Genomic DNA, 53,680 nt, shown 5'->3' with positions numbered 1-53,680 from the left:
CCGTGACCTGAACACGGTGACGCCGCTGCAGTTCGTGGGGACATTTCGGGGTATGCGCCGGCGGGCCGGGTGGCCGGAAAACGCCGTGGGTGCATTTCGGTCACTCCCGCCCCATCGGCTCGGCGACCCGTGGGCCGTGGGCTTGGTCGTCCGTGGGCCGTGGGCCCGGTCGTCCGTGACCCATTGGCCCCGTCACCGGGACCGGTCGGTCAGATCAACCGGACCGGTCGGTCAGCTCACCGGGACCGGTCGGCCCCATCACCCGGACCGGTCGGTCAGGTCACCCGTGTCCCATCACCCGCTCCACCTCGATCTCGATCACCACCCGTGTCGGGTTCACCCGTGGCGTCCGCCCGTACCGCTCCGCGTAGCGCCGCTCCGCCTCCGCGACCCGGTCCGGTTCCGTGCGGACGTGCGCCCGGCCCTCCAGCGTGGCCCAGCGGCGGCCGTCGACCTGGCAGGCCGCGACCCGGGCGCCCTCGGGGCCCGCGGCCAGGACGTTGCGCACCTTCCTGCTCGCCTTGTCGGTGATGACCCGAGCGAGCCGGCGCTCCGGGTCGTATGTCACGCCGACGGGAACGACGTGCGGGCTGCCGTCCGGGCGTGGTGTCGTCAGGGTGCACAGGTGTCGTTCGCGCCAGAAGGCGAGATACGCCGCGTCGAGTCGGGCGTCGGGATCCTGGGGGTAGGCGGTCATACGCCCGGAATCTAGCCTCTCCCGGCCCCGGACCGAACCGGCGGAGACACCTTGAGTGGAATAGACTCAACTTTGTGTACGCTGACTGAGTCAGTAGTGGGAGACGGCTGACGCAAGGAGGAGACAGCGAACGTGGACGCCGAGCTGACCAACAGGAGCCGGGACGCGATCCAGGCGGCCGGCAACCGGGCCGTGTCCGAGGGACACCCCGACCTCACCCCTGCCCATCTGCTGCTCGCGCTGCTCCAGGGGCAGGACAACGAGAACATCGTCGATCTGCTCGCAGCCGTCGACGCCGACCAGGCCGCCGTACGGGCCGGCGCGGAGAAGGTGCTCGGGTCGCTGCCCAGCGTGACCGGGTCCACCGTCGCGCCGCCGCAGCCCAACCGCGAGATGCTCGCCGTGATCGCCGACGCGCAGGCGCGGGCGAGGGAACTGGGCGACGAGTACCTGTCGACCGAGCATCTGCTCATCGGGATCGCCGCCAAGGGCGGGCAGGCCGGTGACGTCCTCACCCAGCAGGGGGCGACCGCGAAGAAGCTGGTCGACGCCTTCCAGAAGGCCCGCGGCGGGCGCCGGGTGACCACCGCCGACCCCGAGGGGCAGTACAAGGCCCTGGAGAAGTTCGGGACGGACTTCACCGCCGCCGCGCGCGACGGCAAGCTCGACCCGGTCATCGGGCGGGACCAGGAGATCCGCCGCGTCGTGCAGGTGCTGAGCCGCCGCACGAAGAACAACCCCGTTCTCATCGGGGAGCCCGGCGTCGGCAAGACCGCCGTCGTCGAGGGGCTCGCCCAGCGGATCGTGAAGGGGGACGTGCCCGAGTCCCTCAAGGACAAGCGGCTCGTCGCGCTCGACCTGGGCGCGATGGTCGCGGGTGCCAAGTACCGCGGTGAGTTCGAGGAGCGGCTGAAGACCGTCCTCGCCGAGATCAAGGACTCCGACGGGCAGATCATCACCTTCATCGACGAGCTGCACACCGTCGTGGGCGCCGGCGCCGGCGGGGACTCCGCCATGGACGCCGGGAACATGCTCAAGCCCATGCTCGCCCGCGGTGAGCTGCGCATGGTCGGTGCGACGACCCTCGACGAGTACCGCGAGCGGATCGAGAAGGACCCGGCGCTGGAGCGCCGTTTCCAGCAGGTGCTGGTGGCGGAGCCGACGGTGGAGGACACCATCGCGATCCTGCGCGGTCTGAAGGGCCGGTACGAGGCCCACCACAAGGTGCAGATCGCGGACAGCGCGCTGGTCGCCGCGGCCACCCTCTCCGACCGGTACATCACCTCCCGCTTCCTGCCCGACAAGGCCATCGACCTGGTCGACGAGGCCGCCTCCCGCCTCCGCATGGAGATCGACTCGTCGCCCGTCGAGATCGACGAACTCCAGCGTGCCGTCGACCGGTTGAAGATGGAGGAGCTGGCGCTCGGCAAGGAGACCGACCCCGCCTCCCGTGAGCGCCTGGAGAAGCTGCGCCGCGACCTCGCCGACAAGGAGGAGGAGCTGCGTGGCCTCAACGCCCGCTGGGAGAAGGAGAAGCAGTCCCTCAACCGGGTCGGCGAGCTGAAGGAGAAGCTCGACGACCTGCGCGGCCAGGCCGAACGCGCCCAGCGCGACGGCGACTTCGACACCGCCAGCAAGCTGCTGTACGGAGAGATCCCGGCCGTCGAGCGCGACCTGCAGGCCGCGTCCGCCGCCGAGGAGGAGGCCGCGAAGGACACCATGGTCAAGGAGGAGGTCGGCTCGGACGACATCGCCGACGTCGTCGCCTCCTGGACCGGGATCCCGGCCGGCCGGCTGCTGGAGGGCGAGACGCAGAAGCTGCTGCGCATGGAGGACGAGCTGGGCAGGCGGCTCATCGGCCAGACCGAGGCCGTACGGGCCGTGTCGGACGCCGTACGACGGTCCCGCGCCGGGATCGCCGACCCCGACCGGCCGACCGGGTCCTTCCTCTTCCTCGGGCCGACCGGCGTCGGCAAGACCGAGCTCGCCAAGGCGCTCGCCGACTTCCTCTTCGACGACGAGCGGGCCATGGTCCGCATCGACATGTCCGAGTACGGCGAGAAGCACAGCGTCGCCCGCCTGGTCGGCGCCCCGCCCGGCTACGTCGGCTACGAGGAGGGCGGCCAGCTCACGGAGGCGGTGCGGCGGCGCCCGTACAGCGTCGTGCTGCTGGACGAGGTGGAGAAGGCCCACCCCGAGGTCTTCGACATCCTCCTGCAGGTGCTGGACGACGGCCGTCTGACGGACGGGCAGGGCCGTACGGTCGACTTCCGCAACACGATCCTGGTGCTGACGTCCAACCTGGGCAGCCAGTTTCTGGTCGATCCCCTCTCGACGGAGGCGGAGAAGAAGGAGCAGGTGCTGGAGGTCGTGCGGACCTCCTTCAAGCCGGAGTTCCTCAACCGGCTCGACGACCTGGTCGTCTTCTCGGCTCTGTCCAAGGACGAGTTGAGCCGGATCGCGCGGCTGCAGATCGACCGGCTGGCCAGGCGGCTGGCCGAGCGGCGGCTCAGTCTGGAGATCACCGACGCCGCGCTGGGGTGGCTCGCCGACGAGGGCATGGACCCGGCGTACGGCGCCCGCCCGCTGCGCCGCCTGGTCCAGACGGCCATCGGCGACCGCCTCGCCAGGGAGATCCTGGCCGGCGAGGTCAAGGACGGCGACACGGTCCGGGTGGACGCCTTCGGGGACGGGCTGATCGTGGGCCCGGCGACCGGAAAAACACTGTGACTCCGAGCGTTTCCGCTCGAGGTCGCGCACCCGTCGTCGATCCGTCACGGAGAGTCGGCCCGCCGCCGTGGAAGGTTGCCGCCCGGGGGCCAAGAGAGAGAGGGTGGGACGTACACGCGCGGTCGCAGTGACGGCCGGCGAGGCAGACGACCGCAGGAGTCTTCAAGTATGTCCATCGACCCGTCCTCGATTCCGAACTTCGGGGGCCAGCCCGAGCCGCAGCCCCAGGGACCGGCGGGCCCCGTCATTCCGGATCAGGACCTCGTGAAGCAGCTCCTCGACCAGATGGAGCTGAAGTACGTCGTCGACGACGAGGGCGACCTCGCGGCGCCGTGGGAGGAGTTCCGTACGTACTTCATGTTCCGTGGCGAGGGGGACCAGGCGGTCTACTCGGTGCGGACGTTCTTCGACCGGCCCCACAAGATCGACGACAAGCCGCAGCTGCTGGAGTCCGTCGACGACTGGAACCGCCGCACCCTGTGGCCCAAGGTCTACACCCACACCCACGACGACGGCACCGTCCGCCTCATCGGCGAGGCGCAGATGCTGATCGGCGCCGGGGTCAACATCGAGCTCTTCGTCTCCTCGACGGTGAGCTGGGTCCGTGCCGCCATCGAGTTCGACAAGTGGCTCGTGGAGCAGCTGGGCCTCGAGAAGGAGGTCAACGACGCGGACGAGCCCGAGGAGGGCGACGCGTAACGCCTCGTTGCGGCGGCGTGCCGGCGTAGACGACCGGGCCCGCCCCCTACGCGAACGAGAGCCCGGCCAGGGCCGCGACCATCGAGGTCGCGCGCCGGGGCCGGGCTCTCGCCGTCCGTGGCCGGCACCGTCGCGCCGGCTAGCCGGCCAGCGCCTTCAGCCGCCGCACGGCCTCCTCCAGCACACCCGTCCGCTTGCAGAACGCGAACCGTACGAACGGAGCGCCCGCCTCGCGGTGGTCGTAGAACACGGCGTTCGGGATGGCCACCACGCCCGCCCGCTCCGGCAGCGAGCGGCAGAAGGCGAAGCCGTCGCTCTCGCCGAGGGGGCGGATGTCGGTGGTGACGAAGTAGGTGCCGGCGGGACGGAACACGGAGAAGCCCGCCTCCGCCAGACCCGCCGCCAGCAGGTCCCGCTTGGCCAGCATGTCCGCGCGGAAGGCGTCGAAGTAGGTGTCCGGGAGGGCGAGGGCCTCCGCGACCGCGTACTGGAACGGGCCCGACGACACGTACGTCAGGAACTGCTTGGCCGACCGCACCGCCGTCACCAGCCCGGGCGCCGCCGTCACCCACCCGACCTTCCAGCCGGTGAACGAGAACGTCTTGCCGGCGCTCCCGATCGTCACCGTCCGCTCCCGCATCCCCGGCAGCGCCGCCAGCGGCACGTGCTCGGCCTCGTCGAAGACCAGGTGCTCGTACACCTCGTCGGTGACGACCAGCAGGTCCCGCTCCACGGCCAGCTCGGCGATCGCGGTCAGCTCCGCACGGGTGAGGACGGTCCCGGTCGGGTTGTGCGGGGTGTTGATCAGCAGCAGCCGGGTGCGGTCGGTGACGGCGTCCCGCAGCTCGTCCAGGTCGAGACGGAAACGGGCCCGCCCGGGGTCCGGCCGCAGGGTGACCGGCACCCGCGCGGCGCCCGCCATCGCGATGCAGGCCGCGTAGGAGTCGTAGTACGGCTCCAGGGCCACGACCTCGTCACCGGGCTCCAGCAGCGCCAGCAGGGCGGCCGCGATGGCCTCCGTGGCGCCCGCGGTGACCAGGACCTCCGTGTCCGGGTCGAACGACAGGCCGTAGCGGCGGCGCTGGTGCTCCGCGATCGCGGTGCGCAGCTCCGGGACGCCGGGGCCCGGCGGGTACTGGTTGCCGCGGCCGTCCCGCAGCGCCCGCACGGCCGCCTCCCGCACCTCCTCGGGACCGTCCGTGTCCGGGAAACCCTGCCCGAGATTGATGGACCCGGTCCGCACGGCCAGAGCGGACATCTCGGCGAAGATCGTTGTCCCGAAAGGGGCGAGACGACGGTTGAGGAAGGGACGTGCGGTGGAGGTCATGGCGGTCATCCTGCGTCGAAGCTCTGGACTTCCTCAAGTGTGCTTTGGCCCGTGAGAGGGGCGGGCATCCCCCGTTCACGCACCGGTCACACGGTGCGCGAGGCGCCCACGGGGGGCCGCTTCGGGGGATACGAAAGGAGGGTGACGCCATGGTCGTCGGCATCATCCTGGCGGGGATCGCGGTCCTGTTGGTGGGGGCGCTTGTCGCGGGCGCACGCAGGACCAGCAGGGCGCGTACGTACGGGGGCGGCGGGCCGCGGCGGTCCACGAGCCGGCACAGCGGCAGCGGCAGCTGGTGGGCGGGTGGCGCCGCGGACGGCGGTTCGTCCTCGTCCTGCGGTTCTTCCTCCGGCGGACACTCCTGTGGCGGCGGTTCGTCCTGCGGGGGCGGAGGCGGCGGATGCGGCGGAGGCAGCTGACACGGGGCAGCTGAGCTCCCCGAGGGGGAGCCGCATCCGGACCGCGGGGCCCGCCCCTGACCAGGGCGCCCCGCGGTCGCACCATGTCCGGCGCACGGTTGCGCGCGGGAGCGCCCGGGACGCACGGTGCGCTCCGTGACTGAACAGTTGAGCTGTGCAGCCCTCTGAGGGATGGAAACCCCACGAAGTTGGGTAAAAACACTGTTGCGGCGCCACCGTTCATGATTCCCTCTAAACCGCCAACGCAGCCCCTCGGCCCCCTCGGACGTCCCGCGCGGACGCCCTGACCAGACCGGGTCGACCGGGGCCCGACCCCCGGTGTCGACCGGGGTGCGCCGGACCTTCCCTCTTTTGTTCCAGCGGAGCCGAGTCATGCTCACGACCCTGAACACCTCCTACTCCGACACGCGCGCGGCCGACCTCGCCTGGGCCCTGGGGCGCGAGCCGCTGCCCGCCCTGGCCACACTCGACCTCGAACTGTTCGGCGCCAAGCTTCAGTTGAGACTCCTCGGCGCGTCCCATCAGGTGCTGTTGGAGGAGGAGAAGGGCTCCTGTTCCGAGACGGTCGCCTGCATTCCCGGCAGCAGCACCCCGCTGCCGCTGGGCGTGTCCAAGCGGGTGGGCGACTGGGAGTACGAGTTCGCCGCCCGCGTGGAGGTCCTGACACCGGGCCAGTTCGCGGGCCGCGCCCAAGAGTTGCTCGCCCTGGTCTCCGACCACCCCAACGGTCTGGCCGGCGTCTTCCCCGGCAGCCCGCACGCCTTCACGGCCCTGCTGGCCCAGCGCCACGAGGGACATGTGCACTGGCGGACGTGGCACGCGTATCCGCAGGACGGGCAGTTGGTGGCGACGAGGACGCGGGTGGGGGCTCGGGGGCCGGCGAGTTGACGGGCCACGGAGCGGGATCAGCCGAGGTTCAAACGTACGGCGCCTCGGCCACCCGCAGTTCCACACGTGTGGGTGACGAAGCTCGCCGTATTCGTCACGTAACGTCCCACTCGTGATCGAACCGCACGCCCCAGCCCCGCCCGGTGCCCCACCAGCCTGGCGCGGCCCCGCGCGGCTCCCCGTCCCGCCGGACACCGGGCGGCTCCTCGTCCTCGGGTGCGTCTTCGTCTGCGCCGCCTGCGGTCTGGTCTACGAACTCGAACTGGTCGCGCTCGCCTCGTACTTGATGGGCGACTCGGTCACCCAGGCCTCCGTCGTGCTGTCGGTCATGGTCTTCGCGATGGGCATCGGCTCGCTCGTCGCGAAACGGCTGCGCCGTCTGGGGGCGGCCGGCTTCGCGGCGGTCGAGGTGACGCTCGCGCTGGTCGGGGGCTGCAGCGCGCTGGCGCTGTACGCGGTGTTCGCGTGGACGGGCGACTGGGGCGGCCTGTGGGCGAACGGCCCACGGGTCCTGCTGGTCGCCTTCTCCCTGGCGATCGGCCTGCTGATCGGCGCCGAGGTCCCGCTGCTGATGGAGCTGATCCAGCGCATCCGCCGCCAGGACGCCGGCGGCGCGGTGGCGGACCTGTTCGCCGCGGACTACGTGGGCGCGCTGGTGGGAGGTCTGGCCTTCCCCTTCCTCCTGCTCCCCTTCCTCGGCCAGCTCACCAGCTCCCTCCTCACCGGCGCGGTGAACGTGGTCGCGGGCAGCGCCCTGGTCCTCGGCCTGTTCCGCCGCGACCTGACCTGCCGGGCCCGCTGTCTCCTGCTGACGGCCACGGTCACCGTGCTCGGCGTGCTGGCCTCCGCCGCCGTCCTGGTGGACGACTTCGAACGAGCCGCACGCCACGCGGTGTACGGCGACGACGTCCGCGTGGCCCTGCGGACCGGGGTCCAGGAGGTCGTCCTCACCGGCGGCACCCGGGGCCGCCCCCTGGGCCTCTACCTGGACGGCCGGCTCCGCGTCTGCGGCCACGACGAGCGCCGCTACCACCAGGCCCTGGTCCACCCCGCGATGAACGGCCCCCACACCCGCGTACTGATCCTCGGCGGCGGCGACGGACTGGCCGCCCGCGAGGTCCTCACCCACCCCGACGCCCACCGCGTCGACGTCGTCGAACTCGACCCGGCCCTGATCCGCCTGGCCCGCACCGACCCCACCCTCTCCCGCCTCAACAGCCACGCCTACGACGACCCCCGCGTCCACGTCACCATCGCCGACGCCTTCCGCCGCCTGCGCGAGACCCCGGCGGGCCGGTACGACGTGGTGATCGCCGACCTGCCCGACCCGGGCATCACGGCCAGCACGAAGCTGTACTCCCAGGAGTTCTACGGCCTGGCCCGCCGCGCCCTGCGCCCCGGCGGCCGCCTCGTCGTCCACGCGGGCCCCGTCGCCGCCCGCCCCCGCGTCTTCTGGACGGTGGAGACGACGATCCGCGCGGCGGGCCTGCACACCTCCCCCTACCGCGTCACCGGCGACGACACCGGCATCACCACGGCCCCCGACCGCACCGAGGACACCTCCGGCGCCCCCCGCGACTGGGGCTTCGTCCTGGCCGGAACAACCACCTCCCCACCCCTGCCCCTGAACCACGAGGAACGACCACTGGGAGCACCGCTGGAGGGGGTACGGGCTTCGACGTTGGTGCATCCGCGGTACTAGTAGGTGTATTGACCCGCAGGGTTGTAGGGGATCTGTTCGGGCGCCGGTGGGCGGTCCGGTCCGGTGCGGGTCGGGGCATCCAGCCCGTCCGGGGGCATTCCCTCTGGGGGAGTTCGGGGACGAGGCCTGTTCAGGGCCGATGCGGGGGTCTGAGGCCCCGATGTGCGGGTCCGGGGGCGGAGCCCCCAGGGCGAGGGTCGCTTCTGGGCCGACCGAGTCGGGCGGTGGGGTGGGCGCAGGTCCGGGGGTTTGGGGGCGGAGACCCCAGGGGCGAGGCCCGCACCTGCATCGGGCGAGTTGCGGCAGAGGGGACGTATAGCCCCGCGCACCTCGGTAGGCTCCGCAGGTATGGAGCATGAGGTGTTCGTTCCGGTTCCGGTCGAGCGGGCGCAGGCAGCCCTCGCCGATCCCGCGCAGGTCGCCCGGGCGGTCCCCGGACTCCAGCAGGACGCCGGCGCCGCCACCGAGCCCGTCGCGGGCCGGCTGAAGGTACGCGTCGGCGGCCACACCATCACCTACCGGGGCACCCTGCGCGTCACCGCCCGCGAGGACGGCACGTACGCCGTGGAGGGCGACGCGACCGAGGCGCGCGGAACCGGCACCGTCAAACTCTCCCTCACCCTGGGGCTGCGGGAGTCCGACGACGGCACCGCCCTCCACGTCGAGGGCACGGCCTCCGCGGACGGCCGGATCGCGGAACTCCCGTCGGACGCGGTGGACGCGGCGGTCGTACGCCTGCTGAACCGTTTCGCGGAGAACCTGGGGACGGTGGCGGCCGAGGAGGAACCCGTACGGGAGGAACCCGTCGGGGAGAAACCCGTACGGGACGAGCCCGTACGGGACGAGCCCGTACGGGAAACCCCGGAGCCCGGCGACGAACCCCCCACCACCGTCTTCCAGGCCGAGATCCCCCCGTCCGGCCTCGACGAACTGGACGGCGTGGACGACATCGACGACGTGGATGATGTGGGCGACCTGGACGATGTGGACGGGGTGGAAGAAGGAGCCGACGTGGACGACTTCTCCTCCGCCGGCGAACCCCCCGCCGAGGCCGCGCACGCGCGCCGCACGATGATCGGCCGCAGCGCGGAGGAGGTGGACCACGCGCCGCCGCGCGGCCGGTACGCGCCGGTCCCGGCCCCGCAGGCCGTCGCCCGGGCGAGCACCCTGCGCTGGGCGGCCCCGGCGGCCGCGTTCGCCGTGGCGTCGGCGATCGTGCTCGGCAGGGCGCTGCGGCGCCGGCGGTGACCCAGGGGTCGCCGCCGACCCGGGCGCCCTCTTGATCGCCTCGGTAGGGTCGTCCCGTGAGTAACGAAGACATCACGCTGACCGCGGGCGACGCGGAGGTGACCGTGCAGCCCGGCAACGGCGGACGGGTCGGAGGGCTGCGCGTCGGCGGTGTGGAACTGCTGCGCCAGGGGGAACGGTTCGGCTGCTTCCCGATGGTCCCCTGGTGCGGGCGGATCCGGGACGGCCGCTTCCGGGACGGGGCGACCGTCCACCAGATGCCCCTCAACTCCCCGCCCCACGCCATCCACGGCACCGTCCGCGACGGCGCCTGGCGGGTGGCCCGCAGCTCGGCGGACGAGGCGGTCCTGACGTACGACCTGGTCGAGCCGTGGCCCTACCCCGGCCGGGTGACGCAGATCGTCGCGCTCGGCGAGGACACCCTGACGCTGACGATGTCGGTGGAGACGTACGGCTCGTCCTTCCCGGCGCAGATCGGCTGGCACCCGTGGTTCAACCGGAACCTGGGCGGCGAGGACGTGCGGCTGTCGTTCGACGCGGCCTGGCAGGAGGAGCGCGGCGACGACCACCTGCCGACCGGCGACCGCGTCGATCCGAAGCCCGGCCCCTGGGACGACTGCTTCGGCATGCCGGACGGCGTCGCCGTCACCCTCACCTGGCCGGGGCAGCTCCGGCTCGAGGTGACCAGCCCGGAGCAGTGGGTCGTCGTCTACGACGAGCAGGAGGCGGCCGTGTGCGTGGAGCCGCAGACCGGCCCGCCCAACGGGCTCAACACCCTCCCGCGCCTGGTCACGCCCCTGGAGCCGCTGGAGGCCACGACGACCTGGCGCTGGGCCCGCCTCTAGGCGGCGCCTCCGGGGAGCGCCTCTAAGCTGTTCGGCATGACGGACGTCAACGAAGTAATGCCGCCAGGCACACGTGGCGAGCTGCTGCAGCAGATCAAGGACAAGGCCGTGGTGCACGGCAAGGTGACCCTGTCGTCGGGTCTGGAGGCCGACTACTACGTCGACCTGCGCCGCATCACCCTCGACGGCGAGGCCGCCCCGCTGGTCGGTCAGGTGCTGCTGGACCTGACCGCCGAGCTGGACTTCGACGCGGTGGGCGGCCTGACCATGGGCGCCGACCCGGTCGCGGCCGCGATGCTGCACGCCGCCGCCGCGCGCGGCCGCAGGCTGGACGCCTTCGTCGTACGGAAGGCGGCGAAGGCGCACGGGCTGCAGCGGCGGGTCGAGGGCCCGGAGATCAAGGGCCGCCGGGTCCTGGTCGTCGAGGACACCTCCACCACCGGCGGCTCGCCGCTGACCGCCGTGGAGGCGGTGCGCGAGGCGGGCGCCGAGGTCGTGGCCGTCGCGACCATCGTGGACCGGGCGACCGGCGCCGCCGAGAAGATCCGGGACGGCGCGGGGGTGCCGTACCTGTTCGCCTTCTCGAAGGATGAACTGGGTCTGGACTGACCAGCCTCTTCGACCTGGACTTGACCGGTGCGCGGACTGCCCGTGGTGTGGGCGTGGACCATCCGCGCATCTCTGGAAAGATGGGGACGACGATGACGTCGCACCCAAGGTCTAGGTCAGGGCCGTAATCACGCAGTACGCCAACCCGCACACTCAAGGAGCGGACGAATGCCCATCGCAACCCCCGAGGTCTACAACGAGATGCTCGACCGGGCGAAGGCAGGCAAGTTCGCCTACCCGGCCATCAACGTCACCTCGACCCAGACCCTGCACGCGGCTCTGCGCGGCTTCGCGGAGGCGGAGAGCGACGGCATCATCCAGATCTCCACGGGTGGCGCCGAGTTCCTGGGCGGCCAGTACAGCAAGGACATGGTGACGGGCGCGGTCGCCCTCGCCGAGTTCGCGCACATCGTCGCCGAGAAGTACCCGGTCACGGTCGCCCTGCACACCGACCACTGCCCGAAGGACAAGCTCGACGGGTACGTGCGCCCGCTGCTGGAGATCTCCCGCAAGCGCGTGGAGGCCGGTCTCGGCCCGCTGTTCCAGTCGCACATGTGGGACGGCTCCGCCGAGACCCTCGCCGACAACCTGGAGATCGCCCAGGAGCTGCTGGAGAAGGCCCGCGCCGCGAAGATCATCCTCGAGGTCGAGATCACCCCGACCGGCGGCGAGGAGGACGGCGTCTCCCACGAGATCAACGACTCCCTGTACACCACCGTCGATGACGCCGTCCGTACGGCCGAGGCGCTCGGCCTGGGCGAGAAGGGCCGCTACCTGCTGGCCGCGTCCTTCGGCAACGTCCACGGCGTGTACAAGCCGGGCAACGTCGTCCTCCGTCCCGAGCTGCTGAAGGAGCTCAACGAGGGCGTCGCCGCGAAGTACGGCAAGCCGGCCGGCTCCCAGCCGTTCGACTTCGTCTTCCACGGCGGCTCCGGCTCCACGGAGGAGGAGATCGCGACCGCGCTGGAGAACGGCGTCGTCAAGATGAACATCGACACGGACACGCAGTACGCCTTCACGCGTCCCGTCGCCGACCACATGTTCAAGAACTACGACGGTGTCCTCAAGGTCGACGGCGAGGTCGGCTCCAAGAAGACCTACGACCCGCGGACCTGGGGCAAGCTGGCCGAGGCGAGCATGGCCGCGCGCGTCGTCGAGGCCACGCAGAACCTGCGCTCGGCGGGCACGAAGATCAAGTAACCCTCAGGGGTTCCGCGAGCCCGGCGTCTGCCCATGACGCCGGGCTCGCTGTATACCTGGGTGCATGCCCGACGTCCGGCTGGCCTCACCGCAGGGCAAGTGGATCCTGCTCACCACGGTCCTCGGCTCCAGCATGGCCATGCTGGACTCGACCGTCGTCAATGTCGCCCTGCCCCGCATCGGCCGTGACCTGGACGCGAACATGGCCGCCCTCCAGTGGACGGTCAACGCGTACATGGTCACGCTGGCCGGCCTGATCCTGCTGGGCGGCTCCCTCGGGGACCGCTACGGCCGGCGGAAGATCTTCGTGATGGGCGTGGTGTGGTTCGCCGTCGCCTCACTGCTGTGCGGCGTGGCCCCGAACGCGGGCGTCCTGGTCGCCGCCCGCGCCCTGCAGGGCATCGGCGGCGCCCTCCTCACGCCCGGTTCCCTGGCCCTCATCCAGGCCTCCTTCCACTCCGACGACCGCGGCCGGGCCGTGGGCCTGTGGTCCGGCTTCGGCGGCATCGGGGCGGCGGTGGGCCCGTTCCTGGGCGGCTGGCTGGTGGACGGCCCGGGCTGGCGGTGGGTGTTCCTGCTGAACGTCCCGCTCGCATTGCTGTGCGTGCCGGTGGCGCTGCGGCATGTCCCCGAGTCGGGCGACAGTAGGGCCCACGGGGGCTTCGACGTGCTGGGCGCGGTGCTGGGGGCGCTGTCGCTGGGCTTGGTGACGTACGCGCTGATCGAGGCGGGGGAAGGGTCCGTGGTCATCGCGGTGACGGCGGTGGCCGGGGTCGCCGCCGGGGTGGCCTTCGTCCTCGTCGAGCGGCGCCACCCGGATCCGATGATGCCGCTGGACGTCTTCTCCTCCCGCCAGTTCACGGCCGTCAATCTGGTCACCCTGTGCGTGTACGCGGCCCTCGGCGGCTTCTTCTTCCTCTCGGCGGTCCAGCTCCAGGTCGTCGCCGGTTACTCGGCCCTCGGCGCCGGTACGGCGCTCCTGCCGACGACCGTGCTGATGCTGCTGCTGTCGGCGAGGTCGGGGGAGCTGGCGGACCGGATCGGCCCGCGCATCCCGCTCACGGTCGGTCCGCTGCTGTGCGCCGCGGGGATGCTGCTGATGCTGAGGGTCGGCCAGGACGCCTCCTACCTCGCCGACGTCCTGCCCGCCGTCCTGGTCCTCGGCCTCGGCCTGGTCACCCTGGTCGCCCCCCTGACCGCGACCGTCCTCGCCTCCGTGGACGTCGCCCGCGCCGGCCTGGCCAGCGGCATCAACAACGCGGCGGCGCGAGCGGCCGGCCTCATCGCGGTGGCCGCACTGCCGCTGGTGACGGGCATGGGGGCGGAGGCGTACCGGTCGGCGAACGCCTTCGACGACGCGTTCGGGCGGGCGATGGTGGTGTGTGCGGGGCTGCTGGTGATGGGCGCGGCGGTCGCCCTCGCGACGGTGCGGACGCCGGGGCCGGACTGCAAGCGCCCGGAGTGCAGGACGCACGGGAGCGTCACGGCGCCGCCGCTGGAGGGGGAGCGGGCGAGGCGGAGGTTGTCGCCCCGGGGAGGTGAAACGGCCCCGGCCGAGTGAGCCGCGGCGGGAGCGGCCCGCCCTCGTCCCCGTCCCGCAGCCGGGAACGCGGTGTCCTGCGGCACGGGCACGGGCACGGGCACGGGCGCGGGCGCGGGTGGGGGCGTACGGCACCCCCTGAGCGCCGGACCGCGCGCACCGCCCCCCGGCCGCAGCACGGCGTACCCCGCGACCGACCCGGCCCCCACCCCCGTACACCCCCGGGATCCCCCAGACTGGACCCATGTCCATTCACGAAAACCTGCTCGGGGGACCGCCCCCGACTCACCTCCCCGACGACCCCGAGCCCCGTCGGCTCCTCGCGAGCGGCACGGCACCCGCCGACGTCGCCGCGAAGTACCCCACCTCCTCCCTCGCGTGGGCCCAGCTCGCGGACGAGGCGTTCGAGCGGGGCAGCGTCGTCGAGTCGTACGCGTACGCCCGCACGGGCTACCACCGCGGCCTGGACGCCCTGCGCCGCAACGGCTGGAAGGGCCACGGCCCGGTGCCCTGGGAGCACGAGCCGAACCGCGGCTTCCTGCGCGCCCTGCACGGCCTCGCCCGCGCCGCACAGGCGATCGGCGAGCAGGAGGAGTACGAGCGCTGCACGCAGTTCCTGAAGGACTCCTCACCGACGGCGGCCCAGACGCTGAGCTAGCTCGTCGGGAGCCTCCTTCCGAGTTCCGGGCCCGCCTGTGTGATCAGGCGGGCCTTGCACTTTCGGGTGAGGATTGCGGAGGATGCCCCGTGGGGACCGGGGCCCCCGTGTCGGTAACGGCAGGGGCGGACCGCTACCCGGAGTACAACAGGAGACAGCGATGTCCCATGAGGCTCATGAGGCGCACGAGCCCGAGGCCCCGCATCTCGACTTCGCAGGCACGACGCCGTACGAGGACTACGTCCGGGCGGATGTGCTCACCCATCTCCAGCACACCCTCTCCGACGATCCCGGAGAGATGGTCTTCCTGGTCACGACCCAGGTGATGGAGCTGTGGTTCACGGTCATCGTCCACGAGTGGGAGACGGCGACGCAGGCCCTGCGCGAGGACCGGGTGCCGGTGGCGATCGCCGCGCTGAAGCGTTCCGTACGGGAACTGGAGGCGCTGAACGCCTCCTGGAAGCCGCTCGGACAGCTCACGCCGGCCCAGTTCAACGCGTACCGCTCCGCCCTCGGCGAGGGCTCCGGCTTCCAGTCGGCGATGTACCGGCGGATGGAGTTCCTGCTCGGCGAGAAGTCCGCGTCCATGCTGGTCCCGCACCGGGGCGCGCCCCGCGTCCACGCCGAGCTGGAGAAGGCGCTGCACGAGCCGAGCCTGTACGACGAGGTCCTGCGGCTGCTGGCCCGGCGCGGGCACGCGATCCCGAAGGCCGTGCTGACGCGTGACGTCGCCCGGCGCTACGAGCCGTCCCCGGAGGTCGAGGCGGTGTGGACCGCCCTCTACGCCGGTGACGAGAACGACGAACTCGCCCGTCTCGGCGAGGCGTTGACCGATGTCGCCGAGTTGGTGTGGCGCTGGCGCAACGACCACCTCGTCGCCACCCGCCGCGCGATGGGCGCGAAGGCGGGCACGGGCGGCTCGGCGGGCGTGGCCTGGCTGGAGAAGCGCGCGCAGAAGAACGTGTTCCCCGAGCTGTGGACGGCGAGGTCCCATGTCTGAGTTCGCCTTCAAGGCGAGGGAGCTGGACGCCGGAGACGAACTGGCGGCCAAACGCGCGGAGTTCGTGCTCGACGAGGTGGTCTACCTCGACGGCAACTCGCTGGGCGCGCTGCCGGCGTCCGTCCCCGGCCGCGTAGAGGACGTCGTCCGCCGCCAGTGGGGCGAGCTGCGCATCCGCTCCTGGGAGGAGAGCGGCTGGTGGACGGCACCGGAGCGGATCGGTGACCGGATCGCCCCGCTGGTGGGGGCGCGGGCCGGGCAGATCGTGGTCGGGGACTCCACGAGCGTCAACGTGTTCAAGGCGCTTGTGGGGGCCGTGCGGCTGGCGGGGGAGGGCCGGGACGAGATCCTCGTCGACGCGACCACCTTCCCCACGGACGGCTACATCGCCGAGTCCGCCGCCCGGCTGACCGGGCGCACGCTGCGGCCGGTGACCCCGGCCCAGGTGCCGTCGGCCCTGTCGGACCGTACGGCCGCGGTGCTGCTGAACCACGTCGACTACCGCACCGGCCGCCGCCACGACCTCCCGGGCCTGACCTCCGCCGTCCACGCGGCCGGCGCGCTCGCCGTCTGGGACCTCTGTCACAGCGCGGGCGCCCTCCCGGTGGGCCTCGACGAACACGGCGTGGACCTCGCGGTCGGCTGCACCTACAAGTACCTGAACGGCGGCCCGGGTTCACCGGCGTACCTCTACGTCCGCCGCGACCACCAGGACCGCTTCGACTCCCCGCTGCCCGGCTGGAACTCGCACGCGGAGCCCTTCGGCATGCGCACCGAGTACGCCCCCGCGCAGGGCGCGCTGCGGGGCCGGGTCGGCACCCCGGACATCCTGTCCATGCTGGCCCTGGAGGCGGCGCTCGACGTCTGGGACGGCGTCTCGATCGAGGCGGTCCGCACCAAGTCGCTGGCACTGACGGACTTCTTCCTGGAGTGCGTGGCCGAGTACGTCCCGCAGGGCCTGGTGGAGTCCCTGACCCCGTCCGCCCACGAGCACCGCGGCAGCCAGGTGGCCCTGCGCTGCGACAACGCCGGCGAGATCATGAAGCAACTGATCGCCCAGGACATCGTCGGCGACTTCCGCCACCCCGACGTACTCCGCTTCGGCTTCACCCCCCTGTACGTCCGCTTCACGGATGTGGAACGGGCGGCGAGGGTGCTGGGGGAGGTGATCACGGCCTGACGGCTTGTGGTGACCGCGTGGGCCGGCTGCGGTGTCTCGGTGGCTGCGTGGGCCGGCCGCGGTGGCTCGGTGGCCTGGTGACTCGGTGGCTGCATGAGCCGGCTTCGGTGGCCTGGTGACTCGGTGGCCGCATGAGCCGGCTTCGGTGGCCCGGTGGCTCGGCAGCCGCATGAGCTGGCCCGGTGGCCCGATGGCCCGGTGGCTCGGCAGCCGGTGGTTGCAGGCGCTGGTCGCGGCGGTCGGCGTGCTCGCGGCCCAACGGCCCGGCGCTCGGCTGGGTGGCTGGGGCCACCGGGTCCCTTGACTGCCCTGCGACGCCTGACTGCGGGGTCGTGTGGGCCTGACGCTCGGCTGGGGTGCGGGTGCGGGTCGCTGGGCTGCCGCCCCGCACAGCTGCGGGTCGCCCGCCCCGCCTGGCTACGGGCAGTCGTGCCGCTGGGGCGGCACGGACGGGCGATGGGGGTGCCCCCGCTCGAGCGAAGTCGAGAGTGGGGGAGGCACCCCGCCGGCGCGGGTGAGCGCCCCCACCCCGACGGTCACCCCGGCGCACGGGAACCGCACACCGACGTACAGCCCCGCCACGGCAGCGGCACAGTGCCGCGCACCCTCGCGACACCCCCGGCCGCCCGCAGGGCAACCGCCCGGACACGCCCCGTACCCCCACCGGAACGCACCGTACCGACAGAACCCCCCAACCCTCACCCAGCGTGACATCCCCGTGTCCGCGCACGTCACGCGCCTGGTACCGTCCCCGCCAACGGCCGATTACCCACCTGGTCCGCCACCCCCGTTCCGTCCAAATACGTTTCGTTGCTGAGAGGTTGGAGCATGCCGGACGACGTCCTCGCAGCCCGGGCCGCCGCCGAAGAGGAATCGGCCTTCTCGCACCCGGCGGTCGACCCCGACACCACCGCCGCCTACGGCGACCACCCCGACCAGGTGATCGACTTCTACGCACCCCGGGGAGCGGAGACCCCGGGCGGCGGCCCCGCCCCGCTGGTCGTGGTCCTGCACGGGGGCGCGTGGCGGGCACCGTACGACCGACGGCACATCACACCGTTCGCGGACTTCCTGGCGCGGCGCGGCTTCGCCGTGGCCAATGTGGAGTACCGGCGGGGCGCGGAGGGCGAGCCCTCCGGCCCGTCCCCGGTCGCGGGCCGCTGGCCCGACACCTTCGACGACGTCGCCGCCGCGCTGGACGCGCTCCCCGCCCTCGTCCGGGAGGCCCTGCCGCAGGCCGACCCGCGCCGCACGGTGCTCACCGGGCACTCGGCCGGCGGCCACCTCGCCCTGTGGGCCGCGGCACGCCATGTGCTGCCCGCCGACGCGCCCTGGCGCACCGGCGGCCCCGCCCCGCTGCGGGGCGTGGTCGCGCTCGCCCCCATCGCGGACTTCGAGGTCGCGGAGAAACTGGAGGTGTGCGGCGGCGCTTCACTCCAACTGCTGGGCGGAGACGAGTACTTCACGGAGCGACGGCCGTACGCCGACCCCGCGCTCCTGCTGCCGACCGGCATCGCCACCACGCTGGTCCAGGGCCGGACCGACCTGGTCGTCCCGCAGGCGGTCGCCGAGTCGTACGCGGAGGCGGCGGCGAAGGCGGGGGAGATGGTGGGTCTGACGCTGCTGGAGGACGTCGGCCACTTCCCGCTGATCGATCCGGCGGCGGACGCCTGTGCGGTGGCGGCGGAGGAGATCGCGCAGTTGGCGTGGTGACCGTACTCGGCCCCTGGTTGTCGTACCCGTAATACCTGAGAGCCACGTCGGAGAAGAGCTCCCCGGTGGGACGCGAGCGACGAGCGGTCATCCGTAACTTCCAAGCCAGGACAGCCCGATGGGCGGGCGAACTGGCGGGGGAGGCGCGGGATGGCGGGGGGCGACGGAGTTCGTTCTCGTGGACGGCGGCGGGGTGAGGAAGGAACTGCTCACGGCCGGCGTGGGGTCCCCTGGATCCGCTGGACGCGCCTCCTCCTGGCCGTCCTCGTCACCGCCGCCGTGGTGGTGCCCCTCACCGCCGCGGCCCGGCCCCGTGTCCCTGCCCCGGCGCCCGCGGACCTCGGCCCGCTGACGGCGAAGACGCTGGAGAAGGCGTACGCCGCCAACCGGGCCAACGCCGCTCTGGCGTCCCGGATGGCCGCCGCCCACGGCGACCGTCACCGCGCGGCGGCGGACCGGAGACTGGCTGCCTCCTCCCGCAGACTGCTCGCCTTCGACGGCCGGGGCAGCGGCCGGGCGACAGAGGTGTTCGGGGACCTCGCCCACGCCGACCGCGTCGCCGTCCTCGTACCGGGCTCCGACACCTCGCTCGACACCTACGAGCGCTTCCGCGCAGGAGCGGCCGCACTGCACCAGCGGCTCACCTCAACGGCTCCGGCCGGCACCCGGACCGCCGTGGTGGCCTGGCTCGGCTACACCACACCGGGCACGATCAGCACCACCGCGATCACCCCGGCCCGCGCCGACGAAGCGGCCCCGGAGCTGCGCGGTTTCCTGCGCGAGCTGCGCACCGTCAGCGGCCCCGAGGTCCATGTCGCCCTCCTGTGCCACTCGTACGGCTCGGTCGTGTGCGGCCGCGCCGCTCCCCGCCTGGACGTGGACGACATCGCTCTCCTCGGCAGCCCCGGCACCGGCGCGGACTCGGCAGCGGACCTGCACACCCGCGCACGTGTCTGGGCGGCCCGGGGCGCCGACGACTGGGTGGCGGGCGTCCCGCACGTCAGCGCCGACCTGTTCGGCACGACGGTCGGCTTCGGCACGGACCCGGTGTCGCCGTCCTTCGGCGCCCGCGTCTTCTCCGCCGGCGCCGGCGGCCACAGCGACTACTTCGGACCGGGCTCGGTCTCCCTGGCCAACCTCGCCCGGATCGTCCTCGGCGACACCACGGAGGTCACCCGTGCTTGAGACACCCAGGACACGGCAGCCGTTCCCGGGCATACGGCGAGCAGCTGCCCGGATCGACGCCGCCACACCCCCGCAGCACGACCGCGCCGTCGACGCCCTGCGCGCCCTGGCGATCCTCGGTGTCGTCCTCGGCCACTGGCTGGTGACCGCACTCGTCGCGGACGGCGGAGCGCTGCGCACCGCCAGCCCGCTGGGGTCCATGCCCTGGCTGGCCCCGGTGTCGTGGATGTTCCAGACGCTCGCGGTGTTCTTCATGGTCGGCGGTCATGTGGCCACCCGCAGCCTCGCCTCGGCCCGCGCACGGGCAGGGACCGCCGGGGCCTCCGGGATGCGCCGGACTCACGGGGCCGACGGAACGCGCGTCTACGGCGCATGGCTGCGGGCCCGACTGGCGCGGCTGTTCACGCCGGTGGCGGCCGTACTGGGGGTGTGGACGGTCGCCGCGGTCGGTCTGCTGCTCGGCGGTGCGTCCTTCGTGACCGTGCACACCGTGGTCAAGCTGGCGCTGTCCCCGTTGTGGTTCCTGCTGGTCTTCGCCGCGCTGACGGCGGCGACCCCGCTCCTGGCCCGGCTCAGCCCGCTGTGGCCACTGGCCGTCGTCCTCCACGTGGACCTGGTGCGCTTCGGCCTGGGCGGCCCCTCCTGGCTCGGCTGGGTGAACGTGGCGGCGGGCTGGCTGGTGCCGTACACCCTGGGCGCGGCCTGGACGCGTGGTGAGCTGGAGCGTCCGCGCGCGGGCTGGATCCTGCTGACCGGCGGGGCCGTGACGACGGCGGTGCTCATCGGCTGGGCCGGCTATCCGGCGTCGATGGTGGGCGTGCCGGGGGAGACCGTGTCCAACCTCGACCCGCCCACGCTGGCGGCCGTCACCTTCGGCCTGGCGCAGTGCGGTGCCGCCCTGCTGCTGCGCGACCGGTTGCGCGGGGCGATGCGGCGGCCGGTGGCCTGGGCGGCGGTGGCGCTGGTGAACCTCTCCGCGATGACGGTCTTCCTCTGGCATCAGACGGCCCTGATGGCGACGACCGCCACAGGTCTTCTCGCGGGCCGGCTGCCCGGCCTGCACACGGTCCCCGACGGGCTGGAGTGGGTGGCGGCCCGTCTGCTGTGGCTGCCCGTGTTCGGGCTCGTCCTCGGGGTGTGCTGGGCGGCGTTCCACGGTTTCGAGAAGGGGACCCGCCGGCCGGGCGGCCGCCGGTCCCGGGTGATCCGTGTCCACCACCGTTCCAAGCCGACGGCAGCGAAGGCGGCCCACGGTGCCTAGGGTTGAGCCCGTGACCGGCGAGGAGAGCAGAGACCCACGCGACCGTGCCACCCCCGCACCCCCACCCCGTGCCCGCTTCCAGCGTCTGAGCACAGCCCTCGGGGCGACCCGTTCCCGGACCTCGTCGCGTTGGCGCGGCCTGCGCTGGCTGCGGCTGCCGGGGTATGTGGTGGTGTGCTGGATCGCCCTCGGCATCGCACTGGCCGGCACGGAGCAGATGGGCCGCTACAACCTGGGTACGGAGCTGGGAGTGCTGACCGGGTTCGCGCAGGGCGCGGCCGTCGTTCTCGCCCTGTGGCGGCCGGTCCCCGCGTGGGCGCTGTCCCTGGCCGCCACCGTCGTCGCCGCGGTGGCCGCCCGGCCGGCCCTGCAGGGGCATCCGCTCCCGGGGCCCGCCTGGCCCTGGAACACCCCCGAAGTCCTGGCGCACGCCACCGTGTTCCTGCTCCTGGCGCTCCGGGTGCGCCCCCGCGTGTCCTTCGCGGTCCTCGTCGGCACGGCCGTCACGACCTGGGTGGTCCAAGGCCTCATCGGCGGGGCGACCTACACCTCGACGGGACTCGGGTCCGTCGGGATCTTCACGGCCGTCGTCCTCGTCGGCGCCGCTTTCCGAGGTCTGGGCGAGGCCCGTACCCAGCTCGTCGAACAGGAGACGATCACCGCCGAGGAGCGCGCCCGGCGCACGCTGCTGGAGGAGCGCAACCGCATCGCGCGCGAGCTGCACGACGTGGTCGCCCACCACATGTCGGTGATCTCCATCCAGGCCCAGGTGGCCCCGCACCTGGTGGACAACCCGTCCGAGGAGCTGAAGGAGAACCTCGCCGGCATCCGCGAGAACGCCCTGGAGGCGCTGACCGAACTGCGCCGGGTCCTCGGCGTGCTGCGCTCGGAGAACCCCGAGGACCCCCACGGTCTCGGCGCGGCCGGCACCGGCAGCGCCCCGGACACCCCGCAGCCCACCCTCGACCGCCTCGACGCCCTCGTCGACAACACGCGCGCCGCCGGACTGCACGTCGTCACCGAGATCCACGGCGAGGCGCCCGTGTATCCGCCGGGGGTGCAGCTGTCGGCGTACCGCATAGTCCAGGAGGCGCTCAGCAACGCCTTGCGGCACGCGCCCGGCTCCCGGGTGCGGGTCGGCATCACCCACGATCCGCGCGGACTGCACTTGGAGGTCACCAACTCCCGCCCCGGCGGGCCCGTGCGGCCCTCCCCGGGCGCGGGGCACGGCCTGCTGGGCATGCGGGAGCGGGCCGCGATGCTGGGCGGTCACGTCACCGCGCACCCGACGCTGCACGGCGGGTTCACGGTGTCGGCGTACCTGCCCAAGGACAGTGCCGCGCCCTCTCCCGCCGACGCCCCCGGCACCCTTGAGGGTCTCGAGCTCGTCTTCCCGGACGACCCGCCCCCGGCGACGGGGAGAATCCCGAAGGGCACCGTCTCGCCCCCGACCGAAGAAGGAACCCCATGACGAGCGGGACCATCCGCGTACTGATCGCCGACGACCAGCAGATGGTCCGGCAGGGCTTCACCGTGCTGCTCAACGCCCAGCCGGGCATCGAGGTGATCGGGCAGGCGGTCGACGGCCTCGACGCCGTCGGGAAGGTCGCCGAGCTCTCCCCGGACGTCGTCCTGATGGACATCCGCATGCCCGAACTCGGCGGCATCGAGGCCACCCGCCGCATCACCGTCGCGACGCCGCACATCAGGGTCCTCGTCCTCACCACCTTCGACCTCGACGAGTACGTGTACGAGGCGCTGCGTGCCGGGGCGTCGGGGTTCCTGCTGAAGGACGCCTCCGCCGACCAGCTCGCGGAGGCGGTGCGGGTGGTCGCGGCCGGCGACGCCCTGCTCGCACCCGGCATCACCCGCAAGCTGATCGCCGAGTTCTCCCGTCTGAACGGCACCCCCCGCGCCCCGTCCAAGGAGCGCGTCGGCGACCTCACCGAACGCGAGACGGAGGTCCTCACGCTCATCGCGCAGGGCCTGTCCAACGCGGAGATCGCCCGCCACCTCGTCGTCGCCGAACAGACCGTGAAGACGCACGTGGGCCGCATCCTGGTGAAGCTGGGCCTCAGGGACCGCACCCAGGCGGCGGTGTTCGCGTACGAGTCGGGTCTGGTGAGACCGTCCGGCTACTGAGGGGACCGCGGGGGCAGCGGCCGGTCACCTCCCCACGAGGACCCGTAGTACTTGAGGCGGATCCCGCAGAACCCCCCTCACTGGTGACGACCGCGACCCCACGCCCCGCCTACCGTTTTCCACGTGACCGAGACGACGCAGACGCACATGACGCCCCCGGAGAACCCGTACGGCGCCTACCGGCCGCGCAGCCCGGAGTTCCGGGCGGCCGTGGACGCCCTGCGCGGGCTGCGCGAGGACCTGTTCCACGACGCCTTCGCCTACCGCCCGCTGCCCCGCAAGGAGCCCGACGGGCCCCTCACCCGCCGGCTGACGGGCCGCAAGCGGGAGTACGCGGCGTGGCGACGGCACGCGCTGGTCGTGGCCGTCGGTGCACTGGCGACGGTGGTCGCCTGGGTGGACGAGAGGGGCGACGCGCTGGGCTTCGTGTGCGGCCTGCTCGTCCTGGTTCCGGTGCTGCTGACGCTGGTCCGCCCGGTCGGCGCGTTCTGGCTGTCGCTGGTGTCGACCACGCTCGTCGCCGCCATCGGTACGACGTACGGCAACTGGCCGTGGCTGCCGGGCAGTTTCATCTCCCACCTGATGGTGCTGGTGGTCGTCGCCATACGCACCCGCCCGCGCACGGCGGCCTGGATGTGGCTGCTGACAGCGGCCTACGGCTTCGTCGCCGAAACGGGCTTCGGCTGGAGCCACTACAGCACCAACGTCGCGCAGATGCTGGTGTTCTCGGCGCTCGCCCTGCTCGCCGTCACCGTCTGGCAGATACGCCGGCAGGCCGAGCAGGAGGTGACGGCCCAGCAGACGGTGACCGCGCACGAGCGCTCCCGGCGCACGCTGCTGGAGGAGCGCACCACGATCGCCCGCGAGCTGCACGACGTGGTCGCCCACCACATGTCGGTGGTCGCCATCCAGGCGGAGGCCGCGCCCTACCGGGTGGAGAACCCGCCGCCGGAGCTGGAGAAGGCGTTCGCCACGATCCGGGAGAACGCGGTGGCGGCTCTCACGGAGCTGCGCCGGGTGCTCGGCGTGGTCCGCGCCGAGGACTACGAGGCGCCGGACGCCCCGCAGCCCACACTCGCCGAGCTGGACGCGCTGATCGCCAATGTGCGCGAGGCCGGCCTGGAGGTGGAGAAGGTGGTGACCGGAGCGGTGCGCGAACTCCCGCAGGGGGTGGAGCTGTCGGCGTACCGGATCGTGCAGGAGGCCCTCAGCAACACCCTGCGGCACGCTCCCGGGGCGAGCGCCCGCGTCGAGATCGGCTATGTCCTGGGCGGCCTGGGCCTGCGCATAGTCAACGGCCCGCCGCCGCACCCCGCCCTGGTGAAGCCCTCACCCGGCGCCGGGCACGGCATCACGGGCATGCGGGAGCGGGTGTCCATGCTGAACGGCGAGATGACGGCCGACGCGACGCCGGACGGCGGCTACGAGGTGGCGGTGTTCCTGCCGGTGCCGATGTCCTCCGTGGGCGAAGGTGGAGCATGACGATCCGGGTACTGATCGCGGACGACCAGATGATGGTCCGCGAGGGCTTCTCCGTCCTGCTGAACGCGATGCCGGACATCGAGGTCGTCGGCGAGGCGGTCAACGGCCGGGAGGCGGTGGAACGCGTCCGCGAACTGGCTCCGGACGTCGTCCTGATGGACATCCGCATGCCGGAGCTGAACGGCATCGAGGCGACGAGGGAGATCGTCGCGGCGGACGGCACGGCGAAGGTGCTCGTCCTCACCACCTTCGATCTGGACGAGTACGTCTACCAGGCCCTCCGCGCGGGAGCCTCCGGCTTCCTCCTGAAGGACGCCTCGGCCCGCCAGCTGGCCGACGGGGTGCGGGTGGTGGCCGCCGGCGAGGCCCTCCTCGCCCCGTCCGTCACCAGACGCCTGATCACCGAGTTCTCCAAACTGAGCGACGGCCCCCGTTTCCCCCGCACCGCCCAGGCCGCCTACGGCGACCTGACCGAACGGGAAACGGAGGTCCTGGTCCTCATCGCGCAGGGACTGTCCAACGCGGAGATCGCCGAGCGCCTGGTGGTCGCCGAGTCCACCATCAAGACCCATGTGAGCAGAATTCTGGTCAAGCTGGGCCTACGGGACCGTACCCAGGCGGCGGTGTTCGCGTATGAGGCGCGGCTGGTCACGCCGGGGTGAGATCCCCCTGGTCAGCAGGGGCCCCGGCGGGCTAGCGTCCGTCCATGGCAGCTGTTTCCGACCTCGTGTTCGACCCCTGGGACCCGGCGTTCGTGGCCGACCCGTACCCGGCCTATGCCGAGCTGCGGGAGCGGGGGCGGGTGATCTACTACGAGCCCACCGACCAGTGGCTCGTCCCGCACCACGCCGACGTGTCGGCGCTGCTGCGGGACTGGCGGCTGGGGCGGACGTATCAGCATCGGTTCTCGCACGAGGACTTCGGGCGGACGGCGCCACCGGCGGAGCACGAGCCGTTCCACACGCTCAACGACCACGGGATGCTCGACCTGGAACCGCCGGACCACACGCGGATCCGGCGACTGGTGTCGAAGGCGTTCACCCCGCGCACGGTGGAGCGGCTGAAGCCGTACGTGGAGCGGCTGGCCGGTGAGCTGGTGGACGGGCTGGTGGCGGCGGGCGGCGGGGATCTGCTGAGGGACGTCGCCGAGCCGCTGCCGGTCGCGGTGATCGCGGAGATGCTGGGCGTTCCGGACGCGGACCGGGCCCAGCTGCGGCCCTGGTCGGCGGACATCTGCGGGATGTACGAGCTGACCCCGTCCGAGGAGACGGCACGCAAGGCGGTGCGGGCGTCGGTCGAGTTCTCCGACTATCTGCGCGAGCTGATCGCGGCCCGCCGCAAGGAGCCCGGGGACGACCTGATCTCCGGGCTGATCGCGGCGCACGACGAGGGGGACCGGCTGACCGAGCAGGAGATGATCTCGACGGCGGTCCTTCTGCTGAACGCCGGCCACGAGGCCACGGTGAACGCCACCGTCAACGGCTGGTGGGCGTTGTTCCGCAACCCCGACCAGCTGGCCGCCCTGCGCGCCGACCACTCGCTCGTCCCCTCCGCCGTGGAGGAGCTGATGCGCTACGACACCCCGCTGCAGCTCTTCGAGCGGTGGGTGCTGGACGAGATCGAGGTCGACGGCACGGTGATCCCGAGGGGAGCGGAGATCGCGATGCTGTTCGGCTCCGCCAACCACGACCCGGCGGTCTTCACCGCCCCGGACCGCCTGGACCTCACCCGCTCCGAGAACCCGCACATCTCCTTCAGCGCGGGCATCCACTACTGCATCGGCGCCCCCCTGGCCCGCATCGAGCTGGCCGCCTCGATGACCGCCCTCCTGGAGCGGGCGCCCACCCTGAGCCTGGCGGCGTCGCCGGAGCGGAAGCCGAACTTCGTGATCAGGGGACTGGAGGGGCTGAGCGTGGAGATGGCTTGATCACTCGTTCGGTCGATCGGCGAGTGATTCCGATCGATGGTTGCCAACCGCTCGACAAGCTGGTGCCTGCCTGCGAAGGGAGGCACCATGACGGTTATGGCAGAACGCACGTCGTCTCAGATGTCGGTGGCCGAGTTCGAGCGGATTGCCGAATTCGCCTCCCGTGAGTCCGAGGCCGTCAGGTTCGAGTTCATCGACGGACGGATCGGGGTCAAGAAGGTGACGAACGGCAACCACGGTGCGATCATCATGTGGCTCATCCGCCAGTGCATGCAGGCCCGCCCGGAGCTCGACCTCAACCCGACGCAGGGGCTGAAGGTGGAGGCGTACCGAAGGGGCCGGGCCCGGCCCGACGGCGTACTCGCACCGGTGGCGCACTTCGCGGGCCAGGGTGACTGGGCCGATACCCACGGCGTCATGATGGCCGTCGAGATCACGTCGTACGACTCGGACACCCACAACCGCGACCGTGTGGAGAAACCCCGGGCGTACGCCGAGGCGGGCATCCCCGTCTACCTGCTGATCGACCGTGACAACCTCTCGATCCTCGTGCACAGCGATCCGGATCTGGAGGACGGCTACCGGGACATCCACGTCGTCAGGCTCGGCGGCAAGGTCACCCTCCCGGATCCCGTCAGCATCGAACTCGACACCGAGGACCTCAAGCAGTACGTCGACTGAGTTCTGTCACGTCGTCATGTCGCGTCGCCGTAGCCCTGCCAGGCCTGTGGTGACCAGCACAGCCGCGATTTCCGCAAGGACCAGCACCGGCCCCCACTCCATGTCTCCGCCCGGCAGCTTCGGCAGGTGGCCGAACGGGGAGATGTTCAGAACTTCCTGGGGGAGGTCGAGGGCCGGGCCGATCCAGCCGAGGAGGAGGACCGCGCCCGCCACGGCCCAGGCGGCCGGGGCCAGACGGGGGGTGAGGCCGTAGAGCAGGACCGCCAGGCCGCCGACGACCCATACCGCCGGCAGCTGCACCAGGGCGGCGGCCAGGAGGGGGCCGAGGTCCTTGCCGTGGCCCACCGCGAGGCCGACAGCCGCCAGCAGCATGATCAGGGCGGCGCCGCCGAAGGCGATGACGAGGTGGCCGGCGGCCCAGCGCAGGCGGCCGACCGCGCCCGCGAGGACCGGTTCCGCCCGGCCGGAGGTCTCCTCGCCGTGCAGGCGGAGGACGGACGCGACGATGGAGAGGGCCGCGACCAGCCCCAGCATGCCGACCATCGACGCGAGGAACGCGTCCGTGATGCCCGACCGGCCGCCCATCCGCTCGAAGATCTCACGGGCCTGCTCGTTGTCGCCGACCAGCTCGGCGGCGCTGTCCGTCATCCCGCCGTAGACGATCCCGGCGAGGAGGAAGCCGATGCCCCAGCCGAGGACGCTGCCGCGCTGCAGCCGCCAGGCCAGCGCGCCGGCGCTGCCGAGTCGGCCGGCGGCCGGTCCGATGGGGGTCCCTCCGTCCGTGCGGAGCCGAGAGTGGGGGAGGGTGGGCAGGAAGCTCATGCCGACGTCCCGGCGGCCCGTACGCCACCGCGCCCTGCACGACGATCGCCGCGGCGAACAGCGGCAGCACCCACCAGCGTTCGCCCGCGAAGGCCCGCAGGTTCTCCAGCCAGCCGAGCGGCGACGCCCACGTCAGCACCGACGAGCCGTCGTCCGTCGCCGAGTCGCCCGCCGCGCGCAGCAGGAACGCGGCGCCCAGGACCGCCGAGGTCAGGCCCCGGGCGAGGCGCGCGGTCTCCGTGAGCTGCGCGACGATCGCCGCCATCGTGGCGAAGAGCATTCCGACGGCGGCGAGGCCGAGCCCGAACGCCAGTGCGCCGGCGGTCCCCTGCCCGGCCAGCCCGGCCGTGACCAGCAGCGCCAGCGCCGCGTTGGCGACGGCCGCCGCGAGCAGGGCCGAGGTCAGGGAGGCACGGCGGCCCACCATGCCGGAGGCGATGAGTTCCTGACGTCCGCTCTCCTCCTCGTCGCGGGTGTGCCGTACGACGATGAGCAGGCTCGTCACCGCCGCGAGCGCGCCCGCGTAGACGGCGACGCGCCAGGCGGTGAGGGCGCCCAGGGAGTCGTCGAAGGCGGGGCCGACCAGGGCGCGCAGGGAGGAGTTCGTCGTCAGCTGCCGCATCAGGTCGGCGCGTTCGGCGGCTGTGCCGTACAGGCCCTTCAGGGTGTTCGGCATGGAGAGGACCATCAGGGCGTTGACGCCCACCCAGATCGGGATCATCGCCCGGTCGCGGCGCAGCGCGAAACGCAACAGCGTGCCGGTTCCCGCGAGTTGGGATGCCAGTGTCGTCATCGGGTCGCCGCCGCCTCGGCCGTCCCGTCCTGGTAGTGGCGCAGGAACAGTTCCTCCAGGGTCGGCGGCGTCGACGTCAGCGATCGGACACCGGACTCGCTGAGCGACCGCAGAACGGCGTCGAGCTTGTCGGTGTCGACCTGCAGGCGCACCCTCCTGCCCCGCACGTCGAGGTCGTGGACGCCGGGCAGGTGCGCCAACCCGTCGGGCGGGCCCGCGAGTTCGGCGGTGACGCTGGTGCGGGTGAGGTGGCGCAGGTCGGCCAGCGAGCCCGTCTCGACGGTGCGGCCCTTGCGGATGATGCTGACCCGGTCGCAGAGCTCCTCGACCTCGCTCAGGATGTGCGAGGACAGCAGGACCGTACGGCCCCGCTCGCGCTCCTCCCGCACACACTGCTGGAAGACCTCTTCCATGAGGGGGTCCAGTCCCGAGGTCGGCTCGTCCAGGACGAGCAGGTCGACGTCCGAGGCGAACGCGGCGACCAGGGCGACCTTCTGCCGGTTGCCCTTGGAGTAGGTGCGGCCCTTCTTGGTGGGGTCCAGCTCGAAGCGTTCGACCAGCTCCGCGCGACGCCGGGGGTCCAGGCCCCCGCGGAGCCGCCCGAGGAGGCCGATGACCTCACCGCCGGTCAGATTCCGCCACAGGGTCACGTCACCGGGGACGTACGCGATCCGGCGGTGCACCTCCACCGCGTCCTTCCACGGGTCGCGGCCGAGGACCTGGGCGGCGCCGGAGTCGGCGCGCAGCAGGCCGAGCAGGACGCGGATGGCGGTGGACTTGCCGGCGCCGTTGGGGCCGAGGAAGCCGTGCACCTCGCCCGTCTCGACCTCCAGGTCGAGACCGTCGAGCGCGTGCGTGCGGCCGAAGGACTTGTGCAGTCCGGACACCGAGATGGCCTTCGTCATGCTTCAGAACGTACGCTTCTTTCAGAAATTTGTGAAGTTAAGGAAGTGAGTAAACCCCCCTTAGGATGAGGTCATGAGCGAAGCAGCTGGTGGCGGGCGGGACGCGGAGGCCGTGTCGAGGTTCGTCGAGTCCTTCGCGGCGCAGCTCGTCGAGGCGGGGATGCCGCGCATGCCCGCCCGCGTCTTCGCCGCGCTCCTCTCCTCCGACGAGGGCGCGATGACCTCCGTCGAACTGGGCGAACAGCTCCGGATCAGCCCCGCGGCGGTCTCCGGCGCGGTGCGCTACCTCGCCCAGACGCACATGGTGTCGCGCGAGCGCGAGCCCGGCTCACGCCGGGAGCGCTACCGGGTGCACGGCGACCAGTGGTACGCGGCCCTGACCAACCGCGAGGCAGTGCTCAAGCGGTGGGAGGGTGCTCTGCGCGAGGGTGTGACCAGCCTGGGCCCCGACACCCCCGCAGGACGCCGTATGGCCGAGACGCTCGCCTTCTTCGAGTTCCTGGACGGGGAGCTGCAGGCGCTGATGGAGCGGTGGCGTGTGCGGCGGGAGCGGATGTTCGGGTAGGGGCTCCGGCCGTCGCCGGATGGGCCGCCAACACTCACTCCTGCTCACTGAAGAGGAACGGTACGAGGTCCGCTTCACCAAGCCCTTCGGCGAGAAGCTCCACATCCCCGGCCCCTTCGGCTGTGCCCTCGACACCACCGGCTTCCAGGCTCCCGAAGAGCAGGCGGAGACACAGGCCGAGGCCTGACTCAGGGCGCCGAGGGCAGCACCAGCCCCAACGCCCCCTCCCGCACCACCCAGGTCCGCCTCCGCACCGGCCCCGCCACCGTCGCGTCCGCCCGGTAGCGGAAGTCCGCTCCCGAGACCGTCACCGTCCGCCCCCGTGCCTCCAGGGGCGACGCCTCCGCACCCAGGGACAGCGGGTGGACCTCCACCACGGCCGTGCCGGCCGTGTCCGGGGTCACCGACACCGCCTCGACCGGCTGGTCGAGGTCGACCAGGGTCACGCCGTCGACCTCGACGCGCAGCCGCGCCGGACCGGGCGGGGGAGGGGCGGGGGCGACCCGCGAGGTACGCGTCGGCCGGGAGGGGACCAGGGTGCGGACGAGGGACTGGCAGGTGCGCAGCCAGGGCCGTACGCCGCCGGCGACGGCTGCCTCCTGCGGAGCGAGCGGCACCGGCGGGATCCGCAGCCCGCCCAGCACCACGCCGTCGCTGTCGTCGACCAGCACGTCCAGTCGCCGTTCCGAGCCGTCGAGCACCGCCCGCGCGGCCGCCACGGCCCCCGTGGGCAACCCCAGGGCGTGGGCGACGCCCAGGGCGCTGCCCACCGGCACCATCGACAGCACGCATTCGGCCAGCTCGCGCTGCCGGTGCAGCAGGGCCACCGCCCGCGTCAGCGCACGGTCGTCGCCGACGACGACCGGCCGCCGCGAGCCGCGTCGCGCCAGCACCCGGGCGAATTCCTCCGGCCCCTCCGGGAGGCACACTTTCGCGGCCGCACCCGCGCTGAGCACGTCTTTCGCGATCCGTACGGACTCCCCGTCCGTCCTCCGGGCGACCGGATCGATGATCACCAGCAGCTGGTCCGGCGTCGCGAAAGTCGCCACCTCGGTCCTGCCTCGCTTCCTCGGGTAGCATCTTTGTGCAAGAGCCCCTTGCGCTATTGCGCCAGGGGCTTCGTCTATTCCGGGGCATCCGGGTCCGACGGTTCGCGGCCGATGACGGTCGCGGTGCGGCCAACGACGGTCGCGGTGCACGCGGCGGCAAGACCCTCCGCGCACGCCCCTGACCCTGGACATGCCCCACCCGGAAGGGGTGTACGCGCGTGCCCGCACTTGTGCTGCTCGGTGCTCAGTGGGGTGACGAGGGCAAGGGGAAGGCCACCGACCTGCTCGGCGGCTCGGTGGACTACGTAGTGCGCTACCAGGGCGGCAACAACGCCGGCCACACGGTCGTCGTGGGCGACCAGAAGTACGCACTCCACCTCCTCCCTTCCGGAATCCTCTCGCCCGGATGTACGCCTGTCATCGGAAACGGCGTCGTCGTAGACCCGTCGGTCCTGCTCTCCGAGCTGAGCGGTCTGAACGAGCGAGGCGTCGACACGTCGAAGCTGCTCATCAGCGGCAACGCGCACATCATCACGCCCTACAACGTGACTGTCGACAAGGTGACGGAACGCTTCCTCGGAAAGCGGAAGATCGGCACCACCGGCCGCGGCATCGGCCCGACCTACGCGGACAAGATCAACCGCGTCGGCATCCGCGTCCAGGACCTGTACGACGAGTCGATTCTGCAGCAGAAGGTCGAGGCGGCGCTCGACGTCAAGAACCAGCTGCTCACCAAGCTGTACAACCGGCGCGCGATCGCCGTCGACCAGGTGGTGGAGGAGCTGCTCGGCTACGCCGACAAGCTGCAGCCGTACGTCGCCGACACGGTCCTGGTCCTCAACCAGGCCCTGGAGGAGAACAAGGTCGTCCTCTTCGAGGGCGGTCAGGGCACGCTGCTCGACATCGACCACGGCACGTACCCCTTCGTCACCTCGTCGAACCCGACCGCGGGCGGCGCCTGCACCGGCGCCGGCGTGGGCCCGACGAAGATCAGCCGCGTCATCGGCATCCTCAAGGCGTACACGACCCGAGTCGGCGCCGGCCCCTTCCCCACGGAGCTCTTCGACGAGGACGGCGAGGCGCTGCGCCGGATCGGCGGCGAGCGGGGCGTGACGACCGGCCGTGACCGCCGCTGCGGCTGGTTCGACGCGGTGATCGCGCGGTACGCGACCCGGGTCAACGGCCTGACGGACTTCTTCCTCACCAAGCTGGACGTGCTGACGGGCTGGGAGGAGATCCCCGTCTGCGTCGCCTACGAGATCGACGGCAGGCGCGTCGAGGAGCTCCCGTACTCCCAGTCCGACTTCCACCACGCGAAGCCGGTCTACGAGACCCTCCCCGGTTGGTCGGAGGACATCACCAAGGCCAAGTCGTTCTCCGACCTCCCGAAGAACGCCCAGAACTACGTCAAGGCCCTGGAGGAGATGTCCGGCGCCCCGATCTCCGCGATCGGCGTGGGCCCGGGCCGGGACGAGACGATCGAGATCAACTCGTTCCTGTAGAGCACGACGACGGCGGGCGCGGGTGTCCGGCGGGGCTTTCGCTCAGAAGGCCCGCGGGGACACCCGCGCGGAGCCTCGGGGCTCAGCTGAAGACGATCATCGAGCCCTGCGCCAGGCTCCGCGTCGCCGCCGCGTGCAGACCCAGCCACACGTGCCGCTCCCGGGCGAACGGGCTGGGATCGTACGGCGCCGGGACCGCCGGTTCCTCCAACTCCGTGGGAGCCATGGGGGCCTGGGGGGCCGCCGGGGGGTTCGTCGGGTCGATGCCGATCGACGGGGCGACGTACTCGAGCTCCCGCAGCAGGGACTGGGAGGAGCCCAACGGGCCGCCCCCGGCGAGGAGTTCGTCGTTGGACAGTGGCTGCGGGAAGTCGACGGGGACGTACGCGCCCGCGTGGTCGTAGTGCCAGACCAGGTGGGACTGCTGGGCCGTCGCCTCGAACATCTCCAGGAGCTGCTCGTAGTCGCCGCCGAGTTCGTCGACCGGCGTCACCGGAAGACCGCACACCTGCAACAGGTAGGCGCGGCGCAGGAAGTGCAGCGCGTCGTAGTCGAAGCCGGCCACGGGGGCCACGTCTCCGGACAGGCCCGGCATGTACTGGTACACCGGCACGGGCGGGAGACCCGACTCGGCGAGCACCTTGTTGTACTGCGCGAGTTCCTCGGCGAACGGGTTGTCGGGGGTGTGGCACAACACGTCGACGAGCGGTACCAGCCACAGGTCGCAGGCCAAAGAGAGCTCCTCACTCAGCGCGGTGCGTAGTCGATTGCGCGGTCGGTCACGTGGTCGTTGTCGTCCGTTGCCGGTCTGGGAAGGGTAGTCGCTGCGGCGTGCGTCAGCTCCCTTCGTGCAGGTCCCATACCCACACGCCGCCCACCCACCTACCGGGGCGGCCCACCAGCTTCTCCACGGTCGCCCGCAGCACGCCGTCCCGCGGCTGCGGGGCGAGCACCAGCGCGCCCGCCCTCCAGTACGCCAGGTCCTCGCGGGCCTCGGCCCGGGCGCGGTCGTCGATCACCGCGGCGACGCCCGTCGCCCGCACGTCCTGCAGCAGGCTCGCCGTGAAGCGCAGCGGGACGCCGTACACGCCGCTGCGGTCGCCGTCGCCGTACGGGCCGTTGAAGTAGCCGCCGGGCATCGGGAAGCCGAGGCCGGCGGTGGTCTGCCAGTGCAGGGCCTCGGCGGCCGTGGGCTCGGGCAGCGGCACCGGCACCAGGGACTCGCCGGGGCGGACGTACGTCTTCCAGGCGCCGGCGGTGAAGAAGGCGGGCACCTCGGCGCGCGGCTCGGACTTCAGCGGGGCCGGGACGAGGGGGAGCAGGGCCAGGCCGATGGCCAGCAGACCGGCGTACTGGGTGCCCAGGGAGCGGGCCGTGGCCAGCCGGCCGATCGCGAGGGCGAGCAGCATGCCCAGGGCGGGGGCGCAGATCATCGCGACCCGGCTCTCGATCACCGACTCGAACAGCGGCAGGCCGGAGAGGAGGGCCCAGGGGCCCGGGACCTCGGTACCGGTGAGCGGGACGTGGACGCGCGGGCCCAGGGAGAGGACGGCCGCGGCGGCCGCCGTGAACGCCAGCGCCCTGACGGCCGGCTGCCGCCACAGCCGTACGGTGATCGCGAGGCTGAGGAGGAGCAGGGGCCAGCCGTAGAAGGCGTTCTGTTCGGTGGGGTTGAGGGAGAGGGCGTTCGCGCGGTCGGCGTCGCCCGCGAGCAGGGAGCGCTCGGCGAAGGTGAGCAGGGCGCGCACGGTGTTGGCGGTGCCGGGGCCGTGGTCGATGTGCGTGTAGCTCTGCGGGCCGGAGAACTGCCAGGCCAGCGGGTAGACGACCAGGGGCAGGCAGACGGCCGCGGCGATCGCCAGGCCGCGCAGGAGCGGACGTACGGCCTCCCGGGCCGCCCTCGGGCGTACGGCCGCGTGGGCGAGGGCGAAGAGGAGCAGGCCGAGCGCGGCCAGCAGCAGGGGCTCCTCGCCGAGGAACAGCTGGTAGGCCGCCATCAGCCCCAGGATCACCGCGTCGCGGGTGGTCCGGGTCCCCGCGGTGACCGTGCACAGGCGCAGGGCCCGGTCGATGATCAGCGGGATCATGAACAGGACGACGAAGTTGGGGTGGGCGTTGGCATGGCTGACCATGGGCGGCGCGAAGGCGGCCAGCGTGGCGCCGACGAAGGCCGCTCCGCGCTGCCGCACGAGCCGGCGCGCGATCAGCCAGTACCAGGCGGCGGCGGTGGCGGCCAGGCCCAGCGTCATCACCAGGTTGAGGGTGACGGCCGGGCCGAGGAGGAGGGTGACCGGCGTGAGCGGGACCGACAGGCCCAGCATGGCCGTGTTCGCCATGAGGTTCACGCCGTCGGGGACGCCCTGGAGGTCGCTGAAGAGCGGGTTGCGCAGATGGGCGATGTTGTCGGCGGTCACCGCGAAGAACCACTCCCACTGGTTCTGGTCCTGGAGGGAGTCGGTGAGGTAGCGGTGGGCCGGGTCGAAGAGGCGGCCGGAGTAGAGCGCGACGGCCATCGTGAGGAACAGGGCGGCGGCGAGGGCGTCGGCGGGTCTCAGCACGGGGACGCGGAGGCGGACCAGGTCGCGCAGGACCCGCGGGTAGTCCAGCGGACGGACCTTCGAGCCGCCCTGGTGCGACCAGTGCACGGGCACCTCGGCGACCGGCCAGCCGGCCTGCTGGAAGTGGCGCAGCACCTCCACGTCGATGGCCCAGCCGTCCAGCCGGGACGCGGCGAAGGCCGTACGGGCCTTCTCGCCGTCGAACAGCTTGAACCCGCACTGGGTGTCGCGTATCCCGCGCACGGTCGTCCCGCGGATCAGTAAGTTGCCCGCGGTGCCGAGCAGTTCGCGCACCCGGTGCTGACGGTCGCCGAGCGTCGACCCCGGTACGGCCCGCGAGCCCACCGCCGCCGCGTGTCCCTCCGCCAGCGCCCTGTCCAGCCGCTCCAACTCGCCTACGGGCGTGGCGAGATCGGCGTCCGTGACCAGGACGCGGCGCCCGCGGCTGGCGGCGACCCCGAGGCGCAGGGCGTGGCCCTTGCCGCGGTTGCCGGGGCTGGTGATCAGCCGCAGCCGGGGGTCGCGGCGCAGGGTGACGATCTCCCGGGTGGCGTCCGTGGAGCCGTCGTCGGCGATCACGATCTCCCAGGCGCCCCAGCGGCCCTCGGTCTCGTGGAGGTAGCGGATGACGGTGTCGAGGGTGGAACCGAGACGGCGTTCCTCGTTGTAGGCGGGGATGACGACGGAGAGTCCGACGACGGCCGCCCCCCTGCCGGACGCCCTTGCGCCGGTCACCTCCGTGCCGGCCGCGTTCCTGTCGACTGCCTTCCTGCCGGCCGCCTTCCTGCCGACCGCCTCCATGTCCACCGGTCTCATCCCGCCGCCAGCCGCTCGATCAGCGCGATGGAGTGCGCGTTGTACTCGTCGAGGATCGAACGGGCCGTGGTGGTGTCGCGGCGGTACAGGGCGTCGACCAGTTCGGTGTGGCCGGACCACAGCTGTCCGCGCAGCTCGCTCAGCCGGCGCAGATGCTGCACCAGGCACACCCAGGTCTGCACCCGCAGCCGGTGCAGGAAGTCGGCGAGGTAGGGATTGCCGAACAGCGCGCTCAGCTCGCGCCAGAACCGCAGGTCGTAGCCGATGAGGACGGTGAGGTCGCCGGCGGTGGCCGCCCGCTGGGCCTCCTCCCCGCGGCGGCGCACGCCCGCGATGGCGGCGGCGATCCGAGGGTCCTCCAGGTTGTCGGACCGCCGGCGTCCCTCGTCCAGGGCGAGGAACATGCCCTCGATGATCAGGGCACGCGCCTCGATCATGCCCCGGAAGTCCTCGACGGAGTACTCGTGGACGCGGAAGCCCCGGTGCTGGTCGGCTTCCAGCAGCCCCTGCGCCGACAGATCGACCAGGGCCTCGCGGACGGGGGTCGCGGAGACGCCGTACTGCTCGGCGATCTCCTTCACCGTGAACTCCTGACCCGGCTGGAGCCGTCCGGCCAGCACCTCGTCGCGAAGCGCGTCGGCGATCTGCTGCCGCAGGGTGCTGCGGGTCACGGCGCCGTTGCCGCTGCTGCGGGGCATGGTCGGGGCGTCTCCCTCGTCGCGTACGAACAGATGGCGTGCTCGTCGAGACGTACGTCGCTACGTACTCGTCGATGCGTACTCGTCGTTATGTACGAGCACGCCACCTTACGCGTTCGAGGAATTCAAGGCCCCGCACGCATGACGTCCGTGCGCCACGCGCCCGGCGACCCCGCGGCTACTCGGTGTGTTCGTCGGCCACCGACAGCGCCGCGTCCAGCGCCGCCAGGCCCTCCTTCACCTCGGACTCGCTGACATTGCACGGCGGCACGAAGTGGGTGCGGTTCATGTGGACGAACGGCCAGACGCCGGCCTGCTTGGCGGCGGCGCCGAAGGCGGCCATCGGCGCGTTCGCCTCACCGGCCGCGTTGTACGGCACCAGCGGCTCGCGCGTCTCGCGGTTCCTCACCAGTTCGACGGCCCAGAACATGCCGACACCGCGCACCTCACCGACGCTCGGGTGGCGCTCGGCCAGCTCCCGCAGCCCCGGCTCGACGACGGACGCGCCCAGGTTCCTCGCGTTCTCGACGACGCCCTCCTCCGCCATCACGGTGATCGTGGCGACGGCGGCCGCGCAGGCCAGCGGGTGCCCGGAGTACGTCAGACCGCCGGGATAGGGCCGCTTCCCGAACGTCTCCGCGATCTTCCCGGAGATGGCGACACCGCCCAGCGGCACATACCCGGAGTTCACGCCCTTGGCGAAGGTCATCAGGTCCGGGACGACACCGAACAGATCGGCCGCGAACCACTCGCCGGTACGCCCGAACCCGGCCATGACCTCGTCCAGGACGAAGACGATCCCGTACTTGTCGCAGAGCTCGCGGACGCCGGCCAGGTAGCCGGGCGGCGGGACCATGATCCCGGCGGTCCCCGGAACGGTCTCCAGGACGATCGCGGCGATCGTTCCCGGCCCCTCGAAGGCGATGGTCGTCTCCAGGTGCTCCAGCGCCCGCGCGCACTCCTGTTCCTCTGTCTCCGCGTAGAAGCGGGAGCGGTAGAGGAACGGCGCCCAGAAGTGCACGACCCCCGCGGAGGCGCTGTCGGAGGCCCAGCGGCGCGGGTCGCCGGTGATGTTCACGGCCTGCTGGGTGCCGCCGTGGTACGAGCGGTACGCCGAGAGCACCTTGGCGCGCCCGGTGTGCAGCCGTGCCATACGCACCGCGTGCTCCACCGCGTCGGCGCCGCCGTTGGTGAAGAAGATCTTGTCGAGGTCGCCGGGGGTGCGCTCGGCGATCAGCCGGGCCGCCTCGGAGCGGGCCTCGACGGCGAAGGCGGGCGCGAAGGTGGCCAGGCGCGCGGCCTGCTCCTGAATCGCGGCGACGACCTTCGGGTGCTGGTAGCCGATGTTCGTGTAGACGAGACCGCTGGTGAGGTCGAGGTAGCGCTTGCCGTCGTAGTCCCAGAAGTACGACCCCTCCGCGCCGGCCACGGCGAGCGGGTCGATGAGCTCCTGCGCGGACCAGGAGTGGAAGACATGCGCGCGGTCGGCGGCCTTCACGGCGGCGCCGGCCTGGGGGTCGGTCTGAGGGGTCATGCGGTGACCGTAAATGTCCGCGATGCGGAAGCGACATCGGCGTCCTGTCTGAGGATGGGGGGTTTCCGCGACAGGTTGTCGGGCGTAGGGCGGGCGCGGGGGAGGTGCGGCGGACCGCTGGCGGGGATGCGGGCGGTTGGAGGGGGTGCCGGTGGTCGGAGGGGACGCGCGCGGTTGGAGAGGAGACGCGCGGTTGGAGGAGAGACGCGCCGTTGGAGGGGACGCGCGCGATCGTAGGGGAAGCGGGTGGGCGGAGGGGACGCGCGCGGAGCGAGCAAAGACGTTGACAGGGAACTGTCGAAAAGACAGGATGCTGTCATACAGCTTCACAGGCCCCGAGGAGGAGCCATGAGCGGCGCCACCCCCCGCAAGCCCGTGTACCTCGCCGTCTACGACACCCTCGCCGACTGGGAGACGGGGTACGCGACCGCCCACCTCGCCCGCGCCGGTCACGAGATCCGGACCGTCGGCGCGTCCACGACCCCGGTGACCAGCGTCGGCGGCCTCCGCGTCCAGCCCGACCTGGCGCTGGCCGACGTACGTCCCGAGGACGGGGCCCTGCTGATCCTCCCGGGCGCGGACCTCTGGGACACGACGGACGACCTCGCCCCCTTCGCCCGCACCGCCCGCGCCTTCCTGGACGCCGGCACACCCGTCGCCGCGATCTGCGGCGCCACCGCCGGGCTCGCCCGCGAGGGGCTGCTCGACGACCGGGCCCACACCAGCGCGGTCTCCTTCTACCTCGCCGCCACCGGGTACGCGGGCGGCGACCGGTACGTCGACGCCGACGCCGTCACCGACGGCGACCTGATCACGGCCGGTCCCACCGAGCCCGTCGCCTTCGCCCGGGAGATCCTCCGGCTGCTCGGGGTGTACGAGGGCGAGGTGCTGGACGCCTGGTACCGGCTGTTCCACGACTCGGACGCGGAGGCGTACGCCGTGCTGGAGAAGGCGGCCGCGCGGTGAGCCGAGAGCGTCAGGACCTGCTCAGCCGCAGCGCGCTCGGCGCCTTCCGGCTGAACGGCCAGTTCCTCGCCGTGGCCGAGGAGCTGGCCCGGCCCGCCGGACTCACCGCCGCCTGGTGGCAGGTGCTCGGGGCGGTGCTGCCCGAGCCCCTGCCGGTGTCGGGCGTCGCCCGCGCGATGGGCATCACGCGGCAGAGCGTGCAGCGCGTCGCCGACCTGCTGGTGGACAAGCGGCTCGCCGAGTACCGGCCCAACCCGGCGCACCGGCGCGCCAAACTGCTGGCGCCCACGGAGGAGGGGCGCGCCGCGGTCGCCCGCATCGACCCCGGGCACGCGGCCTTCGCGGACCGGCTGACCGAGGCGTACGGGGAGGCGGAGCTCGCCGAGGCCGTCCAGGTCCTGGAACGGCTGTCCAAGGTGCTGGACGAGCTGGAAGCGCCCGTTATGGAACCGTAGACACCACGCCGCTCGACTCCCTGAACGGCCGGATTATCCTCGGCTCGATCACACTGTGGGGGAAAGGCGGCGCTGCGATGGAGAAGCTGGGCCCCGGAGATCCGCAGCGCATCGGCGGCTACCGGCTGCTCGCGCGGCTCGGCGCGGGCGGCATGGGGCAGGTCTATCTCGCCCGCTCGGACCGGGGGCGGACCGTCGCCGTGAAGCTGGTCCGGGCGGAGCTGGCGGCGCGCGAGGAGTTCCGGGCGCGGTTCCGGCAGGAGGTGCGCAACGCCCAGCGGGTCGGCGGGTTCTGGACGGCGCCCGTCCTCGACGCCGACACCGAGGCCGCCGTGCCCTGGCTCGCCACCGGCTATGTCGCCGGGCCGAGCCTCCAGCAGGTCGTGAGCCAGGACCACGGCCCGCTGCCCGAGCGGTCGGTGCGCATCCTCGCCGCCGGGCTCGCCCACGCGCTCACCAACATCCACGCCGCCGGGATCGTCCACCGCGACCTCAAGCCGTCCAACGTGATGGTCACCATCGAAGGCCCCCGCGTCATCGACTTCGGCGTCGCCCGGGCACTGGAGACGGTGACCGGCGACAGCGGCCTGACCCGGGTCGACGACGCAGGCCTGACCCGGGCCGGCGCGGTGATCGGCTCGCCCGGCTTCATGGCCCCAGAGCAGGTGCGCGGCGAACGCATCACCCCCGCCTGCGACGTGTTCTGCCTCGGCTCCGTCCTCGCCTACGCCGCCACCGGCACCCTCCCCTTCGGCTCCGCCGACGGCGGTGTGCACGCCCTGATGTTCCGCATCGCCGAGGAGGAACCCGACCTGACGGGCCTCCCCGAGGGCATCGCCGACCTGGTCCGCGCCTGCCTGCGCAAGGACCCGGCCGCCCGCCCGTCGCTGGAGTGGATCCTGGAGCACACCGGCGCCGAGGACACCGTCGCCGAGGGCCGCTCCCGCGACCCCTGGCTGCCGAGCACCCTGGTCGCCCAGCTGGGCCGGCACGCGGTACGGCTGCTGGAGACGGAGGACCCGGAGGGGGCCGCCCCCGAGGCCGCCCCGGAGCACACCGGCCCACGCGGCGAGGGACCGTCCCCCGACCACGTCTCCACACTCGTCGCGGGCATCCCGCCGGTGCCGGGAGGCGGTACGGCCGCCCCCGTCCACCCCGCCTACGGCCACCCGCAACAGCACCCGCAGCCCGCACCCTCCGCCTACGGCTACCCGCAGCCGCCGGCCCAGCCGCCGCAGCCGGTGCCGTACAACCCCTACGCGGCGGGCGGTCCCGGCGCGACCTCGCCCCACCCCCCGTACACCCCCTACGGGGACGAGCCCCAGGAGCCGCCCCGCCGCAGCCGCCGCTCCACCGCCCTCCTCGTGGCGATCGCCGTGGTCGTGGCGCTCGCCGCGGGCGGCTCGGTGTACGCGCTGATGAACGGCGGCGAGACCGACACGGGAGCGCACCCAGGCCCGACGCCGAGCACCACCGCCTCCAGCACCCGGGCCGCCGCCCCCACCGAGTCCGAGGAGCCGACGACGCCCTCCCCGTCCCCCAGCGAGGCGGCCGGCGCGATCCCGGAGACGTACCTCGGCACCTGGACGACCACGATCGACAACGCGAGCGGCGCCAACGCCCGTCGACTCACCCTCGCGCAGGGCGAGGTCGGCGACACGGTCCTCACGCTGATCGCCGACGGGGACTCGTACCACTGCGAGTTCAAGGCCGACCTGGCCCAGGAACCGGCCGGCGACGGCCCGTTGGAGATCGGCCCCTCCACGGTCACCACCGGTGAGCCGCTCTCCTCCTGCAGCCCCGGCGCCGCCACCGAGATCACGCTCCTGTCCGACGGACGGCTGCAACGGCTCAACCCCACCACCGGCGAGAAGCTCACCTACACCCGGCGGTGAACGTACGGCGAACTTCCCCCCACCGGTCCGCAATGTCCCCCTCCGTCGACTGCCTCCACAAGGACGACCCGGCGGCCTCCGTGGTCCGCTGCGAACTCGATTCGACGGACCAGGTCCTCGCCGCCGTCGCCGCCACCCCCGGCGCGATCGGCTACAGCGAACTCAACGTCGCCGAACGAGCGAAGGGGCTCCATCCCCTGACCCTCGACGGCGACCCACCCTCCGTCGACGCCATCGAGAACGGCACGAGCGACTACCCGTACCGCGAGATCGAGTACGCCTACACCTACGGCCGCCCCCCGGCCGACTCCCTCGCCTCCAGCTTCCTCACCTACCTCACCCGGGGCAACGGCCAGGACGTCATCCGTACCCACGGCCACCTGCCGTGCTGGACCTCAGAAGGCTTGCGCCTCTGCGCAAGAGAGGACGACTCCCCCTGACACCCACCGGAGCGGCCCGAGCCCCCTCCAACCCCACACAGAAGGCTCCGCCCCCTGGACCCCCGGGCCTGTGCCCACCCACCCCCGACTCGGTCGGATGAGAAGCGGGCCTCACGATCAACCCTGCCCGGCGATAGCCGGCGAGCGCCGGACCCGGCAATCCAGCCCGCCCGGCACCGAGCGAGGCCGGTGAAATCAGCCCGTCTGGGGGCACCCCCTCTGGGGGAGTTTGAGGACGAGGCCCGTTCAGGGCCGAAGCGGGGTGCGGGGCGGCAGCCCCGCAGGGGGGTGCACGGGTGCAGCCCCGCAGAGGGTGCAGGGGTGCAGCCCCGCAGAGGGTGCAGGGGTGCAGCACCGCAGGGGTCGAGGGGGGGCGTAGCCCCAGTGGGGTCGATGGCGGGGAGCCCGCGTGGGGTGGCGCCAGCCCCGCCGGGGGTCAGGGGGCGCCGCCCTCCGTGGGGTCGAAGGGGCGGAGCCCCTGGGGTCGGGAAGGGTAGGGGCGGCGGGGGCGGAACAACCCGGCGACCGCCTCGCCTCACCGCGGCTCCGGTGGCCGCTGCCGAGGCATGTTCGGCCGGGCCCCCGCCCCCGGCGGAACGGAGAACCGCCCGGACGACCCCCCACTCTCCCCCCGCCCCCCACCGGAGGCCACCGCCCCCTGCATCCCCAACGGCCCCGCCGCCGTCCGGAACTCCACCATCCAGTCCGCCGTCTCCACCCGCACCAACTCCGTCACATCCTCCGAGAACCGCCGAAGCACCCCCAGACACCGCTCAGCAGCCTCACTCGCCGTCCCCTCCGCCGGCCCCAGCACCTCCCGCACGCTCTCCGACGCCCAGTCGAACTGCAACACCTGCAACCGCCGCTGCACGGCCTGCGCGGTCGCCACGTCCCTTATCCATCCCGACGTCACCCCGAAGAACCGATCCACCCCCACACACGCCACCGCGAGCAACAGCGCGAGATACCCCCACGGAGCCACCCCACCCACCACCCCGGTGAGATCCAGCAACGGCAACGCGCCCCCCGACACGGCCCCCGCCGTGGCCCCACCCCGCAACATCCGAGCTCCCCGCCGCTTCCACACCCGGTCGGCGAGGTACCACGCCGCGGTCTCCAGCGCCCCCCGCTCCACCCACCGGTACAGCTCGTTCAGCCGCTCCGCCGGCTCGCCCCAGTCCCCGAGCGGAAACGCCCGCCCGGTCAGATCGCCCGGCCGCAGCCCGGCCGCACCCTCGCCCCGCCCGTCCTGAGGCGGACCCTCGGGCTGCATCTCCGGCTGCTGACCCACCCGGCACTCCCTACTGATCGCGAACGATCACGTTGCGTGACGCCCAAAGACGCTGCAGATGCCCCAAAGGCGCCGCAGACGCCCGCAGACGCCGGTGCTGACACGCCGCACCTTTCCTACCTCCCAATGGGTGGCCGAGAGGAAGGTTTCACCGCCTTTACGCCCGTAAGGGGGCCTTGATCAGGTATAGACCTCGCACCAGACTCACTCGAAAGAGTGCCGGGGCGACACCCGCACGGACCACGTAGGCTCGTGCCGAGCGGGAAAACCCGCCCGACGACAGCGGGAGATCCCCGCCGACAGCCGTACGGACACAGGAGCTGATCGTGATTCCCGGTGGTGGCCAGCCCAACATGCAGCAGCTGCTCCAGCAGGCCCAGAAGATGCAGCAGGACCTGGCCCGCGCACAGGAGGAGCTGGCGAACACGGAGGTCGACGGCCAGGCGGGCGGCGGCCTGGTGACGGCGACGGTGACCGGCGCCGGCGAGCTGCGCGCGCTGCAGATCGACCCGAAGGCGGTGGACCCGGAGGACACCGAGACCCTCGCCGACCTGATCGTCGCGGCCGTCCACGCGGCCAACGAGAACGCGCAGACCCTCCAGCAGCAGAAGCTGGGCCCGCTGGCCCAGGGCCTGGGCGGCGGCGGCATCCCGGGCCTGCCGTTCTGACCGTTGCGGGACCGCCTTCCTAGGACGGGTGGCGGCCAACTACCGTACGTACTGCAAGGCACCCGAGGAAGGACGGCAGTCCGTTGTACGAAGGCGTGGTCCAGGACCTCATCGACGAGCTGGGACGGCTGCCCGGCGTCGGTCCCAAGAGCGCGCAGCGGATCGCCTTCCACATCCTTCAGGCGGAGCCGACCGACGTGCGGCGTCTCGCGCAGGCCCTGATGGAGGTCAAGGCGAAGGTCCGCTTCTGCGCGACCTGCGGGAACGTGGCGCAGGAGGAGAACTGCGGGATCTGCCGCGACCCGCGCCGCGACCCTTCCGTCATCTGCGTGGTGGAGGAACCGAAGGACGTGGTGGCGATCGAACGGACCCGTGAGTTCCGGGGCCGCTACCACGTCCTGGGCGGAGCGATCAGCCCCATCGAGGGCGTGGGCCCGGACGACCTCCGCATCAGAGAACTGCTCGCGAGACTCGCGGACGGCACGGTCACCGAACTGATCCTCGCCACGGACCCGAATCTCGAAGGCGAGGCGACGGCCACGTACCTCGCCCGCATGATCAAGCCCATGGGCCTGAAGGTCACCCGCCTGGCCAGCGGCCTCCCGGTGGGTGGCGACCTGGAATACGCGGACGAGGTCACCCTCGGCCGCGCCTTCGAGGGGAGACGACTCCTAGATGTCTGATGCCACGCTGCACGCGACCGACCAGAACCCGGACGACTTCGCGGTCCAGATCGCGGATCAGATCGAGAGTTTCCTGGTCGCCGTCACCGAGGTCGCCAAGGGCGACGAGCCGGACTCGGCCGTCCCCTTCCTCCTCCTGGAGGTGTCGCAGCTCCTGCTGGCCGGCGGCCGTCTCGGCGCCCACGAGGACATCGTCCCCGACGAGCGCTACGAGCCCGACACCGGCCCGGACCCGGACGTGGACGAACTCCGCGAGAACCTCGCCCGCCTCCTGGAGCCGGTCGACGTCTACTCGGAGGTCTTCGACCCCTACGAGCCCCGCAAGGCGCCCGTTCCCGCCCGTATCTCCGACGACCTCACCGACGTCATCACCGACCTCCGCCACGGCATGGCCCACTACCGGGCCGGCCGCACCTCGGAGGCCCTGTGGTGGTGGCAGTTCTCCTACTTCTCCAACTGGGGCTCCACCGCCTCGGCGACCCTGCGCGCCCTCCACTCGGTCCTGGCCCACGTCCGCCTCAACCAGCCCCTGGAGGAACTGGACGGCCTCGACACCGACCAGGGCATCGGCGACGAGACCCTGGAGTTCGAGGCGGGCAAGGTGATGGCGGACGAGATCGCCGAGCAACTGGGCCTGGGCCGGGTCAAGTAGCCGGTCTCGGCGGGAGGCCGACGCCCAGGCGTCGAGGCGACCTCGGCCGGAAACACGCAGTTCAGCCCGGGGCTCAAGCCCCGGGCTTCGAGCTCTTCCCCTGGGTTTTGGGTTGGGTGAAAACCGACCAACCAACCAAGTCTGAACGTGGGTTGAGGCGGCATACCTCGAATGGGTGACGTTTCGTGATCGGCTTGCTTCGTAGCGTGAGGCCGCTCTAGGTTCGCGGCAAAAGATCGGCCCCGGTCGGTGCGCCAACACCGGCTCCGGGGCCTGGCCCTACGAATCGAATGAGGCTCGATCGTGGCTTACGCCCACCCTAGCCCTGCCCTGCCGTCCCCGTCCCACCCCATGGCCAAAACGGGGTACGGAAAACGTGCCGCTGCTGACGAAGACCCGCACGCCGACGCGGACTTCGCACACCTGAGCCCCCGCGACCGCGAGATCGCCGTCTTCGTCGACCACCTCGAAGAGGGCCACGCGATGGGCTACAAGGCGATCGCGGCGGAGCATCCCCGCTACGGCCAGCAGGCCGTCCGCACCTCCATGGGGCGCATCACGCTCGCCGGCCATCTGCGCTGGATCAAGGAGCACATCACCGTCGAGGACAACTCGATGCGGTGGGTGACGCGCACGTACTGGTCGCGTACGCGCAGGTCGGCGGAGTGGTGGGCCGACTTCGTACGGGAGCGGCACGGCAAGGACGTGACCGAGCACTACCTGCCGGGGCTGGCGCGGGTCGAGGAGGCCGGGGAAACCCCGGACCCGGCCCCGGAGACCGAGCCGGGCCCCGCGCCCGAAGCCGTGCCGGGCCCCGCCCCCGAAGCCGAGCCGGAGACACCCGTCACCGAGCAGCCCAGCGCTGCTTACCAGACCCTCGCCGAGCTCCGCGCCGTCGACGCCCGTCTGCCGCTGTCCGACCGCGACTGCCGTTCGCTCGAATCGCTCGCCGCGGAGTGGCTGTCCCGCGGCGCGACGCCGCACGACATCACCAAGGCCCTGACCGACGGGCTCCCGTCGGCCGTCACCAACCCGGGCGGACTCGCCCGCAACCGATTGGAGAACAAGATGCCCCCGAAGAAGGCGAAGATCCGGCAGAAGGCCGCCCGCCGAGCCCGGGTGACCCGCGTGATCATGGCCTGCGGTCTGTGCGACGCGGACGAGCGGACGACCGAGATCGTGGGCGGGCTGTGCCGTGAGTGCGTCGCGCTGATCGAGGCGGAGGGGCCGGTGTACGGAGCCGTCCCGGACACCTTCCTGCCCGGCCCGCGCGAGGGCGGCGGGCTGCCGGGCGCCGACGAGGTCATCGACGTCACCGAACGCGTCCAGGAGCTGCGCCGCGCGGCGGGGCTCGTATGAGCGTGCAGGACGTGCCGGTGAGGGCACCATGGAGTCGAGGAGGCGACGCCATGACCCCCAGGATCGAAGACCGGCCGCAGATGTCCGTCGAGGAGTTCGAGGAGCTTGAACGCCATGCCCCGGAGACCGTGCGGCTGGAGTTCATCAACGGAAAGGTCCAGGTCAAGGCCGTGACCGATGGCAACCACGACCAGATCATCGCTTGGTTGCAGCGGCTGTGCATGCAGCATCGTCCTGAGCTCTGGCTCTACGGGGACCGCGGCATGAAGGTCGAGCGCTACCGCAAGGGACGGGCACGCCCCGACGGCGTTCTCGCACCGTTCGGCTTCCCGACGGGCCACGGGGACTGGTCGGACGCGGCAGGTGTGCTCATGGCCGTGGAAGTAACGTCCCACGACTCCGACACCCACCAGCGCGACCGAGTCGAGAAGCCCGACGGCTACGCCGCCGCAGGCATCCCCGTCTACCTCCTCATCGACCGTGATGACTGCTCGGTCGTTGTCTTCAACCAGCCTGAGGACGGCCGCTACCGACATGAGGAGAAGCTTCCGTTCGGCGCGACCGTGAAGCTCCCCAACCCGGTGGGCATCACCCTGGACACCGAGTTCCTCAAGGAGTTCGCGGACTGATCACCACCCCGAAAGCCCTTTCCCCACCGCCGTAACCCCACCCGCCAACGCCAACCCCAGTACCAGCAGCCGGGCTCGCGTCTCCGGTGTCCGTCCCGCGAGCCCCCTGCCGATGGCCGCGCCGGCCGTCATGGCGACGGTCACCGACGCCCACTGGGTGGCCTTCAGTTCGGGGACCCCGTTCGCCGCCACCGAGAAGGCGTTCACGACGACGCCGTAGAACTGCGCGTTGGGGACGAACTCCCGTACCGTCCAGCCCGCGTTGACGGCGTAGAGGGAGATCGGGGGGCCGCCGACGCCGGCCGCGGAGTTCATGAAACCGCCTGCCGCGCCGGCCACGACCGCGCCTCGGGTGCCGCGCAGGGCGGGGACGCGGGCGCCGCGCATGACCAGCAGGACGGCGACCGTCACCAGGGCGCCCATGGTCAACAGGAGGGCGGGCTCGGGGAGTCGGCGGGTCAGCCAGGTGCCCGCCGGTACCGTGCAGGCGGCGGCGACGCACAGGGGGACCATCGCCCGGGGGCGGACCCGGCGCCAACCGCCCGCCAGGCCCACGACGCTGATCGCACCGGCCGCGCAGTTCGCCAGGACGACGCCCTGGGCCGGGCCCAGCAGCAGGATCAGCGCGGGGACGGCGACGAGCGCGAAGCCCATGCCGGTCAGCCACTGCACGCACGAGCCGAGCAGCACGATCCCCGCCAGCAGCGCGTCGGCCACACCCACTCCACTTGTCATGGTGTAACTGCCTACACCATCGGTTCGGGAGTGCGCTCCCTCCTTTCCGCAGGTCGGAGACGGGATCGTTGATCTCGCAAGCGGAATCCGCGAGCCAGTGATCCTCACCTCTCCCAAGGAAGCCCGTCATGAAGTCCCTGCTCTCCTCCCGCCCCGTCCTGTGGTTCCTCTTCCTCTTCAACCTCGCCGTCGCCGCCGTCGCGCCCTTCGTGGTCGACGGGACGCAAGGGGTGATGACCGCCGTCGGTATGGGCGTCGTCTCGCTCGGCGCGGCTGTCAGCCTGGTGCGTGACCGGGGGAAGGGAGCCGGCGCCCGGCGCGCCTCCTGAGGAATTGGAGGGGTCTTGTACGTCCGCTGTACGACGGCTGCATGGGCCCTAACCGGCGTGACGCGAGTCTTGAGTCATCCCAACAGGCACCAGCCGCACAGGAGTTGCGATGACCCGCACGACCCGCATACGCGCCGCCCTCGTCACCGCCACCGCCCTCGTCACCGCCGCCACGGTGACGGCCGGGGTCAGTGCGGCCGGTACCGAGAAGGCGTCGAAGCCCACCAAGAAGCAGATCGCCGGGCTGTTCGACACCTGGAACGCCGCGCTGCGGACCGGTGACGCGGAGAAGGTCGCCGACCTGTACGCCAAGGACGCCGTGCTGCTGCCCACCGTCTCCAACAAGGTCCGCACCGACCGCGCCGGCATCGTCGACTACTTCGAGCACTTCCTGCAGAACAAGCCGGTCGGCAAGAAGATCGAGACGCACGTCAACGTTCTCGACCACAACTCCGCCCTCGACGCCGGTGTGTACGAGTTCACGCTCACCGACCCCGAGACCGGCAAGAAGCGCGTCGTCGAGGCCCGCTACACCTACGAGTACGAGAAGCGCGGCGGCACGTGGAAGATCGTCAACCACCACTCGTCCGCGATGCCCGAGGGCTGAGCCGGGGAACGGCGCCTCACCCCGTGCGCTGTGCCGCCCGCAGGGTGATGCGCACGCACAGCCCGCCCCCGGGCGCGTCCGCCAGGGTCACCGTCCCGCCGTCGTCCGTCACCAGCTGTTTGACGACGGCGAGGCCGAGCCCGGAGCCGGAGCGCCCGGTCAGGCCCTGGCCGCGCCAGAAGCGGTCGAAGGCGCGGGACTTCTCCGCGTCCGACATGCCCGGTCCCTCGTCCGCGACGGACAGGACCACCTCCCCGGCCCCGGACTCCATCCGGACGGTGATCGTCCCGCCGTCCGGTGAGACCTCCAGGGCGTTCGAGAGCACGTTGTCCAGCACCTGGTCCAGATGACCCGGGCTGGCCAGCACAGACGGCCGGTCGCCGGCACTTCCCCCAAGCGCGATGGTGACTCCGCGCTCGTCGGCGGCCGGTCTCCACACCGTCAGCCGTTCGTCCACGATGTCCTTCAGGGACAGCGGCTCCGCGGCCGTCACCTTCGCCTCGGCCCGCGCCAGCACCAGCAGGCCGTTCACCAGGCGGCTCATGCGGACCACCTCCGCCGTCGCCTGCTCCACGTCCTCGCGCACGAACTCGTCGTCCACCCCGTCCGCGATGTTGTCCAGGGACAGGCGCAACGCGGTGAGCGGCGTACGGAGCTGGTGCGAGGCGTCGGCCACGAAGATGCGCTGCGAGGCGACCAGGGTGTCCAGGCGTTCCGCGCCCTGGTTGAGGGTGAGCGCCAGCGTCCGGGTCTCCGGCGGCCCCGTCACCGGGGAGCGTGCGGTCAGGTCGCCGTCGCTGAATCTGCTCGCCATGGAGTTGAGTGCGCGCAGCGGCGCGGTGATCCGGCGGGCGGCGAAGGCGCCGATCGCGGCCGCCGCCGCCAGGACGAGCACGGCGAGCCCGGCCCGGAAGCCCCAGATCTGCCACAGTCGTCTGGTCATGTCCGAGGTCGAGTAGACGATCCGGATGGCCGCCTCCCCCTGGGCGGGGACGGTGACCGTCAGATGCCTGCCCCAGATGAAGTCGGAGCCCCAGTCGGTCGTCGGCTTGTCGCGCTCCACGGCCCGGGTCAGCGCCGCGTCCGCGGTGGGCCTCGGCAGGCCCGGGGCGCAGCTGCTGGTGGGGGTGACCTGGACGTCGCCGGGGGTCTCCTCGCCGTACGCCTTGGCCACCTCGGTCAGGGCCTCGCACGAGATGGTGTCGCCGTTGCCCAGCAGCAGCGCCATGGTGTTGGCCTCGCGCAGGACGGACAGCTCGGTGTCGTCCCGCAGCTGCTTGGTGAGCGTGAAGGCCACCGGCACCGTGAACAGCAGGACGGCGACCGCGACGAGCAGGATGTAGCTGCGGATGAGCTGGCGGTTCATGAGACCGCGGCGTCCTTGACGATCTCCAGCCGGAAGCCGACCCCGCGCACCGCCTCCACGGTGATCACCCCGGCGAACTTCCGCCGCAGCGCCGCCACGTGCACGTCCAGCGTCTTCGTCGGGCCGAACCAGTTCGCGTCCCAGACCGCTTCCATGATCTGCTCGCGCGACATCAGTGCCCCCGGCTCCTCGGTGAGGAAGGCCAGCAGGTCGTACTCCTTCGGCGCGAGGGCGACCTCCGCGCCGTCCACGTGGACGCGGGCCGCCTTGCGGTCGATCGTCAGGCGTGTGCCGTAACGGTCGGGGCCGGCGGCGGCGCTCTCCTCGGGCGTGCGGGGCTGGACGCGGCGCATCACGGCCCGTATCCGCGCGATGACCTCGCGGACCCCGAACGGCTTGGAGACGTAGTCGTCGGCGCCCAGCTCCAGGCCGACCACCCGGTCCGTCTCGTCGCTGCGCGCGCTGATCACGATGATCGGGACGTCGCCGCGCTCGCGCAGCGCCTTGCAGACGTCGAGGCCGTCGGTGTCGGGGAGGCCGAGGTCGAGGAGGACGACGTCGAAGGGGCCCGTATGGGCGAGGGCGGCGGCGCCCGTGGTGACCCAGTCGACCTCGAAGCCGTAGCGCTTCAGGCCGCGTCCGAGCGACTCGGCGACCGGTTCGTCGTCTTCCACCAGGAGTACGTGCACGGTCGCACGATAGTGCTTGAAACTTAATTCACAGCTATCAGCCCGGTCGAAGTGGGCAGGGAGTGTTCTGGACGGGCGGCCCGGACCCGGTTCCGAGGCGGTCTCACCATGCGATACCTCGGGGGCGGGATTCGGGCGCTCGATAGACTGAGCCGACCCGCAGTACAAGGGCGTATGTGCGGAAACAGACAAACTGAGCGAGGAGCGCACGTGGGCCTTGTCGTGCAGAAGTACGGAGGCTCCTCCGTAGCCGATGCCGAGGGCATCAAGCGCGTCGCCAAGCGGATCGTGGAAGCCAAGAAGAACGGCCACCAGGTGGTCGCCGTGGTTTCCGCGATGGGCGACACGACGGACGAGCTGATCGATCTCGCCGAGCAGGTTTCCCCGATCCCTGCCGGGCGCGAGCTCGACATGCTGCTGACCGCCGGAGAGCGGATCTCCATGGCCCTGCTGGCCATGGCGATCAAGAACCTGGGCCACTCGGCCCAGAGCTTCACCGGCAGCCAGGCAGGTGTCATCACCGACTCGGTCCACAACAAAGCCCGGATCATCGACGTGACGCCGGGCCGGATCCGTGACTCGCTGGACGAGGGCAACATCGCCATCGTCGCCGGGTTCCAGGGCGTCAGCCAGGACACCAAGGACATCACCACGCTCGGCCGCGGCGGCTCGGACACGACCGCCGTCGCGCTGGCCGCCGCGCTCGACGCCGAGGTGTGCGAGATCTACACCGATGTCGACGGTGTGTTCACCGCCGACCCGCGTGTGGTGAAGAAGGCCCGGAAGATCGACTGGATCTCGTTCGAGGACATGCTCGAACTGGCCGCGTCCGGGTCCAAGGTGCTGCTCCACCGCTGTGTGGAGTACGCGCGCCGCTACAACATCCCGATCCACGTCCGCAGCTCCTTCAGCGGGCTGCGGGGCACGTGGGTCAGTAGCGAGCCAGTCGTTCGGGAAACACAGCAGCAAGGGGACAAGCAGGTGGAGCAGGCCATCATCTCCGGTGTCGCGCACGACACCTCCGAGGCCAAGATCACGGTCGTCGGCGTGCCGGACAAGCCGGGCGAGGCCGCCGCGATCTTCCGCACGATCTCCGACGCCGAGATCAACATCGACATGATCGTGCAGAACGTGTCCGCCGCCGCCACGGGCCTGACGGACATCTCCTTCACGCTCCCCAAGGCCGAAGGCCGCAAGGCCATCGACGCCCTGGAGAAGAACAAGGGCGGCATCGGCTTCGACTCGCTGCGCTACGACGACCAGATCGGCAAGATCTCCCTCGTCGGCGCCGGTATGAAGACCAACCCGGGGGTCACGGCCGACTTCTTCACGGCCCTGTCCGACGCGGGCGTCAACATCGAGCTGATCTCGACTTCCGAGATCCGTATCTCGGTCGTCACCCGTGCCGACGACGTGCCGGAGGCCGTGCGCGCGGTGCACACCGCCTTCGGTCTCGACTCGGACAGCGACGAGGCCGTCGTCTACGGAGGCACCGGGCGCTGATGAAGGGCCCTCGTGTGACCGTGCGTCCGACGCTCGCGGTCGTGGGAGCGACCGGGGCGGTCGGCATGGTCATGCTGCAGATCCTGTCCCAGCGCGCCGACGTCTGGGGCGAGATCCGACTGATCGCCTCGCCGCGCTCGGCCGGCCGCAAGCTGGCCGTGCGCGGTGAAGAGGTCGAGGTCGTGGCGCTCACCGAGGAGGCCTTCGACGGCGTCGACATCGCGATGTTCGACGTGCCGGACGAGGTCGCCGAGCGGTGGGCGCCCGTCGCCGCCGCCAAGGGCGCGGTGGTCGTGGACAACTCGGGTGTCTTCCGGATGGACCCGGACGTGCCCCTGGTCGTCCCCGAGGTCAATTCCCACGCGGTGCGCAACCGCCCGCGCGGGATCATCGCCAACCCGAACTGCACGACCCTGTCGATGATCGTCGCGCTCGGCGCGCTGCACGCCGAGTTCGGCCTGCGCGAGCTGGTGGTGTCGTCGTACCAGGCCGTCAGCGGGGCGGGCCGGGCCGGGGTGGAGACCCTGCGGCAGCAGCTGTCGCTGGTGGCCGGTACGGAGCTGGGCACCAGCCCCGGTGACGTACGGCGGGCCGTGGGCGACCACACGGGTCCGTTCCCGGAGCCGGTGGCGCTGAACGTCGTGCCGTGGGCCGGGTCGCTGCGCGAGGACGGCTGGTCGTCGGAGGAGATGAAGGTGCGGGACGAGTCCCGCAAGATCCTCGGACTGCCGAAGCTGCCCGTCGCCGTGACCTGTGTACGGGTGCCGGTGATCACGGTGCACTCCCTCACCGTCCACGCCCGCTTCCAGGACGAGGTCACCGTCGACAAGGCCCGTGAGATCCTCGCCACCGCCCCCGGTGTCGTGCTGTGCGACGACCCGGCCGCCGGGGAGTTCCCCACGCCCGCCGACGTCGTCGGCACCGACCCCACCTGGGTCGGCCGGGTGCGCCGGGCGCTGGACGACCGCACGGCGCTGGAGCTCTTCGTGTGCGGGGACAACCTGCGCAAGGGGGCCGCCCTCAACACCGCGCAGATCG

The 53,680-nt window shown here is 72.0% G+C and carries 48 protein-coding genes and 2 pseudogenes (1 of these 50 only partly in view); 37 read left to right on the top strand and 13 right to left on the bottom strand.

What is annotated here, in order from left to right:
* Positions 1–280: 280 nt before the first annotated feature.
* On the bottom strand, positions 281–697 hold the full coding sequence (locus ACPT94_RS15525; protein WP_360332661.1) for a pyridoxamine 5'-phosphate oxidase family protein: 417 nt from the start codon (positions 695–697) through the stop codon (positions 281–283).
* A gap of 132 nt (positions 698–829) precedes the next feature.
* Here ACPT94_RS15525 and clpB point away from each other — a divergent pair, with 132 nt between their 5' ends.
* Positions 830–3,427 carry an ATP-dependent chaperone ClpB gene (gene clpB / locus ACPT94_RS15520; protein WP_360332658.1) on the top strand — a complete coding sequence of 866 codons (2,598 nt, stop codon included), beginning with the start codon at positions 830–832 and terminating at the stop codon, positions 3,425–3,427.
* A 168-nt stretch (positions 3,428–3,595) separates the two neighbouring features.
* Positions 3,596–4,126, top strand: coding sequence for a YbjN domain-containing protein (locus ACPT94_RS15515; protein ID WP_360332655.1), 531 nt, complete (start codon positions 3,596–3,598; stop codon positions 4,124–4,126).
* Positions 4,127–4,265: 139 nt separating this feature from the next.
* Here ACPT94_RS15515 and ACPT94_RS15510 read toward each other — a convergent pair whose 3' ends face one another.
* A complete protein-coding gene (locus tag ACPT94_RS15510) occupies positions 4,266–5,462 on the bottom strand; it encodes a pyridoxal phosphate-dependent aminotransferase (protein ID WP_425246064.1) in 1,197 nt (398 codons plus the stop codon).
* Positions 5,463–6,244: 782 nt separating this feature from the next.
* On the opposite strand from ACPT94_RS15510, the gene ACPT94_RS15505 reads away from it, so the two are divergent.
* The 19 genes from ACPT94_RS15505 (at position 6,245) to ACPT94_RS15415 (ending at position 27,133) form a co-directional block, all read left to right on the top strand.
* Positions 6,245–6,760: a DUF2617 family protein gene (locus tag ACPT94_RS15505; RefSeq protein ID WP_360332646.1), complete on the top strand. Its 516-nt coding sequence runs from the start codon at positions 6,245–6,247 to the stop codon at positions 6,758–6,760.
* A gap of 112 nt (positions 6,761–6,872) precedes the next feature.
* Positions 6,873–8,462, top strand: coding sequence for a polyamine aminopropyltransferase (locus tag ACPT94_RS15500; RefSeq protein WP_425246063.1), 1,590 nt, complete (start codon positions 6,873–6,875; stop codon positions 8,460–8,462).
* Between the two features lie 348 nt (positions 8,463–8,810).
* Positions 8,811–9,710 carry an SRPBCC family protein gene (locus ACPT94_RS15495; protein ID WP_360332641.1) on the top strand — a complete coding sequence of 300 codons (900 nt, stop codon included), beginning with the start codon at positions 8,811–8,813 and terminating at the stop codon, positions 9,708–9,710.
* 56 nt (positions 9,711–9,766) lie between these two features.
* Positions 9,767–10,555 carry an aldose epimerase family protein gene (locus ACPT94_RS15490; protein WP_360332638.1) on the top strand — a complete coding sequence of 263 codons (789 nt, stop codon included), beginning with the start codon at positions 9,767–9,769 and terminating at the stop codon, positions 10,553–10,555.
* Between the two features lie 57 nt (positions 10,556–10,612).
* A complete protein-coding gene (gene pyrE, locus ACPT94_RS15485) occupies positions 10,613–11,164 on the top strand; it encodes an orotate phosphoribosyltransferase (RefSeq protein ID WP_425246116.1) in 552 nt (183 codons plus the stop codon).
* 168 nt (positions 11,165–11,332) lie between these two features.
* A complete protein-coding gene (fbaA, locus tag ACPT94_RS15480) occupies positions 11,333–12,364 on the top strand; it encodes a class II fructose-bisphosphate aldolase (RefSeq protein ID WP_360332633.1) in 1,032 nt (343 codons plus the stop codon).
* Between the two features lie 64 nt (positions 12,365–12,428).
* Positions 12,429–13,925, top strand: a complete 1,497-nt coding sequence (locus ACPT94_RS15475) for an MFS transporter (RefSeq protein WP_360332630.1) — start codon at positions 12,429–12,431, stop codon at positions 13,923–13,925.
* Positions 13,926–14,148: 223 nt separating this feature from the next.
* Positions 14,149–14,562, top strand: a complete 414-nt coding sequence (locus ACPT94_RS15470) for a DUF3151 domain-containing protein (RefSeq protein ID WP_360332627.1) — start codon at positions 14,149–14,151, stop codon at positions 14,560–14,562.
* 160 nt (positions 14,563–14,722) lie between these two features.
* Complete coding sequence (locus tag ACPT94_RS15465) at positions 14,723–15,562, top strand: tryptophan 2,3-dioxygenase family protein (RefSeq protein ID WP_360332625.1); 840 nt, start codon at positions 14,723–14,725, stop codon at positions 15,560–15,562.
* Complete coding sequence (gene kynU / locus ACPT94_RS15460; protein ID WP_425246062.1) at positions 15,555–16,742, top strand: kynureninase; 1,188 nt, start codon at positions 15,555–15,557, stop codon at positions 16,740–16,742. The genes ACPT94_RS15465 and kynU overlap by 8 nt, the downstream gene beginning before the upstream one ends.
* Positions 16,743–17,570: 828 nt before the next feature.
* The gene (locus ACPT94_RS15455; protein WP_360332620.1) at positions 17,571–18,455 is read left to right on the top strand and encodes an alpha/beta hydrolase; all 885 of its coding nucleotides are present in this window, start codon (positions 17,571–17,573) and stop codon (positions 18,453–18,455) included.
* A gap of 150 nt (positions 18,456–18,605) precedes the next feature.
* The gene (locus ACPT94_RS15450; protein ID WP_425246061.1) at positions 18,606–19,640 is read left to right on the top strand and encodes an alpha/beta hydrolase; all 1,035 of its coding nucleotides are present in this window, start codon (positions 18,606–18,608) and stop codon (positions 19,638–19,640) included.
* A complete protein-coding gene (locus ACPT94_RS15445; RefSeq protein ID WP_425246060.1) occupies positions 19,633–20,901 on the top strand; it encodes an acyltransferase family protein in 1,269 nt (422 codons plus the stop codon). Before ACPT94_RS15450 ends, ACPT94_RS15445 begins: the two co-directional genes overlap by 8 nt.
* Positions 20,902–20,911: 10 nt before the next feature.
* The gene (locus tag ACPT94_RS15440) at positions 20,912–22,372 is read left to right on the top strand and encodes a sensor histidine kinase (RefSeq protein WP_425246059.1); all 1,461 of its coding nucleotides are present in this window, start codon (positions 20,912–20,914) and stop codon (positions 22,370–22,372) included.
* Entirely contained in the window at positions 22,369–23,043 is a 675-nt protein-coding gene (locus ACPT94_RS15435; RefSeq protein WP_360332611.1) for a response regulator, read from the top strand. The genes ACPT94_RS15440 and ACPT94_RS15435 overlap by 4 nt, the downstream gene beginning before the upstream one ends.
* Positions 23,044–23,166: 123 nt before the next feature.
* Positions 23,167–24,525 carry a sensor histidine kinase gene (locus ACPT94_RS15430; protein WP_360332608.1) on the top strand — a complete coding sequence of 453 codons (1,359 nt, stop codon included), beginning with the start codon at positions 23,167–23,169 and terminating at the stop codon, positions 24,523–24,525.
* Positions 24,522–25,187, top strand: coding sequence for a response regulator (locus tag ACPT94_RS15425; RefSeq protein ID WP_360332605.1), 666 nt, complete (start codon positions 24,522–24,524; stop codon positions 25,185–25,187). The genes ACPT94_RS15430 and ACPT94_RS15425 overlap by 4 nt, the downstream gene beginning before the upstream one ends.
* A gap of 44 nt (positions 25,188–25,231) precedes the next feature.
* Positions 25,232–26,452 (top strand): cytochrome P450, encoded by a 1,221-nt coding sequence (locus ACPT94_RS15420; RefSeq protein WP_425246058.1) that lies wholly within the window; start codon positions 25,232–25,234, stop codon positions 26,450–26,452.
* Between the two features lie 87 nt (positions 26,453–26,539).
* A complete protein-coding gene (locus ACPT94_RS15415; protein ID WP_425246057.1) occupies positions 26,540–27,133 on the top strand; it encodes a Uma2 family endonuclease in 594 nt (197 codons plus the stop codon).
* Between the two features lie 6 nt (positions 27,134–27,139).
* On the opposite strand, the pseudogene ACPT94_RS15410 reads toward ACPT94_RS15415, so the two are convergent.
* Positions 27,140–28,748 (bottom strand): annotated as a pseudogene (locus ACPT94_RS15410) (ABC transporter permease).
* Positions 28,745–29,653, bottom strand: a complete 909-nt coding sequence (locus ACPT94_RS15405; RefSeq protein ID WP_360332595.1) for an ABC transporter ATP-binding protein — start codon at positions 29,651–29,653, stop codon at positions 28,745–28,747. Before ACPT94_RS15405 ends, ACPT94_RS15410 begins: the two are co-directional and overlap by 4 nt.
* Before the next feature lie 73 nt (positions 29,654–29,726).
* Here ACPT94_RS15405 and ACPT94_RS15400 point away from each other — a divergent pair, with 73 nt between their 5' ends.
* Together ACPT94_RS15400 and ACPT94_RS15395 are read left to right on the top strand one after the other, a co-directional pair.
* Entirely contained in the window at positions 29,727–30,218 is a 492-nt protein-coding gene (locus tag ACPT94_RS15400; RefSeq protein WP_425246056.1) for a GbsR/MarR family transcriptional regulator, read from the top strand.
* Positions 30,219–30,237: 19 nt separating this feature from the next.
* Positions 30,238–30,405 carry a hypothetical protein gene (locus tag ACPT94_RS15395; RefSeq protein ID WP_425246055.1) on the top strand — a complete coding sequence of 56 codons (168 nt, stop codon included), beginning with the start codon at positions 30,238–30,240 and terminating at the stop codon, positions 30,403–30,405.
* A 1-nt stretch (position 30,406) separates the two neighbouring features.
* On the opposite strand, the gene ACPT94_RS15390 is transcribed toward ACPT94_RS15395, so the two are convergent.
* On the bottom strand, positions 30,407–31,267 hold the full coding sequence (locus ACPT94_RS15390) for a diacylglycerol kinase family protein (protein WP_360332589.1): 861 nt from the start codon (positions 31,265–31,267) through the stop codon (positions 30,407–30,409).
* A gap of 218 nt (positions 31,268–31,485) precedes the next feature.
* On the opposite strand from ACPT94_RS15390, the gene ACPT94_RS15385 reads away from it, so the two are divergent.
* Positions 31,486–32,769: an adenylosuccinate synthase gene (locus tag ACPT94_RS15385; protein ID WP_360332586.1), complete on the top strand. Its 1,284-nt coding sequence runs from the start codon at positions 31,486–31,488 to the stop codon at positions 32,767–32,769.
* Positions 32,770–32,851: 82 nt separating this feature from the next.
* Here the strand turns inward: ACPT94_RS15385 and ACPT94_RS15380 are convergent, their stop codons facing one another.
* From ACPT94_RS15380 to ACPT94_RS15365, 4 genes are all read right to left on the bottom strand, one after another.
* Entirely contained in the window at positions 32,852–33,502 is a 651-nt protein-coding gene (locus tag ACPT94_RS15380) for a phospholipase D-like domain-containing protein (protein ID WP_360332583.1), read from the bottom strand.
* Positions 33,503–33,605: 103 nt separating this feature from the next.
* Entirely contained in the window at positions 33,606–36,143 is a 2,538-nt protein-coding gene (locus tag ACPT94_RS15375; protein ID WP_425246054.1) for a glycosyltransferase, read from the bottom strand.
* Positions 36,140–36,841: a GntR family transcriptional regulator gene (locus tag ACPT94_RS15370; RefSeq protein WP_360332578.1), complete on the bottom strand. Its 702-nt coding sequence runs from the start codon at positions 36,839–36,841 to the stop codon at positions 36,140–36,142. The genes ACPT94_RS15375 and ACPT94_RS15370 overlap by 4 nt, the downstream gene beginning before the upstream one ends.
* Positions 36,842–37,019: 178 nt before the next feature.
* On the bottom strand, positions 37,020–38,375 hold the full coding sequence (locus ACPT94_RS15365; protein WP_425246053.1) for an aspartate aminotransferase family protein: 1,356 nt from the start codon (positions 38,373–38,375) through the stop codon (positions 37,020–37,022).
* A gap of 348 nt (positions 38,376–38,723) precedes the next feature.
* On the opposite strand from ACPT94_RS15365, the gene ACPT94_RS15360 reads away from it, so the two are divergent.
* The 4 genes and pseudogenes from ACPT94_RS15360 to ACPT94_RS15345 all read left to right on the top strand — a co-directional run.
* Complete coding sequence (locus tag ACPT94_RS15360; protein ID WP_425246052.1) at positions 38,724–39,341, top strand: DJ-1/PfpI family protein; 618 nt, start codon at positions 38,724–38,726, stop codon at positions 39,339–39,341.
* Positions 39,338–39,796: a MarR family winged helix-turn-helix transcriptional regulator gene (locus ACPT94_RS15355; protein ID WP_360332569.1), complete on the top strand. Its 459-nt coding sequence runs from the start codon at positions 39,338–39,340 to the stop codon at positions 39,794–39,796. The genes ACPT94_RS15360 and ACPT94_RS15355 overlap by 4 nt, the downstream gene beginning before the upstream one ends.
* A gap of 77 nt (positions 39,797–39,873) precedes the next feature.
* Complete coding sequence (locus ACPT94_RS15350) at positions 39,874–41,691, top strand: serine/threonine-protein kinase (RefSeq protein WP_425246051.1); 1,818 nt, start codon at positions 39,874–39,876, stop codon at positions 41,689–41,691.
* Between the two features lie 38 nt (positions 41,692–41,729).
* Positions 41,730–42,131: pseudogene (locus tag ACPT94_RS15345) on the top strand (type 2 periplasmic-binding domain-containing protein); the annotation flags it as partial.
* A gap of 535 nt (positions 42,132–42,666) precedes the next feature.
* Here the strand turns inward: ACPT94_RS15345 and ACPT94_RS15340 are convergent.
* Positions 42,667–43,404, bottom strand: coding sequence for an SLATT domain-containing protein (locus tag ACPT94_RS15340; RefSeq protein ID WP_425246115.1), 738 nt, complete (start codon positions 43,402–43,404; stop codon positions 42,667–42,669).
* Between the two features lie 344 nt (positions 43,405–43,748).
* Here ACPT94_RS15340 and ACPT94_RS15335 point away from each other — a divergent pair, with 344 nt between their 5' ends.
* The 5 genes from ACPT94_RS15335 to ACPT94_RS15315 all read left to right on the top strand — a co-directional run bounded on the left by ACPT94_RS15335 (position 43,749) and on the right by ACPT94_RS15315 (position 47,413).
* Positions 43,749–44,090, top strand: a complete 342-nt coding sequence (locus tag ACPT94_RS15335) for a YbaB/EbfC family nucleoid-associated protein (RefSeq protein ID WP_360332557.1) — start codon at positions 43,749–43,751, stop codon at positions 44,088–44,090.
* A gap of 83 nt (positions 44,091–44,173) precedes the next feature.
* Positions 44,174–44,773 carry a recombination mediator RecR gene (gene recR / locus ACPT94_RS15330; protein ID WP_360332554.1) on the top strand — a complete coding sequence of 200 codons (600 nt, stop codon included), beginning with the start codon at positions 44,174–44,176 and terminating at the stop codon, positions 44,771–44,773.
* Complete coding sequence (locus tag ACPT94_RS15325) at positions 44,766–45,425, top strand: DUF5063 domain-containing protein (protein ID WP_360332551.1); 660 nt, start codon at positions 44,766–44,768, stop codon at positions 45,423–45,425. Before recR ends, ACPT94_RS15325 begins: the two co-directional genes overlap by 8 nt.
* Positions 45,426–45,776: 351 nt before the next feature.
* Positions 45,777–46,784, top strand: a complete 1,008-nt coding sequence (locus ACPT94_RS15320; RefSeq protein ID WP_360332548.1) for a hypothetical protein — start codon at positions 45,777–45,779, stop codon at positions 46,782–46,784.
* Between the two features lie 50 nt (positions 46,785–46,834).
* A complete protein-coding gene (locus ACPT94_RS15315; protein ID WP_425246050.1) occupies positions 46,835–47,413 on the top strand; it encodes a Uma2 family endonuclease in 579 nt (192 codons plus the stop codon).
* Here ACPT94_RS15315 and ACPT94_RS15310 read toward each other — a convergent pair whose 3' ends face one another.
* Positions 47,414–48,148: a sulfite exporter TauE/SafE family protein gene (locus ACPT94_RS15310; protein ID WP_425246049.1), complete on the bottom strand. Its 735-nt coding sequence runs from the start codon at positions 48,146–48,148 to the stop codon at positions 47,414–47,416.
* A 128-nt stretch (positions 48,149–48,276) separates the two neighbouring features.
* Here ACPT94_RS15310 and ACPT94_RS15305 point away from each other — a divergent pair, with 128 nt between their 5' ends.
* Both ACPT94_RS15305 and ACPT94_RS15300 read left to right on the top strand, forming a co-directional pair.
* Complete coding sequence (locus tag ACPT94_RS15305) at positions 48,277–48,477, top strand: hypothetical protein (protein ID WP_425246048.1); 201 nt, start codon at positions 48,277–48,279, stop codon at positions 48,475–48,477.
* A 109-nt stretch (positions 48,478–48,586) separates the two neighbouring features.
* Positions 48,587–49,084: an SgcJ/EcaC family oxidoreductase gene (locus ACPT94_RS15300; protein ID WP_425246047.1), complete on the top strand. Its 498-nt coding sequence runs from the start codon at positions 48,587–48,589 to the stop codon at positions 49,082–49,084.
* A gap of 16 nt (positions 49,085–49,100) precedes the next feature.
* On the opposite strand, the gene ACPT94_RS15295 is transcribed toward ACPT94_RS15300, so the two are convergent.
* Positions 49,101–50,450, bottom strand: coding sequence for a sensor histidine kinase (locus tag ACPT94_RS15295; RefSeq protein WP_360332536.1), 1,350 nt, complete (start codon positions 50,448–50,450; stop codon positions 49,101–49,103).
* Entirely contained in the window at positions 50,447–51,139 is a 693-nt protein-coding gene (locus ACPT94_RS15290; protein ID WP_360332533.1) for a response regulator transcription factor, read from the bottom strand. The genes ACPT94_RS15295 and ACPT94_RS15290 overlap by 4 nt, the downstream gene beginning before the upstream one ends.
* A gap of 210 nt (positions 51,140–51,349) precedes the next feature.
* Here ACPT94_RS15290 and ACPT94_RS15285 point away from each other — a divergent pair, with 210 nt between their 5' ends.
* Together ACPT94_RS15285 and ACPT94_RS15280 are read left to right on the top strand one after the other, a co-directional pair.
* Positions 51,350–52,642, top strand: a complete 1,293-nt coding sequence (locus ACPT94_RS15285) for an aspartate kinase (protein WP_360332531.1) — start codon at positions 51,350–51,352, stop codon at positions 52,640–52,642.
* Positions 52,642–53,680, top strand: partial view of an aspartate-semialdehyde dehydrogenase gene (locus tag ACPT94_RS15280; protein ID WP_425246046.1) — the 5' portion only. It continues 29 nt past the right edge of the window; only the first 1,039 of its 1,068 coding nucleotides appear in the window; its start codon is at positions 52,642–52,644; its stop codon lies beyond the right edge, outside the window. The genes ACPT94_RS15285 and ACPT94_RS15280 overlap by 1 nt, the downstream gene beginning before the upstream one ends.

It is taken from the genome of Streptomyces aurantiaciflavus, assembly GCF_049808595.1.
Taxonomy (GTDB): Bacteria; Actinomycetota; Actinomycetes; order Streptomycetales; family Streptomycetaceae; genus Streptomyces.
The sequence above is the reverse complement of the archived record's forward strand: the minus strand, read 5'-3'. Positions and strand labels throughout refer to the sequence as shown.

Coding starts and splice junctions, on each gene's coding strand:
- ACPT94_RS15455 (WP_360332620.1), top strand. CDS start 17,571: ATGCCGGACGACGTCCTCGCAGCCCGGGCCGCCGCCGAAGAGGAATCG.
- ACPT94_RS15315 (WP_425246050.1), top strand. CDS start 46,835: ATGACCCCCAGGATCGAAGACCGGCCGCAGATGTCCGTCGAGGAGTTC.
- ACPT94_RS15300 (WP_425246047.1), top strand. CDS start 48,587: ATGACCCGCACGACCCGCATACGCGCCGCCCTCGTCACCGCCACCGCC.
- ACPT94_RS15435 (WP_360332611.1), top strand. CDS start 22,369: ATGACGAGCGGGACCATCCGCGTACTGATCGCCGACGACCAGCAGATG.
- ACPT94_RS15310 (WP_425246049.1), bottom strand. CDS start 48,148: ATGACAAGTGGAGTGGGTGTGGCCGACGCGCTGCTGGCGGGGATCGTG.
- ACPT94_RS15295 (WP_360332536.1), bottom strand. CDS start 50,450: ATGAACCGCCAGCTCATCCGCAGCTACATCCTGCTCGTCGCGGTCGCC.
- pyrE (WP_425246116.1), top strand. CDS start 10,613: ATGCCGCCAGGCACACGTGGCGAGCTGCTGCAGCAGATCAAGGACAAG.
- ACPT94_RS15375 (WP_425246054.1), bottom strand. CDS start 36,143: ATGAGACCGGTGGACATGGAGGCGGTCGGCAGGAAGGCGGCCGGCAGG.
- ACPT94_RS15465 (WP_360332625.1), top strand. CDS start 14,723: ATGTCCCATGAGGCTCATGAGGCGCACGAGCCCGAGGCCCCGCATCTC.
- ACPT94_RS15505 (WP_360332646.1), top strand. CDS start 6,245: ATGCTCACGACCCTGAACACCTCCTACTCCGACACGCGCGCGGCCGAC.
- ACPT94_RS15495 (WP_360332641.1), top strand. CDS start 8,811: ATGGAGCATGAGGTGTTCGTTCCGGTTCCGGTCGAGCGGGCGCAGGCA.
- ACPT94_RS15360 (WP_425246052.1), top strand. CDS start 38,724: ATGAGCGGCGCCACCCCCCGCAAGCCCGTGTACCTCGCCGTCTACGAC.
- ACPT94_RS15350 (WP_425246051.1), top strand. CDS start 39,874: ATGGAGAAGCTGGGCCCCGGAGATCCGCAGCGCATCGGCGGCTACCGG.
- ACPT94_RS15320 (WP_360332548.1), top strand. CDS start 45,777: ATGGCCAAAACGGGGTACGGAAAACGTGCCGCTGCTGACGAAGACCCG.
- ACPT94_RS15370 (WP_360332578.1), bottom strand. CDS start 36,841: ATGCCCCGCAGCAGCGGCAACGGCGCCGTGACCCGCAGCACCCTGCGG.
- ACPT94_RS15400 (WP_425246056.1), top strand. CDS start 29,727: ATGAGCGAAGCAGCTGGTGGCGGGCGGGACGCGGAGGCCGTGTCGAGG.
- ACPT94_RS15405 (WP_360332595.1), bottom strand. CDS start 29,653: ATGACGAAGGCCATCTCGGTGTCCGGACTGCACAAGTCCTTCGGCCGC.
- ACPT94_RS15340 (WP_425246115.1), bottom strand. CDS start 43,404: ATGCAGCCCGAGGGTCCGCCTCAGGACGGGCGGGGCGAGGGTGCGGCC.
- ACPT94_RS15475 (WP_360332630.1), top strand. CDS start 12,429: ATGCCCGACGTCCGGCTGGCCTCACCGCAGGGCAAGTGGATCCTGCTC.
- ACPT94_RS15425 (WP_360332605.1), top strand. CDS start 24,522: ATGACGATCCGGGTACTGATCGCGGACGACCAGATGATGGTCCGCGAG.
- ACPT94_RS15365 (WP_425246053.1), bottom strand. CDS start 38,375: ATGACCCCTCAGACCGACCCCCAGGCCGGCGCCGCCGTGAAGGCCGCC.
- fbaA (WP_360332633.1), top strand. CDS start 11,333: ATGCCCATCGCAACCCCCGAGGTCTACAACGAGATGCTCGACCGGGCG.
- ACPT94_RS15415 (WP_425246057.1), top strand. CDS start 26,540: ATGACGGTTATGGCAGAACGCACGTCGTCTCAGATGTCGGTGGCCGAG.
- ACPT94_RS15510 (WP_425246064.1), bottom strand. CDS start 5,462: ATGACCGCCATGACCTCCACCGCACGTCCCTTCCTCAACCGTCGTCTC.
- ACPT94_RS15525 (WP_360332661.1), bottom strand. CDS start 697: ATGACCGCCTACCCCCAGGATCCCGACGCCCGACTCGACGCGGCGTAT.
- ACPT94_RS15515 (WP_360332655.1), top strand. CDS start 3,596: ATGTCCATCGACCCGTCCTCGATTCCGAACTTCGGGGGCCAGCCCGAG.
- ACPT94_RS15450 (WP_425246061.1), top strand. CDS start 18,606: ATGGCGGGGGGCGACGGAGTTCGTTCTCGTGGACGGCGGCGGGGTGAG.
- ACPT94_RS15395 (WP_425246055.1), top strand. CDS start 30,238: ATGGGCCGCCAACACTCACTCCTGCTCACTGAAGAGGAACGGTACGAG.
- kynU (WP_425246062.1), top strand. CDS start 15,555: ATGTCTGAGTTCGCCTTCAAGGCGAGGGAGCTGGACGCCGGAGACGAA.
- ACPT94_RS15420 (WP_425246058.1), top strand. CDS start 25,232: ATGGCAGCTGTTTCCGACCTCGTGTTCGACCCCTGGGACCCGGCGTTC.
- ACPT94_RS15470 (WP_360332627.1), top strand. CDS start 14,149: ATGTCCATTCACGAAAACCTGCTCGGGGGACCGCCCCCGACTCACCTC.
- ACPT94_RS15305 (WP_425246048.1), top strand. CDS start 48,277: ATGAAGTCCCTGCTCTCCTCCCGCCCCGTCCTGTGGTTCCTCTTCCTC.
- ACPT94_RS15325 (WP_360332551.1), top strand. CDS start 44,766: ATGTCTGATGCCACGCTGCACGCGACCGACCAGAACCCGGACGACTTC.